This window comes from Kitasatospora sp. NPDC043949 (genome assembly GCF_056435365.1).
Window position 1 is genome coordinate 44,856 of the sequence record NZ_JBWKEQ010000032.1, and the last position, 54,857, is coordinate 99,712.

Consider the following 54,857-nt stretch of genomic DNA (forward strand, 5'->3'; position numbering starts at 1 on the left):
CCCCACCCACACCAACCACAAAAACCCCCCCCCCCCCCCCCCCCCCCCCCCCCCCCCCCCCCCCCCCCACCAACCCCCCCCCCCCCCCCCCCCCCCCCCCCCCCCCCCCCCCCCCCCGCCCCCCCCACCCGCGTTCACGCCGTGGCCGGGCTCAGCCCGGCCGCCGGGCTCACTTCAGACGGTTGCCGGCCGAGCGCAGCTGCTGCGCGGCCTCCAGCACACGGGCGGCCATGCCCGCCTCGGCGAGCTTGCCCCAGGTGCGCGGGTCGTAGGTGTTCTTCTTGCCGACCTCGCCGTCGACCTTCAGCACACCGTCGTAGTTGCGGAACATGTGGTCCACGACCGGGCGGGTGAAGGCGTACTGGGTGTCGGTGTCCAGGTTCATCTTCACGACGCCGTTCTCCAGCGCGGTGGCGATCTCCGCCGCGGTCGAGCCGGAACCGCCGTGGAAGACGAAGTCGAACGGGTCGGTCTTGCCGTACTGCTTGCCGATCGCGTCCTGCAGCTCGCGCAGCAGCTCCGGCTTCAGCACGACGTTGCCCGGCTTGTAGACGCCGTGCACGTTGCCGAACGAGGCGGCCAGCAGGTAGCGGCCCTTCTCGCCCAGGCCCAGCGCCTCGGCGGTGCGCACGGCGTCGTTGACGGTGGTGTACAGCTCGTCGTTGATCTCGTGGGTGACGCCGTCCTCCTCGCCGCCGGTCGGGGTGATCTCGACCTCAAGGATGATCTTGGCGGCGGCGGCCTGGGCCAGCAGCTCCTGGGCGATCGCCAGGTTGTCGGCGAGGGTCTCGGCCGAGCCGTCCCACATGTGCGACTGGAACAGCGGGTTCTGGCCCTTGGCCACGCGCTCGGCGGAGACCGCCAGCAGCGGGCGGACGTAGCCGTCCAGCTTGTCCTTCGGGCAGTGGTCGGTGTGCAGTGCGACGGTGATGTCGTACTTGGCGGCGACGATGTGCGCGAACTCGGCCAGCGCCACGGCGCCGGTCACCATGTCCTTGTTGTGCTGGCCGCCCAGGAACTCCGCGCCACCGGTCGAGATCTGGATGATGCCGTCGCTCTCGGCCTCGGCGAAACCACGCAGTGCGGCGTGCAGGGTCTGCGACGAGGTGACGTTGATGGCCGGGTAGGCGAACTTGCCCGCCTTGGCCCGGTCCAGCATCTCGTTGTAGACCTCGGGAGTTGCGATGGGCATGCGATCCGCTCCTGTCGGGTTGCGGCGTACGGACGGTGCTGTCCGACGCTGTGTACGCCTTCGGTACGACTCCGTGCCGGCCGCCGACGCGCGGCGCTGCGGTGTGGCTCTCCGGCACCAAGGTTCGAGCGACCTCCGCGGTACGGCAATGAGGGTGGTGTGCCGCTGCGGACCGGACGCCCGTGCCATCCTCCCAGACTCGTGCCCGCAGGTCAGCAGGAGCCCGCCAGTCGGACCGTCGCCGCCGCCGACGCGGACGGCCCGCTCCTGCGACGTTCGGCGGACACCGGATACACCTGCCGGGCGAAGCCTCCGTACAGGACGGCCCGCTATCCTGCGGCCGTGGACTACAACCAGCTGGCCGTCAACCTGCTCGACGCCAAATCACTGATCTCGTCCCTCGGCGCCATCGGGCTGATCGCGATCATCTTCGCGGAGACCGGCCTGCTGGTCGGCTTCTTCTTCCCGGGTGACTCACTGCTGATCATCGCCGGCGTCGCGGCGTCGAACGCCGCCTCGTCGGTGCTCGGCGACGGCGCCAAGCTGCCGATCGCCGTCCTGCTCGTCGGTGCCCCGGTGGCCGCGGTCGCGGGGGCCCAGCTCGGGCACCTGATCGGGGTCAAGGTCGGGCCGAAGATGTTCGACAAGCCCGAGTCGAAGATCTTCCGCCGCGAGTACGTGATGAAGGCGGAGGAGTACTTCAACAAGTTCGGGCCCGGCAAGGCCGTGGTGCTGGCCCGCTTCATGCCGATCGTCCGGACCTTCCTCAACCCGGTCGCGGGCACCCTGGAGATGCCCGCCCGGACGTTCTTCCTGTGGAACGTCATCGGCGGCGTGCTCTGGACCGAGTCCATGCTGCTGATCGGCTACTTCTTCGGCGACGCGCTCGCCCCGGTGATCGACAAGTACCTGATCCCGGCGGTGCTGCTGATCGTCCTGCTCTCGATCTCGCCGATCCTGATCGAGGTCCTGCGCGAGCGCAAGAAGCGGAAGGCCGGCGGCGCCGTGGAGAACGCCGAGGCCGACGCCGTGCAGAGCGGCGGCCGCCACCGGCGCGGCTGAGCACCGGGGCTTCGCGCACGACACGCGAAGGGGCCGGGTCCCGTCTCACGTTTCACGTGAAACAGGACCCGGCCCCTCGTGCTGTCAGGTCCGGCCGGGCTCAGAGGCCCAGGTCGTCCAGGGTGTAGGCGGTCACGTACGGCAGGCCCTGCGCCTCGACCGCGGCCGCGCCGCCGCGCTCCACGATCACCGCGACGCCGACCACCTCGGCACCCGCCTCGCGCAGCGCCTCGACGGCGGTCAGCACCGAGCCACCGGTGGTGGAGGTGTCCTCGACCGCCAGCACCCGGCGGCCCTTGACCTCCGGGCCCTCGATCCGGCGCTGGAGGCCGTGCGCCTTGCCCGCCTTGCGGACCACGAAGGCGTCCAGCTCACGCCCGCGCGCGGCGGCGGCGTGCAGCATCGCGGCGGCCACCGGGTCGGCACCCAGGGTCAGACCGCCGACGGCGTCGTACTCCAGGTGCGAGGTCGCGTCCAGCATCACCCGGCCGACCAGCGGGGCGGCCTGGCCGTCCAGCGTGATCCGGCGCAGGTCGACGTAGTAGTCGGCCTCCTTGCCGGAGGAAAGGGTGACCTTGCCGTGTACGACGGCCTTGTCCTTGATCTGTGCCAGCAGGGCGTCGCGGTCGTTGCTCATGAGCGTCCAGTCTAGGCCCTCTCCCGCCGGTCAGCGCCGACGCAAGGCCCTGACCAGCACCACGGCGCCACCCAGCAGCGCGACCCCGCCGCCGATCACCCACGGCACCGCGCTGCGGCCGCCCGAACCCGGCACCACGATCCCGCCGGCCTCGCCGCCCCAGCGGGACGCCGCCCGGGCCCGGGCACTACGGGCCGGCAGGGCCGGGGCGTACCGCCCGCGCGGCGGCGCGTGGTCCACCTCCTCGGCCGACCGGCCGACGATGCTGCGGCGCACCGGGCCGCCGCCCGCCGGCCCCTCCTCGTACTCGAAGAGCGGCTCGGCGGGGAGCTCCTCGGCGACGCCCTCCTCGGGCCCGTCCCCGTCGCCGCCGCCGGTGGGCAGGCCGAAGCGCTCGGCGTCGGCGTCGGAGAAGGCGATCAGGTCGGACAGGTCGTCGTCGAGGTCGTCGCCGGGCTGGTCCTGGTGCTCCTCGATGAACACCACGCCGGCGTCGGTCTCGGTCCCGCCCTCGGCCCCGGCCTCGCCACCGGTCTCCGTGTCGCTCTCGCCGTCGCCGTCGCCGTCGCCGTCGCTCTCGCTCTCCGGCTCGGCGTCCGGGGAGGCGAGCGCGGTGGCGAACCGGTCCAGCAGACGGCGGCCGGCGGCGTCGAGGGTCTCCTCGTCGAACTCGGTGAGCCGGCCGGTGGCGCTCAGGTCGCCGGTGAAGCGGACCACCGCGGTACCGTCCTCGGCGCCGTCCGCGACGCTGACCCGGACGGTGGCGGTCGCCTCGCCGCTGCCACGGGCCTCCTGGCCCTCGGCGAACACGGTCAGCACGCCCTCGCGCCCCTCGATCAGGGACAGCACGCCCCTGTACGTGATGGTGGAGCCGCCGATCCGCAGCTTCAGCCGGCCGCCGATCTCCTCCGCCGGCCCACCGCCGACCGCGGCCGGCTCGGTGCTCAGCCCCGGCACGCTACGGGCCAGCAGAGCCGGATCCTGCAAGGCCTGCCGCACCAACTCGGCGGGCATCGGGACGACAACCTCATGCTCCATGTCAGGGAGCCTACCGACCCAACCCCGCCCGGTCCCCACCCACCGCCACCCGACTTCCCCGGACCACCGGTGTCCAGCCCCGCGCCCCCGGCTCAGCGGGGGCCGAGCAGGGTGAGGGCGGCCGGGGGGTGGGCGGGGCGGAGGGCGGCGAGGCGGGTGGCGGAGCCGCGGAGGCCGTCGGGGGTGAGGGCGCGGGGCGGTGGGGCGTCGGGGGCGAGGGTGAGCGGGGGCCGGGCGGCGGCCGCGAGGAGGAAGGTCTGGGCGGCGCCCGGCGGGTCGGGGCGGCAGCTCGCGGTGGCGCTGCCCTGGACGGAGTACGGGACGGTCTGCAGTCCCGCCGTCCGCAGGCCGGACTCGATCGGCCAGAGGCCGTCCGGGTCGCCGCCGGCCCGGACGGCGACGCGGCCGCCGGGGGAGAGCAGCCGGGTGGCGAGGCCGTAGAACTCCTGGGAGTGGAAGGTGACCGGTCCGCCGTCGGCGGGCGCGGGCAGGTCGGCGAGCACCACGTCGTACGGTCCGTCGGCCGTGGCGGCGCCGCGCAGCCAGGCCATCGGGTCGGCGGCGGTGGCGTGGACGCGGGGGTCGTCGAGGGAGTGGTCGGTGAGGGCGGCGAGCCCGGGGTCGGCGCGGGCGAGCCGGGGGAGCGCGGGGTCGGCGTCGACGAGCCGGACGGAGCGGACGCCGCGGTGCCGGAGCACCTCGCGCAGGGCGAGGCCGTCGCCGCCGCCGAGGAGCAGGACGCGGGCGTCCGGGCCGGCGGCCATCGCCGGGTGGACCAGGGCCTCGTTGCCGCGGTACTCGTCCGGTCCGCAGACGGTGAGGCGGCCGTTCAGGTAGAGCCGGAGCGGGCCTTCGGTGGGGCCGGTGAGCACGATCTCCTGGGAGCGGCTGCGGGCGGCGAAGCGGACCTGCGCACCGTAGAGGGCGTGCCGGGCGGCGCGTTCGATGGCACCGGAGCCGGCGGCGGCCGCGGCGAGCAGGGCGAGGACGAGCGCGCAGCCGCCCCAGAGCAGGAGCCGTATCCGGGGGGCGGGTTCCTCGCGGAAGAGCCAGAGCACGACGGCGGCTCCGGCGACGGCGTTGACGGCGCCGGTGACGAGGGCGCCGTCGCCGGGCCCGAGGCCGGGGAGGATGAGGAAGGGGAAGGCGAGGCCGCCGATCAGCGCGCCCACGTAGTCGGCGGCGAAGAGGTCGGCGGCGGCGCGGCCGGCGTCCTCGCGCCGGATCCGCTGGATGAGGGTCATCAGGAGCGGGATCTCGGCGCCGATGAGGATGCCGATGAGGCAGGTGAGGCCGACCATGGCGGCCTGGTAGCGGCCGATCCAGGCCCAGCAGGAGTAGAGCGCGAGGACGGAGAGGCCGCCGGTGAGCGCGAGGGCGCATTCGACCAGGGCGAAGGCGGTGGCGGGCTGCCGGGTGAGGCGTTTGGCGAGGAGCGAGCCGAGGCCCATCGCGAACACCATGACGGAGAGCACGACGGAGGTTTGGGTGACCGAGTCCCCGAGCAGGTAGTCGCCGAGCGCCACGAGTTCGAGTTCGTAGACGAGTCCGCAGGCCGCGCAGACGAACGCGGCCAGCAGGACGGTGAGGCGGGCCAGCCGGGGGTGGGAGCGCAGCCGGGACCGACGGCGGGCGGGCAGGGGGGCGAGGCTCCGCCCGGGCCGAGGTGGGGCGCCGTCGTCGAGGTCCACTCGCGAGCGGGCGGGTGGACCGGCCGGATGGTTGATCACGAACAAACGCTAGGGGACGTTCGGGACGGATAGCTGCGCCCATTCGACGGACAGTGTGGGACGCCGGATTGACGAATCGTTCCTGCGTACGATTCATAGGCCGTGGCGGGATCGGCGACCCTGCTCGGACGGCTGGCGGTCATGCCCCGGACACCACCAGCGAGGAGCGGGTGCAGACCAGCCGGCCCTCCTGCGGGTAGGCGTGCCAGGTCCGCCAGAGCAGCCGGTCGGCGCCGCCCTGGGTGACCAGCGCGGTGAAGGCGCTCGGGTCGCCCGGGAACACCCCGGCCAGGCCGCGCGGGTGGCCCTCGACCAGGGCCAGCAGTTCCTGCGCGCGGGCCGCGAAGTCGTGCGGGGGCAGCGCCTCGATCCGGGCCGCGAACTCGTACTCCCAGCCGCCGACCTGCTTGGCCACCCGGGCCGGCAGCGGGGTGCGGCGGCCGGGCAGGCAGGCGACGGTCTCCAGGCACTCGCCGGGGCCGGCGGCGATCACCACCTGGTGCGAAGCGCCGAGCAGTCGCAGCTGGAGGGTGCCGGGCGCGGTGGGGTGGCCGCCTCCGTCGAGTCTCAGGTCGCGGACCGCGAGAGCGGGCAGCGGGTCGCCGCCCAGGCACCAGGCCAGGTCACCGGCGCGGGTGTCCGTGTAGGAGGTCTGCAGTGTGGTGAGCATGCTCGGCTCCGCGTTTCAGCTCCGTGCGCGCCCGCCGAGCAGCACCGAGTAGGCCTAGGCGATGGCGAGGCTGTTCGTGGCTGTGCGGCCCTGGGCGCGGCCGACCGTGGAAGGAGGGATTCCGGCTGGAGATTCAGCAGCAGAGAAGCATGAATACGCCGGGTCCGCCGGTGATTTACCCAACTTTGTCAAGCATTCACCGTTTCGAGCACACCTGCTTCCCGGCTCTGATCGACCCGGTGTGCGACTCTGCACAGCGCGCGCCCCTACGACCGGGTCGTGCGCCGTGCACGCTGGTAGTGCGCCGGGTGCACGCCTCGTGCGCCGCCGCCCTGCACGCACCGGGCGGGCAGGGCGGTCGGAGCGTTCCGTCGAGGCCGAAGGAATTGCCTCACAGACATCATTCAATCGTCAACCAGACGTCAACCAACCATGACTGTCAGGCGAGTTGAGAAGAACTGGGCCCACTCGCCGGGCCATCATTGCTCCCCTCACGGCCGGGGGTCGATCGGCGCGAGCACCCCGAGCCGGTCCTCGACCGCCTGGGCCGCCTCCAGGCAGAGGTCCTCCCGGAACGCCCGCCCCACGAGCTGCACCCCGGTCGGCAGCCCGTCGGCCAGGCCGGTGGGCACCGCCACCGCGGGCAGCCCCGCGAAGCTGGTCACCTTGCACAGCCGCATCGCCGTGCGGACCAGCTCCCACCCGGCCGCGTCCCGGGACTCGATGCCCGGTTCGACCGGCGGTTCGGTGAACACCGGTCCGAGCAGCAGCGGGTACTCGTCCAGGAATTCGGCCCAGGAGCGGCGGATGCCCAGCCAGCTCCCCATCAGCTCCATGAGCTCGGCGGCGGTCGCGGGCGGGGTCCGGGCCATCGTCAGCTCGATGTAGCGGTCGCCGCCCGGGCCGAGCAGGGGGCGTACGGCGGGCCACTTGGGTGCGAACTCGGTCATGGTGATCCGGTCGCACACCTCCAGGGCCTCGTCGAGCCGCGGGACGTCCGCCACCTCGCGCACGTCGTACCCGGCGTCCCGCAGCGCCGCCGCCGCGCGTTCGACCGCGGCCCGGACCGTCGGGTGGACGCCGTGGCCGCCCGGATCGGCCACCACCGCGACCTTCACCGGCCCGGGCAGCGGCTCGCCGTAGCGCGGCACGGGCAGGGCGCGCGGGTCGCGCGGATCGGGGCCGGCCAGCACCTCGTAGGCCAGCCGGAGGTCGGCGACGCTCCGGGCGAGCGGGCCGTCGGCGACCAGCCACTGGGAGGCCGGCCCCGGGTCCTGCGGCCCGAACGCGCGGTGGTCGGCGGGGAACCGGCCGTTGGACGGGTTCAGCCCGGCGACCCCGCAGAACGCGGCCGGGACGCGGACGGACGCGCCGGAGTCGTTGCCGAGCCCGAGCGCGGCCAGGCCGGTCGCGACGGCCGCGCCGTCGCCGCCGCTGCTCCCGCCCGGGGTGCGGCTGCGGTCCCACGGGTTGGCGGTGTCGCCGTAGAGCTCGCTGCGGGTGTGCATCCCGGCCAGGATCATGGTGGGCATGTTGCTGTGCCCGATCGGCACGGCCCCGGCCGCGCGCAGCCGGGCGACCGGGGGAGCGTCGGCCCGCGCCACCAGGTCGCGGAAGCGCGGCACCCCGAAGGTGGTGGCCACGCCCTCGATGGCGGTGGTCTCCTTCACGGTGAACGGCACGCCCGCCAGCGGGCCGGGGTCCTCGCCCGCGGCCAGGCGCCGGTCGAGTTCCCGGGCCTGCACCCGGGCGCGCTCCGCCAGGACCTGGGTGACGGCGTTCACCTGCGGGTTCACCGCGCTGATCCGCTCCAGGTGGCTGTCGAGCAGTTCGACGGCCGAGACCTCTTTGCCGCGTACCGCCGCCGCCTGCGCGGTGGCCGTCAGTCGCCACAGGGCGTCCTGCATGACGTACTCCCCTCCTCGTTCCGATGCGCTCGTATCGGTACCGTAGCCTGGGAACCGATACGAGTGCATCGAATAAACCGGAGGCGGAGCCCGTGCCCAGACAGGTGGACCACGACGGCCGGCGTCGGCGGATCGCCGAGGCCGTCTGCCGGCTCGCCGACGAACGAGGCCTGGAAGGGGTGACCCTGCGCGACGTGGCCGACCGCGCGCAGGTGTCGACCGGCGCCGTCCAGCGCTGCTTCCGCACCAAGGACGAGATGCTCCGCTTCGCCCTCGGCTACGTCGGTGAGCGGATCACCGCCCGGGTCCGGGCGTACCCCGCCGACGACCCGGCGCCCTCGCCCGCCGCCCTCCTGGCACACGCGGCCGCCGAGGCGGCGCTGCTCGGCGACGGACAGCGCTCCCAGGCGCGGGTCTGGCTGGCCTTCGTCGCGCAGGCCGCCGTCGACGAGCGGCTGGCGGGCCCGCTGAACGCCGACTACGCGGCCCTGGAGGGCCTGTTCGCCCGGCTGATCGCCGAGGCGTCGCCGGCGGCCGGGCCGGACGCCGCCCGGGAGGCGAAGACGCTGCTGGCCCTTGCCGACGGGCTCACCACGCACGTCCTCGTCGGCCGCCTCACCGCACCCGAGGCCCGGGCGATCCTGAACGCCCACCTGTCCGGCCTCGGGCGGCGGCCGGGCGACGGCTCAGAGGCGCTGGAGCCGTGACACCGCTTCCTCCAGCACGGAGTCCTGCTTGCAGAAGGTGAAGCGGACCAGGCTGCGGCCGGCCTCGGTGTTGTCGTAGAAGACGGCGTTCGGGATGGCGACGACGCCGCAGCGCTCCGGCAGGGCGCGGCAGAACTCGATGCCGTCCTTCTCGCCGAGCGGGGTGATGTCGGTGGTGATGAAGTACGTGCCCTCGGGGGTGAACACCCGGAAGCCGGCCGCGGTGAGCCCGTCGACCAGCAGGTCGCGCTTGCGGAGCAGGTCGGCGCGGAAGCCGTCGAAGTAGCTGTCGGGCAGCCGCAGCGCCTCGGCGACGGCGTACTGGAAGGGGCCGGCGCTGACGTAGGTGAGGTACTGCTTGGCCGTGCGGACGGCCGTGACCAGGGCCGGGTTCGCGGTGACCCAGCCGACCTTCCAGCCGGTGAAGGAGAAGGTCTTGCCGGCGGAGGAGATGGAGACGGTGCGCTCGCGCATGCCGGGCAGGGCGGCGATCGGGTGGTGGGTGGCGCCGAAGACGAGGTGCTCGTAGACCTCGTCGGTGACGACCAGCAGGTCGTGCTCGACGGCGAGGGCGGCGATGGCGGCCAGCTCGTCGGCGGTGAGCACGGTGCCGGTCGGGTTGTGCGGGGTGTTGATCAGCAGCAGGCGGGTGCGCGGGGTGATCAGGGTGCGCAGTTCGTCCAGGTCGGGGCGGAAGTCCGGGGCGCGCAGGGTGAGCGGGCGGCGGGTGGCGCCGGCCATCGCGATGCAGGCGGCGTAGGAGTCGTAGAAGGGTTCGAGGGCGATCACCTCGTCACCCGGCTCCAGCAGGGCGAGCAGGGTGGCGGCGATGGCCTCGGTGGCGCCGGCGGTGACCAGCACCTCGGTGTCCGGGTCGTAGCCGAGGCCGTGGAAGCGCTGCTGGTGCTCGGCGATGGCCTGCCGCAGCTCGGGGATGCCGGGGCCGGGCGGGTACTGGTTGCCGCGCCCGTTCAGCACGGCGTCGGCAGCGGCCCGGGCCACCGAGGCCGGGCCGTCGGTGTCGGGGAAGCCCTGGCCGAGGTTGATCGAGCCGGTGGCCGTGGCCAGGGCGGACATCTCGGCGAAGACGGTCGTCCCCATGCCGGCCAGTCGGCGGTTCAGCAGCGGCCTGTTGCCCATCGGTGGCTCCTCACGCGTCGTCGTCGGCCCCATCCTGGGTCAGCCGGGGGCCGGGGACAAGGACGGCCCGACCACCTGGGGCCAAGTGGTCGGGCCGTGCGCTCGCGGGGCGGGCAGGGTCACGCCTCGTTGGTGTCCTCGGGGGTCTCGCCGTCCTCGCCCTCGATCTCGTTCTGCAGACCGAGGCGCTCGACGATCCACTGCTCGAAGCCGACGGCGGCCTGGGTCCAGTTGGCGGTGGTGGTGACGAAGTAGTCCAGGTTGACGCCGGTGCCGACGATCATCTGGGCCTCGCCGATCAGGCGGACCACGCCGTCCTCGTGGGTGTGGGTGTAGACCTTGGGCCAGAGGGTCTCGCGGTTCCACTCGTCGATGAGGTCGAGGATCTCGCCCTTCTTCTCCAGCGGGTACGCGCGGTCGTAGAAGGCGCGCACCGCGAAGAGCTCCTTCTGCTCGCCGCGGAACATGTAGTAGACGCGGAAGCCCTCCCAGGGAGCGGTGAGGTCGCCCTCCTCGTCCACGACGTGCTTGAGCTGCATCTGGTCCAGCAGCTGGGCCACCAGGCCCTGGTCCGGGACGATGATCGGCGGCGGGCCGGCCGGCCGCCCCTGGTCGCCGGGCTGGCCGCCACCCTGGGGTGCGCCGAACGACGGGATGGACGACGGGTCGATGCTCATGGGGTCCTCTTCCTCAGTGCACGTGGTGGCCGGCAATGAGAGGCCGCCCTTTCCACTTCCCATCCTGCCTCATCCGGGGCCTGCCTCACAGGGGCACCCGGCCACGCGTCGATCTTCGTCCGGGGCGCTCCGACGCCCGCCGCGAGCGGTGATGGTGACGGAGCGTGTCCGGTTGGAGGGCCGTCGCTGCCGGGGCTCCGGCGGGGTGCGGCGGGGTGCGGCCGTAGCCGAGTGGGCCGTCAACTGTGCTGTGCGGCAAGGGTGTTGCCCGGGCCGCCCGCGCTGTCGTGCGGGCGGCCCGGGCTGGTGGTGCTACTTCTCCAGCGGTCCGCGGCTGCGGACGGTGAGGCGGTCGCCCTCCTCGTCCCGCTCGACCAGGACGGTGTCCCCGTCGTGCACCTGGCCGGACAGGATGGCCCGGGCCAACTGGTCGCCGATCGCGGACTGGACCAGCCGGCGCAGCGGGCGGGCGCCGTACGCCGGGTCGTAGCCGGTGAGGGCCAGCCAGTCGCGGGCGGCCTCGGAGACGTCCAGGGTGAGCCGCCGCTCGCGCAGCCGGTCGCCGAGGCGGGCCACCTGGAGGTCGACGATCCGGCTCAGCTCGGCGGTGCCCAGCGGGTCGAAGACCACGATGTCGTCCAGCCGGTTGAGGAACTCGGGCTTGAACGCGGCCCGGACGGAGTCCAGCACCAGGGCCTTCTTCCGGTCCTCCGGGGTGGCCGGGTCGACCAGGAACTGGGAGCCCAGGTTGGAGGTGAGGATCAGGATCGCGTTGCGGAAGTCCACCGTGCGGCCCTGGCCGTCGGTGAGCCGGCCGTCGTCCAGCACCTGGAGCAGGACGTCGAAGACCTCCGGGTGGGCCTTCTCCACCTCGTCCAGCAGCACCACGCTGTACGGGCGGCGGCGGACCGCCTCGGTGAGCTGGCCGCCCTCCTCGTAGCCGATGTACCCGGGCGGGGCGCCGACCAGGCGGGAGACGGAGTGCTTCTCGCCGTACTCGCTCATGTCGATCCGGACCATGGCCCGCTCGTCGTCGAAGAGGAAGTCGGCCAGGGCCTTGGCGAGTTCGGTCTTGCCGACGCCGGTCGGGCCGAGGAAGAGGAACGAGCCGGTCGGGCGGTCCGGGTCGGCGATGCCGGAACGGGTGCGGCGCACCGCGTCCGAGACCGCCCGTACGGCCTCCGCCTGGCCGATCAGGCGCTGGCCCAACTCCTCCTCCATACGCAGGAGTTTGGCGCTCTCGCCCTCCAGCAGGCGGCCGGCCGGGATGCCCGTCCAGGAGGCGACCACGTCGGCCACGTCGTCCGGGCCGACCTCCTCCTTCACCATCGAGGCGGAGGCGTCCTGGTCGGCCGCCCGCTCCTGGGCTTCGGCGAGCTCCGTCTCGGCGGCCGGGATCTCCGCGTACATCAGCTTCGACGCCCGCTCGAAGTCCCCGTCACGCTGGGCCCGTTCGAGCGCGCCGTGCAGGTCGTCCAGCCGCTCCTTGAGCTCGCCGACCCGGTTGAGGCTCTTCTTCTCCTGCTCCCAGCGCGCGGTCAGGGCGCTCAACTGCTCGTTCTTGTCGGCGAGATCGCGCCGCAGCCGGGCCAGCCGGTCGATCGAGGCGGCGTCCGACTCCTTCTCCAGGGCCAGCTCCTCCATCCTCAACCGGTCGACGGAGCGCTGGAGTTCGTCGATCTCGACCGGGGAGGAGTCGATCTCCATCCGCAGCCGGGAGGCCGCCTCGTCGACCAGGTCGATCGCCTTGTCGGGCAGGAAGCGGGAGGTGATGTAGCGGTTGGACAGGGTGGCCGCGGCGACCAGCGCGGCGTCCGCGATCTGCACCTTGTGGTGCGCCTCGTAGCGGCCCTTGAGGCCGCGCAGGATGGCGATCGAGTCCTCCACGCTGGGCTCGCCGACCAGCACCTGCTGGAAGCGGCGCTCCAGGGCCGGGTCCTTCTCGATCCGCTCGCGGTACTCGTCCAGCGTGGTGGCGCCGACCATCCGCAGCTCGCCGCGGGCCAGCATCGGCTTGAGCATGTTGCCGGCGTCCATCGCGGAGTCGCCGCCGGCGCCCGCGCCGACCATGGTGTGCAGCTCGTCGATGAAGGTGACGACCTGGCCGTCGCTCTGCTTGATGTCGTTCAGGACGGCCTTCAGCCGCTCCTCGAACTCGCCGCGGTACTTGGCGCCCGCGACCATCGCGCTGAGGTCCAGCGCGACCAGCCGCTTGCCGCGCAGCGACTCCGGCACGTCGCCGGCGACGATGCGCTGGGCCAGGCCCTCGACCACCGCGGTCTTGCCGACGCCCGGCTCGCCGATCAGCACCGGGTTGTTCTTGGTCCGGCGGGAGAGGACCTGGACGACCCGGCGGATCTCCTGGTCCCGGCCGATCACCGGGTCGAGCTTGCCGTCCCGGGCGGCCTGGGTCAGGTCGGTGCCGTACTTCTCCAGCGCCTTGTAGGTGCCCTCCGGATCCGGAGAGGTCACCCGGCCGCTGCCGCGCACGTCCTTGAACGCGGCGAGCAGGTCCTTCGCCGTCGCGCCCTGCCGCGCCAGCAGTTCGGCGACCGGCCCGCCCTCGGCGGCCAGGCCGACCATCAGGTGCTCGGTGGAGACGTACTGGTCGTCCAGGTCGTCGGCGCGCTTGCCGGCCTCGGTGAGCACCGCGAGGGTGTCCCGGGAGAGCTGCGGCGCGGCGACCGTCGAGCCCATCGCGCTGGGCAGGGCGGTCAGCTGGCGGCGGGCCTCGGCGTCGATCCGGGTGACGTCCGCCCCGACCGCCTCCAGCAGCGGCCGGGCGATGCCCTCGGGCTGCTCCAGCAGGGCGATCAGGATGTGCACCGGCTTGACGTCCGGGTTCCCGGACGCGCCCGCCTGCCGGATCGCGGCGGACAGGGCGTCCTGCGTCTTGGTGGTGAACTTGCTGGCGTCCACTGCTGGGGGGTCCTCCCTCGTCGTCCTTCAATGCTGCTACGTACAGCATGCACTAAGTTGAGTCTATTCCGCTCAAGTTCTTACGCCCGTTCCGCGCGTTCCACCCGTTCCGCGCGTTCCACCCGGGGTGGCCGCTGCGCGCGGGGCGTCCGGCGGGTCAGCCCCAGCAGCTCCCGGGCCGGCCCGCTCGGCCGCTGCCCGGCCGGCCACACCGCGCGCAGCGGCCGTCGCAGGTCCAGCCCCTCGGCCAGCGGCACGGCCACCAGCCGCCGGACGGCCAACTCCTCCACCACCGCCAGCTCGCTCAGGCAGACCGGCCCGGCCCCGGTCATCGCCGCCGCCTTCAGCGCGGTGGACGAGGCCAGCTCCAGCCGGGGCCGCACCGCGCCCCCGTACGGCGCCAGCGCCATCTCCAGCACCTCCCGGGTGCCCGAGCCCGACTCGCGCAGCACCAGCGGGGTGGCGGCCAGCTCCGGCCCGGTCAGCGGCGCCCGGCGGCGCGCCCACGGGTGGCCGGGCGCCACCACGACCACCAGCCGGTCCGCCGCCACCACCGCGCCGGCCAGCCCGGGCGGGGTGGACGGGCCCTCGACGAAGCCGAGGTCGGCGTCCCCGGCCAGCAGGTGCCCGGCGACCTCCGCCGAGTTCGCCGTCCGCAGCGTCACCGCCGTGCCCGGACTGGCCTCGGCCAGGGCCAGCAGCCAGCCCGGCATCAGGTACTCGGCGACGGTCAGGCTGGCCACCACCCGCAGCTTGGCGTCCCGCCGCTCGCGCAGCGCGTCGATCCCCGCGTCCAGCGCCTGCGCCGCCTCCACCACGTGCCCGGCCCACTCGACCACCAGCCGACCCGCCTCGGTCGGCCGGCTGCCCCGGGGCGAGCGCTCCAGCAGCGGGACGCCGATCTGCCGCTCCATGCCCTTGATCCGCGCACTGGCGGTCGGCTGGCTCACGCCCAGTTCGGCCGCGGCCCGCCCGACGCTGCCCAGCCGGGCCACCGCGAGCAGCAGTTCCAGGGCGCCGAGCTCGGGGACGCGGGGGGAGAGGGCCATAGGTCCAGGCTATGTCCTCATAGAACCCGCGGCGCTACCGGAGCCCGGCGCGGGGCGGCACGGTGGAACCATGTCCACCCTGGCCGATGCCCGCCCGCTCACCCGCCCCTCCCGTTCCTCCCGCCCCTCCCGTTCCTCGCTGGGTGCCCGCCTCGACCTCGCCCAGCTCGGCCCCAACTGGTACGCCGCCGTCATGGGCACCGCGATCCTGGGCAACGGCGCGGCCGTCCTGCCGCTCCGGCCGCCCGGGCTGATCGGCTTCGGCGAGGTGATGTGGGCGCTCGGACTCGCGGCCCTGCTGGTGCTGGGCGCGGCCCGGCTGGTCCACCTCACCCGGCACCGCGAGGCCGCCCGCACCCAGCTGCTGGACAACCCGGCCACCGCCGTCTTCTACGGCTGCCCGCCGATGGCCCTGCTCTCGGTCGGCCTCGGCACCCTGCTGCTCGGCTCCCGGGTGATCGGCACTGGCCCCGCGGTCGCCGTCGACGCCGTGCTGTGGGGCGTCGGCACCTTGTACGCGCTGGCCGTCGCCGGCGGCATCCCGTACCTGATGATCACCCGGCACCCGGTCTCCGCCCTGGAAGCCAACCCGACCTGGCTGCTGCCGGTGGTCGCCCCGCTGGTCGCCTCCGCCACCGGCCCGGCCCTCGTCCCGCACCTGCCGGCCGGGCTGCCGCAGCAGGCCATGCTGTACGCCTGCTGGGCCCTCTTCGGGATCGGCCTGCTGGCCACCCTGGTGCTGCTGCCGGTGGTCTTCACCGGGCTGTTCCACAGCAAGCTGCCCACCCTGGTGCTCACCCCCTCGCTGTTCCTGGTGCTCGGCCCGCTCGGCCAGTCCGTCACCGCCGTCCACCAACTCGCCGACGCCGCCCGCCCGGTGCTGCCCGCGCTGGCCCCCGCCATGCTCCCCTTCGCGGAGCTGTACGGCGTCGCGGTGCTCGGCGTCGCGATGCTCTGGCTGGCCGTCGCGCTCACCGCCAACCTGCGCGCCCGCCGGGCCGGCATGCCGTTCGCGATGACCTGGTGGGCGTACACCTTCCCGATCGGCACCTGCGTCACCGGCGCCTCCGCGCTCGCCCGGCACACCGGGTTCGGCGGCTTCACCGCGATCGCCGCCGGGCTCTACCTGCTGCTGGCCACCGCCTGGGTGCTCGCCGCCGGCGGGACCGCCGCCGGGCTCGCCCGGGGACGCCTGCTGGGGCGTGCCTGACTCCTCCCGCGGCACGCCGCCGTTGCAGGAACCCGCACCCGCGGCCCGACCGCGCACGGCCGACCGACCGTACGGGCGGTGACCACCCGGGCACCGCGCTGGCCTCGGCCTTTACCGGAACCCGGCCCGCCGCTCGACCCCTCCCGCCGTACCCGTCGTGCAGATAGCTGCAATTGCGCGAACCTGCACTCGGGCGACACTTGTTCACCGGCCGTCACGCTGTGAGGGTGGAGTCACGCCAGGCCGTCCGGGCACCGCAGCCCGATGGTGGCGACTTGCTCTTCGGAACTGACCACGGGTGCAACGTCCCGCACGCGTGAAACGGGGGGGAAGAGCGCCGGCCGGGGCGCCATGTGTGGTGATGGCCCCCGGAACCGGAGCCGTCGAGGCGTTGCTGCTCCGCCTCGACGGAAGCGCCTGGGCACGGGCGTGGCGACGTCGGCCCCCAGGACACCCCGGAGTGCGACGGCACCCGGGCCCCGGGGGCCGACGTCGAGCCCGGTACCGTGACCGCCGAGCCCCGCGCCCGACGGCGCGGGCGCGGCGACGAGGGAGAAGCATCCGGCAGGGAGTGTGCGACGTGACGGCGGAACCGGCGGTCGCGCCGCAGCACGGGCAGCCACCGGGCGAGGAACCCGACGAGGCCGCCCGGCAGCTGTACCTGGCGATCCTCGCCCGGGGCGGCCGCATCCCGTTCACCGACACCCAGGACACCGGCCAGGCCGCGCTCCAGCAGCTCGTCGACCTCGGCCTGCTCATCGCCAACCCGATGGACCACTGCTACACCGCCGTCAGCCCGCGCTCCGTCACCGACCGCCTGGGCGCCGAACTCCGCAGCGAGGCGACCAGGCTGCTGGTCCGCGCGGAGAACCTCCCGGGCGCCCTCGACGGCCTCACCCGCGCCTACGACGCGATGCCCCGGCCCTCCGGCCGGGCCGGCGGCGCCGTCCACGTCGAGGGCCACGTCCACATCCGCCAGCGGATCTCCCAGCTCGCCTCCGACTGCCGCTCCGAAGTCCTCGCCGCCCAACCCGGCCACCGCCCCGCCGGCACCCTGCAAGTCGCCCTCCTCCAGGACCTCCACCTGCTCCAGCGCGGCTGCTCCCTGCGCACCATCTACCAGCCCGTCGCCCTCGCCGACCCGCCCGCCCTCGCCTACGTCGAAGAGGTCACCCAGCACGGCTCCCTCATCCGTGTCCTCGACGAACCGTTCCAGCGGCTGCTCGTCTTCGACCGCACCGTCGCCGTGATCTCCGCCAACGACGACAACAGCACCGCCGCCTTCATCACCGACCCGGCCGCCATCACCTTCCTGGTCGGCGCCTTCGAGCGCGACTGGGCCCGCGCCGAAACCGCCGAAACCTCCGCCGCCCTCGGCCCCACCCGCACCATCCCCGACCGGGTCGGCCGGCTCCTCGCCCGAGGCCTCACCCAGCGCGCCGTCGCCACCCGCCTCGGCCTCAGCGAACGCACCGTCGCCGCCCACATCTCCCGCCTCCGCGACCGCCACGGCGCCCAGACCCTCTTCCAACTCGGCTGGCTGATGAGAGGCGCCCGCGATGACCGATGAACCCGGCCCCGCCGAGCGGGCCCCAGCCGACCGGCCCGCCCCGCGCCCGTACCCTCGTCCACCTCGGCGGGCGGCTCCGGGGGGATCCCCATGACCGATCCGTCGACCTCCCCCCTGCCCGACGACGCCGCCCGGGCGCTGTACCTCGCCGTCGTCGGCAACGGCGGCATCCTCCGGGCGGCCGACCTGACTCCGGCTGACGAACCGGTCCTGGGGCGGTTGCTCGACCTCGGACTGGTCGTCCCGAGGGTCGAGGACGCGGCCTACGCCGCGGTGAACCCGCGTGTCGTCATCGGCCGGATCGGATCCGAACTGCGTTCCGTGGGTGGCGAACTGCTGGCCAGGGCGGACGAAGCACCCGAGCGGTTCGCCGAGTTGGCGCAGGCCTTCGACGTCACGCCGCGCCACCCCGAGTGCTCCGTCGATGTCACGTACGTGCACGGCTTCGAACAGATCCGCCTGCGCCTGGCCCAACTCGACGCCGAGTGCTCGCAGGAGATGCTGTCCGCCCAGCCCGGCGGTGCCCGGCCCGTCGAGGGGCTCCCGGACGCCCTCGACCGGATGCGGCGGCTCGCCGAGCGCGGCGGCACCGTCCGGGGCATCTACGAGCCGGCGGCGGCCGCAGACCCGGCGACCGCCGCCTTCGCCGCCGCGTCCGCCGAGATCGGCTGCCGGTACCGGGTGCTGGGCGAGCCGTTCCGGCGGGTCCTGATCTACGACCGGAAGGTGGCCGTCATCCCCGCCGCGTCCGACAACAGCCGCGCGGCCTTCGTCGAGGACCCGGTGGTGGTCGACTTCATGGCCGACGCCTTCGAACGCGACTGGCAGCGCGCCGCCCGGGTCCGCTGGTCCCGTGGCCCGGAAGCCACCGAACCAGCCGATTCCCTGCCCGACCAGGTCGGCCGTTTCCTCGCCCAGGGCCTCACCCAGCGCGCCATCGCCACCCGCCTCGGCCTGAGCGAACGCACGGTGGCCGGCCACATCGCCCGGCTGCGCGAACTGTACGACGCCGAGACGCTCTTCCAACTCGGCTGGCAGCTCCGGTCGGCGGCCGACGCCGCCCGTCGGCGGGTGCCGTGATGCACGGGCGCGGCGCCGAGCGGCCCGACCAGGCCGCACACGACCTGTACCTGCGCATCCTCCGGCGCGGCGGCTGGATCGACCGGGCCGAGGTGGCCGACGCCGACCGACCGGCCCTGGAACACCTGCTCGCGCTCGGGCTGCTGCTCGCCCGGCCCGAATCCGACGTCTGCACCGCCGTCAACCCGCGGACGGTCGGCGACCGGATCAGTGCCGAGCTCCGGGCCGAAGGCACCCGGCTGCTCGTCCAGGCCGCCCAACTCCCGCAGGCCCTCGACGACCTGACCAAGGCCTACGACACGGCCCCGCGCCCGACCGACCGCGCCGGTACGGTGCATCACGTCCAGGGCCTCGGCGCGGTCATCCGGCGGTTCACCGAGGTGGAGGCGGCCTGCCGCCAGGAGATCCTCGTCGCCCAGCCCGGCCGGCCCCGCCACGCCCACCAGTTGGAGGAGGCCCTGGAACGGATCGGCCGGTTCTGCGGCCGGGGCGGCCGGATCCGGGTGATCTACGCACCCGGCGCCGTCCGGGACCAGGCGACCGCCGACCACACCGCCCGCGGCACCGAACTGGGCGCCCGCTTCCGGGTCCTGGCCGAGCCGTTCCGCCACCTGCACATCTTCGACCGCCGGATCGCCGTGCTCCAGTCCGCCGACGACCTCCGGAGCGCGACCTTCATCGAGGATCCGGCGACCGTCGACCATTTCCTGGCCGTGTTCGAACGGGACTGGGCCCGCTCAGGCCGCCTCCTCTGGAGCGCCGACCAGGCGTCCGCTCCCGAGTCGACGGCCCACGAGCAGGTCGGCCGGCTCCTCGCCCAGGGCCTCACCCAGCGCGCCATCGCCGGGCGCCTCGGCCTCAGCGAGCGGACGGTGGCCGGCCACATCGCCCGGCTGCGCGAACTGCACGACGCGGAGACGCTGTTCCAGCTGGGCTGGCAGCTGCGGGGCGCCCGGACGGGGGAGCCCGATGGGTGAGCGCTGTTCAGCCGGTGGCGGCGCTGGTCGGCCAGTAGCCGGCCCGGCCGACGACGGGGGGCTGCTGCCGGGGGACGTTGAACTGCTCACCGGGGGCGGTCCAGAAGCCCTCGCGCAGGGACAGCGCCATGCCGGCCCAGTCGAGCGCGGTCTCCACGGTGTGGTTGAGGGCCTCCTGCGACCAGGTGTCGTCGAAGACCAGCGGCAGGACGGGGGCGACCTGCTCGATGGTGGCGATCAGCGGGTTGTGCGTGATGGCCTCGTCGACGAGGAGGACGATCGGCTTCCGCAGCGCCGACGCCCACCCCAGCTCCAGGCTCACCCCGGCCGACAGCGGCGCCCCGACGTAGGCGAACACGAGGTCCGCGGACTGCAGGGCCCGGAAGTCGGACGGCACCCGGGGCTCCGGCGCCTGCCCGGCGACGGTCCAGGCATCACTGTGGTGCGCGCTGTACACGGCGGCACCGCTGCGGAGCAGGGTGGTACGGAGCGTCGTCAGCCGCGTCCGGCTGGCGAGCGTCACCACACTGTCCGCGGGCCCGGTCAGCCGCATCAGCGGCGCGGCCAGGAACACACGCGCACGCCGGCCCTCGGGGGTCTGTCCGGCGTGCTCTCGCAGGTAGGGCTCACTCATTGTCGACTCCGGGGATAGGTGCCAACCAGGCCGATCGCCCCGTTGGGTGGTGACTATCGGAATGCTGCTGTGCATTCGTTGTGGTCGAAACGAACTAGTCATGGACATGTTGTTTGTGGTGTCCCCGTCTTCCCCCTCCCGCGAGAGGGGTTGGGGAGTGCACTGATCGTCTCTGTCGACCGTCGCCACCGTCCACAGAGCCGTGGTGTCATCTCGATGCCTGGCAGAGAGATGACGCACTGGGGTAGCAGGCCCCCTGGCTTCCGGCATGGGCTTGCGGCATTATGTGGCAGGTTGTTCGAAACAATGGCTGGGTACCCGCGTCAAGTCTTAAACAAAGAGAGGGGGCACCATGTCTCGGATACGCCGGGTGGTGCGGTTTGTCCTGGTTCCAGTCGTTGTGGGTCTGGCGCTTTTCATCAGCAGCGGTTCGAGTCCGGCCGACGACACGATCTGGAACATCGGGGTTTCCCACGATGCGGCAGCGCCGAAGACCATGGCGCTGGCCAATGACACGATCTGGAACTGAGACCGCCGCGACGCTTGGTCAGTGATAGCTGTCGGAGTCGGTCGGAACGCTGTTCCTGGCCAATGCGTACCCGAGTTGGAAGAGCGACTCGACATTGTGCTCGTCGCGCATCTCGGCCAGGTGCCGCGCGAGCGTCCTTTCACTGATGCCGAGTCTGCGGGCGATCACCCGGTGGTTCACGCCTTCGAGCATGAGGTCGATGATCGTCTGCCGCATCCCGGAGACCACCTGCTGCGGAACGGCGCGCGCGCCGTCGAAGTCCAGCGCCCGGCTCCAGTTCCGCTCGAAGATCTCGCTGATCAGGTAGCTGATGACGGCCCGATCGTGCACGAAGGCAGCCAGATTGAGGTCCTCGGCGATGGGGATGACCGCGATTCGGCGATCGATGACGATCAATCGCGTGTAGGGCTCCTCCAGCGTCCGGAACCGCCCGCCGGCCTTGGTTATCGTGGCCACGTATTCCCTGGTGGGAGCGTGGTACCGGGTGCTCGGGTGGTAGATCGTCCTGAGCGTGATGCCCAGGCGGAGGGCTTCGAGGTCGCGGGTGAGGATGCCGGTGAGCGCCTCCGACGGGCGCGGCCCGCCGGGTTGGGCGGCGAGGATCTCCTCCGAGGCGCTGGCGACGATCTGCTGCACCCGCTGGTTGATCAGCACCTTCCCCCGCACGTACTCGATCGCGCCGCCGGCCTGCTCCGGTGAGTGGTAAGCGGCCGTCAGGTCGTGGAGATCGGTGGCGAGGGCCGACGCGCGGGTGAGCAGGTCGAGCGCCTGGCGCTGCCAGGTCACGGAGAGGCTCTCGGACAGCTGCTGGGGGTCGACCGCGACGAGGACACCGGGCTCGTCGGTGTCGGCGACCAGAAGGCCTATGGCCACCAACTCCTCCTGGGCCCCGCCCGCCCTGGCGAGGTCGGAGTCCTTCGGAAGCCGTCCGTTCTCGCGGATGACCGCCAGATACAACTCCCGCGCTTCTTTCGAGAGGACGGAGGGCCCAATCGCGGCGGTACTGGGCTGTTCTCGTCCACTCATCTGCGGGCTCCTTGCCGTGGCCGTGTCTGCACTACCTGCCGGGCACCAATACCGGAATCGCAGTGCAGCATGCCAGATCGGGTGGCATCGGTGAGGGCGGCCAGATTTGTTCGACAGCACTCTCTCACCACGATCAAGCCGCCGGCACCCCCCCGGGTGGAGGGGAGCCGGCGGCCGGAGGTGTTCAGCCAAGTCTCAGCGTTTGGGGCGCCAGACGACCAGGGCGCTGGACTGGGTGGGGGGCTGGTAGGGGACGAGGTCGCGGCGGTAGGAGGCGTGGACGGCGGCCTCGCGCTGCTGGAGGGCGCTGGTGGCGCCTTCGAGGGAGTCGACCAGTTCGCCGATGCGGGACTGGAGCGCGGTGACCTGGTTCTCCAGCTCGATGATCCGCTTGATGCCGGCCAGGTTGATGCCCTCGTCCTGGGAGAGCCGCTGGACCTCGCGCAGCTGCTGGATGTCGCGCGCGGAGTAGCGGCGGCCCCGGCCGGCGGTGCGGTCGGGGCTGACCAGACCGAGGCGGTCGTACTGGCGGAGGGTCTGCGGGTGCAGGCCGGAGAGCTCGGCGGCGACGGAGATGACGTACACCGGGGTGTCCTCGGTGAGGACGTACTGCGGCGGGGCGGTGGGCCGCCGGGTGCGGCGGCCGTCGCCGGGCAGGCCGGAGCCGATGCCGGGCAGGCCTTCACCGATGCCGGGGCCGATGGGGCTGTCGGGGATCATCTGGTCGTCACGCTCCCTTCGCCGCCCGGAACAGGGCGGCTCGTGGGTCGTCGGAGGCGGTGGCCTCGCGGTACTGCTCCAGGGCGTTCAGCGCGTCCCCGGTGACGTGCCGCGGCACCACGACCTCGACGGTGACGAGGAGGTCGCCGCGGGTGCCGTCCTTGCGGGTGGCACCCTTGCCGCGGGCGCGCATGGTGAGGCCGTTGGCGCTGCCGGGGGGCAGCTTCAGCTTCACGGCGGGCCCGTTCAGCGTGGGCACCTCGATGGTGGCGCCGAGGGTGGCCTCGGGGAAGGTGACGGGGACGGTGACGGTGAGGTTGTCCCCCTTGCGCCCGAAGACGGGGTGCGGGCCGACGTGCACGGTGACGTAGAGGTCGCCGGGCTGTCCGCCGCGTTCGCCCTGGGCGCCCTTGCCCTTGAGCCGGATGCGCTGGGCGTCCTGGACGCCGGCCGGGATGCGGACCTGCATGGTGTGGGCGGAGCTGGCCCGGCCGCTGCCGTGGCAGTCGACGCACGGGTCGTCGACGATCATGCCGCGCCCGCGGCAGTCCTTGCACGGCTCGGAGAGCGCGAACGCGCCCTGGCCGCGGCTGACGGTGCCGGCGCCGACGCAGGTCGGGCAGACCCGCGGGGTGGTGCCGGACTTGGCGCCGGTGCCGTTGCAGCTGCGGCAGGGGGCCTGGCTGGTCATCCGCAGCGGGACGGTCGCACCGTCGACGGCCTCGTCGAAGGCGAGGGTCACCTCGGTCTCGACGTCGGCGCCGCGCCGGGGCTGGGCCTGCCGGCCGCCGCCGCGGTTGAAGAGCCCGCCGAAGACGTCGCCGAGCCCGCCGCTGCCGGTGTTCTGGCTGCCGCTGAAGAGGTCGCCGAAGTCGAAGTTGTAGCTGCCGTTGCCCTGGCCGGGTCCGCCGGCCCGGAAGCCGCCGTTGGCGAAGAGGCTGCGGGCCTCGTCGTACTCCTTGCGGCGCTTCTCGTCGGACAGGACGTCGTAGGCCTCGGAGATGTCCTTGAAGCGTTCCTCGGCCTTGACGTCACCCTTGTTGGCGTCCGGGTGGAACTCGCGCGCGAGCTTGCGGTAGGTCTTCTTGATCTCGGCGGCGGTGGCGTCCTTGGGCACGCCGAGGACCTTGTAGTAGTCCTTCTCCACGTAGTCCTTGCCACTCATGCGTCCACCTCGCTCCGCTCGGCAGCCGCTCCGCGCAACACGCGCCTTTCAACGATTCGTTTTTCAACGATTCGCTCGCTGCGCTTGCTCATAGCTGCCGCCACCTCCCGATGTCCATCGTCGCTGCGCTGTCAACAGCCGCTTCACCGGGCGCTGTTGACAGCGCGCTGCGGAGCCGGCCGCCGTACTGGCCGGCGTACGACTCCGCAGCGCACTGGTTGTCAGCTGTCACAGGTTGTCAGCTGTCCGAACCACCGTCGGACTTGTCCGCGTCCCCGGACTTCGCCTCGCCGTCGGGCGCGGCCGTGGTCTGGGTGCCCGGCTGGGGCTCCGCGACGGCGACCATGGCGGGGCGGATGATCCGCTCGCCGATGCGGTAGCCGGGCTGGAGGATCTGCACACAGGTGTCCTCGGTGACGTCCGAGGAGTAGCTGTGCATCAGCGCCTCGTGCATGGTCGGGTCGAAGGGCTCGCCCTCCTTGCCGAACTGCTGGAGGCCCAGCTTGGCGACGACCGTCTCCAGGGACTCGGCGACGGACTTGAAGCCGCCGGTGACCTCGCCGTGCTCGCGGGCGCGGCCGATGTCGTCGAGCACCGGGATCAGGGACTCCAGGATGTTGGAGACCGCGATCTCGCGGACCGTCAGCCGGTCGCGCTCGACCCGCTTGCGGTAGTTCTGGTACTCGGCCTGCAGGCGCTGCAGGTCGGCGGTGCGCTCGGCCGACTCCCGCTTGGCAGTGGCGAGTTCGTCGGAGCCCGCACCGGAGCCGGAGTCGGCGGCGCCGGCTGCGGCGGCCTCCTCGGCGGCCTTGATCACAGCCTCGTCGGCGGCGGAGTCGTCGCCGGGCTTGCCGCCCTGCGGCTTGTCCGTCATGCCGCACCGCCCTTGGGCTTCTCGTCGTCCACGATCTCGGCGTCGACGACGTCGTCGTCCTTGGCCTGGGTGGACTCGCCGGCCGGGGCGGCGGCGTCGGCGTTGGCGTACAGCGCCTGGCCGAGCTTCTGCGCGGTGGTGGAGACCTTCTCCGAGGCTTCGCGGATCTTCGCGATGTCCTCGCCCTTCAGGGCCTCCTTGAGCTCGCCGATGGCGGTCTCGACCTCGGCCTTGACGTCGGCGGGGAGCTTGTCGGTGTTGTCGGCGATGAACTTCTCGGTCGAGTAGACGAGCTGCTCGGCGGAGTTGCGGGTCTCGACGGACTCGCGGCGCTTGTGGTCCTCCTCCGCGTACTGCTCGGCCTCGCGCATCATGCGCTCGATGTCGTCCTTCGGCAGCGCGGAGCCGCCGGTGACGGTCATCTTCTGCTCCTTGCCGGTGCCGAGGTCCTTCGCGCCGACGTGCATGATGCCGTTGGCGTCGATGTCGAAGGTGACCTCGATCTGCGGCAGGCCGCGCGGCGCCGGCGGCAGGCCGGTCAGCTCGAACATGCCCAGCTTCTTGTTGTACGCCGCGATCTCGCGCTCGCCCTGGTAGACCTGGATCTGCACGGACGGCTGGTTGTCCTCGGCCGTGGTGAAGATCTCGGACCGCTTGGTCGGGATCGTGGTGTTGCGCTCGATCAGCTTGGTCATGATGCCGCCCTTGGTCTCGATGCCGAGGGACAGCGGGGTGACGTCGAGCAGCAGGACGTCCTTGACCTCGCCCTTGAGGACACCGGCCTGGAGCGCGGCGCCGATGGCGACGACCTCGTCCGGGTTGACGCCCTTGTTGGCGTCCTTGCCGCCGGTCAGCTCGCGGACGAGCTCGGCGACGGCGGGCATGCGGGTCGAGCCACCGACCAGGACGACGTGGTCGATCTCGGAGAGCGAGATGCCGGCGTCCTTGATCACGTTGTGGAACGGGACCTTGCAGCGCTCCAGCAGGTCGGAGGTGAGCTGCTGGAACTGGGCGCGGGTGAGCTTCTCGTCCAGGTGCAGCGGGCCCTCGGCGGAGGCCGTGATGTAGGGCAGGTTGATCGAGGTCTCGGAGGACGAGGACAGCTCGATCTTGGCCTTCTCGGCGGCCTCGCGCAGACGCTGCAGGGCCATCTTGTCCTTGGACAGGTCGACGCCGTGGCCGGCCTGGAAGACCTTGACCAGGTGGTCGACGACCTTCTGGTCCCAGTCGTCACCACCGAGGTGGTTGTCACCGTTGGTGGCCTTCACCTCGACGACCCCGTCGCCGATCTCCAGCAGGGAGACGTCGAAGGTGCCGCCGCCGAGGTCGAAGACCAGGATGGTCTGGTCGTCCTTGTCGAGGCCGTAGGCCAGGGCGGCCGCGGTCGGCTCGTTGACGATGCGCAGGACGTTGAGGCCCGCGATCTCACCGGCCTCCTTGGTGGCCTGGCGCTCGGAGTCGGAGAAGTACGCCGGAACGGTGATGACGGCGTCGGTGACGGTCTCACCCAGGTAGGCCTCGGCGTCCCGCTTCAGCTTCTGCAGCACGAAGGCGCTGATCTGCTGCGGGTTGAAGTCCTTGCCGTCCAGGTTGATCTTCCACCCGGTGCCCATGTGGCGCTTGACCGAGCGAATGGTGCGATCGACGTTGGTGACCGCCTGACGCTTGGCCACCTCGCCGACCAGGACCTCGCCGTTCTTCGCGAAAGCGACGACGGACGGCGTGGTCCGCGCGCCCTCGGCGTTCGTGATGACGGTGGGCTCGCCACCCTCCAGAACGCTGACGACCGAGTTCGTCGTACCGAGGTCGATGCCGACCGCGCGTGCCATCGTAAATACCTCCACGGAAGAGTTGAGCTTTACAGGCTCAAGGATGCATGACCGGATGGGTGTCGTCAACAGGGATGAGTCGCCGCCGCTCAACTTTGCTGAGCGGTCTCCTTCCCGCGGCCGCGGCGACTTCCCGTGGCCTTGGTCGTGGCCGTGGTCGCCGGCCGCGGCGCGTGTGGCGCCACGTGACTGCCGCCATAGCTTGGGAACCTTCTGGAGGACTGGTGGTGGGCGGTAATGTCCGGGCCGTCGGCCCGGAAAGTTACCGGCGAGTACAATCCCTTCCACGCAAGACCGTTCAAAGACCGCTCAACAGCAAGCCGCAGGAGACGGAGAGCCGATGCAGCTAGCAGCGATCGTCATCTCGCTGGTCACGTTCGTGATCGGCACCGCGCTCGCCGCCCGTGCGGCGCTGTACATCTACAAAGTGGTACGGACCGGCCAGCCGGACCCCACCCGCTTCGGTCAGCCCGCCCAGCGGGTGAAGACCGTCGCGGTCGAGTTCGTCGGACACACCCGGATGAACCGCTGGGGGATCGTGGGCATCGCCCACTGGTTCGTCGCGGTCGGCTTCTTCAGCCTGGTGCTGACCATCGTCAACGCCTTCGGCCAGCTCTTCGACGCCGAGTTCGCGCTGCCGATCATCGGCCACTGGATGCTCTGGCAGCTCTTCGTCGAGCTCGTCGGCACCCTCACCACGCTGGGCATCGCGACGCTGATCGTGATCCGGCTGCTCAGCCTGCCGTCCCGGTCCGGCCGCAAGTCCCGCTTCGCCGGCTCGATCGCCTGGCAGGCCTTCTACGTCGAGTACACGATCCTCGGCATCGGCCTCTGCATCCTGATGCTGCGCGCCCTGGAGGGCGCCCTCAACGGCGTCGACTCGTACGGGCCCGAGCACCTGGTCTCGTACCCGCTGGTCTCCGCCTTCAGCGGCCTGTCGCACGGCACGCTGGAGAACCTGATCTACCTCTTCGCGATGCTGAAGATCTGCATCTCGTTCGCGTGGGCGACCACCATCGGCATCAACCCCTCGATGGGCGTGGCCTGGCACCGCTTCCTCGGCTTCTTCAACATCTACTTCAAGCGCGAGGAGGACGGCGGCACCGCGCTCGGCGCCCTGCGTCCGATGACCAGCGGCGGTCAGCCGATCGACTTCGAGGACCCGGCCGACGACGCCGTGTTCGGCGTCTCCCAGGTCGAGCACTTCTCCTGGAAGGGCATCCTCGACTTCTCCACCTGCACCGAGTGCGGCCGCTGCCAGTCGCAGTGCCCGGCCTGGAACACCGGCAAGCCGCTCTCGCCGAAGCTGCTGATCATGGGCCTGCGCGAGCACGCCTTCGGCAAGGCGCCCTACCTGCTGGCCGGTGGCGGCAAGGACATGGAGGGCGAGGAGAAGGCCACCGCCGAGCAGCTCAAGGACGTCCCGGCGGCCGCCTTGGCCGAGGCCGAGCGCCCGCTGATCGGCACCGCCGAGGAGAACGGCGTCATCGACCCGGACGTCCTGTGGTCCTGCACCACCTGCGGCGCCTGCGTCGAGCAGTGCCCGGTGGACATCGAGCACATCGACCACATCGTCGACATGCGCCGCTACCAGGTGATGATCGAGTCCTCGTTCCCGACCGAGGCCGGGACGATGCTCAAGAACCTGGAGAACAAGGGCAACCCGTGGGGCATGGCCACCAAGGCCCGCCTGGACTGGGTCAAGGAGCTCAAGAAGGAGACCGGCATCGAGGTGCCGGTGATCGGCGAGGACATCGACCCCGCCGAGGTCGAGTACCTCTACTGGGTCGGCTGCGCCGGCGCCCTGGAGGACCGCGCCAAGAAGACCACCAAGGCCTTCGCCGAGCTGCTGCACACCGCGGGCGTGAAGTTCGCCATCCTCGGCAAGGAGGAGTCCTGCACCGGTGACTCCGCCCGCCGGCTGGGCAACGAGTTCCTCTTCCAGATGCTCGGCGCGCAGAACGTCGAGACGCTGAACGCGGCCCTGGAGGACGCGCCGGTCAAGCGGATCGTCGCCACCTGCCCGCACTGCTTCAACACCATCGCCAACGAGTACCCGCAGCTGGGCGGCCACTTCGAGGTCATCCACCACACCCAGCTGCTGCAGCACCTGATCGACGAGGGCAAGCTCGTCCCGGTCAACCCGGTCGAGGGCCTGATCACCTACCACGACCCCTGCTACCTGGGCCGCCACAACAAGGTCTACAGCCCGCCGCGCGAGATCATGGACAAGGTCCCCGGTCTGCGTCAGCAGGAGATGCACCGGCACAAGGAGCGCGGCTTCTGCTGCGGCGCCGGCGGTGCCCGGATGTGGATGGAGGAGCGCATCGGCAAGCGGATCAACACCGAGCGCGTGGACGAGGCGCTGTCCCTCAACCCGGACATCGTCTCCACCGCCTGCCCGTTCTGCCTGGTGATGCTCTCCGACTCGGTCAACGGCAAGAAGAACGAGGGCGCTGCCAAGGAGCACCTGAAGGTGGTCGACGTCGCCCAGCTGCTGCTCGACTCGGTGAGGGCGACCCCGCCGGCCGCCGCCGAGGAGCCTGCGACGGTGGACGCGTAGCGTCCTCTGTTCGACAGTTCTGCTACAACTGCCCGGCCCGGTGGTCGCCGCGAGAGCGCCCGCCGGGCCTGGCTTTTGGGGGGCCGGGACGGGCCGGACCGGGGGCGGATCCGGGGCGGGACCCGTAGGGGAGTGGTGCCAATCGCACGGCCGCCTGAGTGTCCGCCCGTTGGGAGGAAATACAGTAGGCGGCAGACCGGCCTCGCGCCGGTCGACCCGTTCCGGACGGCCGGACGGGTCCTGACCACCGACGGAGGTATCGGCCCGCCGGGCCGGGCCGCAGAGCACAAGGGGAACAGCGCAGACCATGACCGAGGCGATCATGCTGGTCGGTGGTAAGGGCACGCGACTGCGTCCGCTGACCACCCACACCCCCAAGCCCATGCTGCCGGTGGCGGGCGTCCCCTTCATCGCACACCAGCTGGCCCGCGCGGCCGCCGCCGGTGTCACCCGCGTCGTGCTGGCCACCTCCTACCTGGCCGAGGTCTTCGAGGACCACTTCCAGGACGGCACCCCGTACGGCATCGAGCTGGTCTACCTGACCGAACGCGAGCCGCTGGGCACCGGCGGCGCGATCCGCAACGCGGCGACCGGGCTGACCTGCGGCCCCGACGAGCCCGTGCTGGTCTTCAACGGCGACATCCTCTCCGGCGTCGACATCGCCGCCCTGCGCGACGGCCACGTGGCCGCCGGGGCCGACGTCACCCTGCACCTCACCCGGGTCGAGGACCCGCGCGCCTTCGGCCTCGTCCCGACCGACGCGAACGGGCGGGTGCTGGAGTTCCTGGAGAAGCCGGAGACGCCCGAGCAGATCGTCACCGACCAGATCAACGCCGGCTGCTACGTCTTCACCCGGTCCGTCATCGACCGCATCCCGGCCGGCCGCGAGGTGTCCGTCGAACGCGAGACCTTCCCCGAGCTGCTGGCCACCGGCGCGCTGCTGCGCGGCGTCGTCGACACCTCGTACTGGCTCGACCTCGGCACCCCGGCCGCGTTCGTCCGCGGCTCGGCCGACCTGGTGCTCGGCAAGGTCGACTCCCCGGCCGTCCCCGGCCCGACCGGCGACGCCCTGCTGCTGCCCGGCGCCACCGTCCACCCCGGCGCGGTGCTCAGCGGCGGCACCGTGGTCTCCGCGAACGCGGTGGTCGAGGCCGGCGCGATCGTCGAGGGCAGCGTGATCCTGCCGGGCGCGGTGGTCGGCCCGGAGACCCTGGTCAAGGACTCCATCGTGGGCGCCTTCGCCACCGTCGGCGCCCGCTCGGCGCTGGACGGCGCGGTGATCGGCGACGGCGCGATCGTCGAGTCCGACAACGAGCTGCCGAACGGCATCCGGATCGCCTGCGGCACCCTGCTGCCGGTCGGCGCGGTCCGCACCTCGGCCGGCCCGGGCGGCTGCCCGGCCGGCACCGCCGCGGCCGCCGCGGTGCACGGGCCCTCGGTCAGCGCGCAGCGGTAGCAGGACGCCGGGCCGGGGCGCTGTCGCCGGGTCGGCGGTGGCGCCGTCGGCGGCGGGATTTCGGCCGCGTTCGTCTCAGGCTCGCTGCAAACCGGCCCCGGCTCCGTCCAGGCCCCACGCGGATTGGGCCGGACGGGTACCGTCAGAGCGTGGCTGGTAATCGATACGACAGCGGGCAGGGCGCCGACCCCCACGGCGGGTGGGCGCCCCCTCCGCCGCCGGCGGGGCCCGGGGGGCACGGGCAGACGGACGGGCCGGAGTACTTCACGACCTCGCACCGGGGCGTGACCGACGGCCCCGACGGCACGCCCGGAGGCCCCGGCGCCCCGGGCCCGCAGGGCGGCTACGACCCGTACGCCGCCGACCGGCCCGGCGGCACCCGGGCCTTCCCGACCGGCGACCCGTACGCGCAGGAGCCGCCCCACCAGGGGTACTACGACCAGGGCCAGTACCCCGGGCACCCCGGCTACCCCGGGTACCCACAGGAGGGGTACGGCGCCGAGGGCTACGACCAGGGCGGACACCCGCAGGGCGACGGCTACGGCCAGGACGGCTACGGGCCGCAGCAGCAGCCGCCGTACGGCCAGGACAACGTCACCGTCTACCGGGCCGGCGGCCAGTCCGCCCCGCACGTCGCCGGGCCCCGCCCGCACTGGCGCGAACTGCTCATCGGCATCTTCCGCGCCCCCACCGCGACCTTCGACCGCGCCCGCGACCACCAGGTCTGGCTGCCCGCCCTCACCGTCTCGATGCTGTACGGCGCGCTCGCGGTGCTCGGCATCGGCCTGACCCACGACGACATCGTCGACTCGACCTTCACCGTCGCGCTGACCGGCATCGCCGCCGCCGCGATCGGCTTCGCCGTGGCCGGAGCGGTCTTCGGCGGCGTCACCTACGCGCTGGCCCGCCAGCTCGGCGGGGACGGCCCGTGGAAGTCGACGGTCGGCCTGGCCGCGCTGATCGGCTGGCTGACGGACGCGCCCCGGCTGCTGCTCGACCTGGTGCTGCCCTCGGGCAGCGCGGTCGTCCAGGTCGCCGGATGGGCCACCTGGGCGTTCTGCGCGTACCTGCTGACCAGCATGGTCCGGCGGGTGCACGACCTGCCCTGGGGCAAGGCGGCCGCCGCCTCGGCGGTGCAACTGCTCGCGCTGCTGGTGCTGATCAAGCTGCCGACCCTGGGCTGACGGCCGGAGGGCACAATGGTGGACGGATCCCGGTCAGGCCGGGCCCGTCCACCCTCTTCACCCCCTCAGCCTTCACCCCCCACCCCCTCACGCCCCCACCCCCTCACCCGTTCCACGTCACCGGAGCCAGGAATGACCCTCCCCACCACGCACGTCAGCTTCCCGGCCGGGGCGGTGACCGGCGAGTCGACGGTGATCGCGGTGCACCCGCTGGGGGACGGTCGGCACGCCGTCGTGACCGGGGCCACCCCGTTCCACCCGCTCGACCACACCTGGCCCGACCAGCCCGCGGACCTCGGCATCCTCACCGTCGACGGCACCGAGCTGGCCGTCGTCGACTGCCTCACCGGCGCCGTCGGCCCGGACGGCGGAACGCCGCTGGCCGGCGCCGACATCCCGGTCCGGCGCGGCGACGAGGAGTGGTCCTGGCTGGTCCTGCACGTCGTCGACACCGACCCCGGCGACCTCGTCGGGCGCACCGCCGTCCTCGCCGTCGACGCCGACCGCCGGGCCGCCCTCAGCGCCTCGCACAGCGGCTGCCACCTGCTCGCCCTCGCCCTCAACGAGGCCCTCGCGCCGCGCTGGCGCAAGGACCCGGGCCGCTCCGACGCCCTCGGCCACCCCGACTTCGACAGCCTCGCGATGGCCACCTCGGTGATGGACACCGAGGCCAGCACCGACACCTACCGGCTCGGCAAGTCGCTGAAGAAGAAGGGCTTCACGGCGGACGCCACCGACGAGCTCCCCGCCCTCGCGGACGCCCTGCCCGCCCTCACCGAGGCCGTCAACGCCCGGCTCGCCGCCTGGGTCGCCGCCGCCGCCCCGGTCCGCATCGAGGTCCCCGGCCCCGAGCTCACCGCCCGCCGCCAGTGGCACTGCGAGCTGCCCGAGGGCGGCGCGCAGATCTTCTGCGGCGGCACCCACCTGCACCACCTCGGCGAACTCGCCGAACTCCGCACCGAACTGCGGCTCTCCGAGGACGGCACCGAACTGGTCGCCGTCACCCGCCCCAAGCGGGCCTGAGCACCCGGGAAACGCGACGGGCGGCCGCCCCTCGTCCGTCATCGGCGAGGGTCGGCCGCCCGTACTGCGTGCGCTCCGCCCGGATCAGACGTCGGTGCGGTGGAAGTTCAGGAACGAACGGGACGGCGTCGGGCCGCGCTGGCCCTGGTAGCGCGAGCCGTACCGCTCCGAGCCGTACGGGTGCTCCGACGGCGAGGAGAGCCGGAACAGACAGAGCTGCCCGATCTTCATCCCCGGGTACAGCTTGATCGGCAGCGTCGCGACGTTCGACAGCTCCAGCGTCACGTGACCGTTGAAACCGGGGTCGATGAAGCCGGCCGTCGAGTGCGTCAGCAGGCCCAGCCGGCCCAGACTCGACTTGCCCTCCAGCCGGGACGCCACGTCGTCGGGCAGCGAGATGACCTCGTACGTCGAGGCCAGCACGAACTCGCCCGGGTGCAGGATGAACGCGTCGTCGCCCTCGGGCTCCACCAGCCGGGTCAGGTCCGGCTGCTCCTCGGAGGGGTCGATGTGCGGGTAGCGGTGGTTCTCGAACACGCGGAAGAAGCGGTCGAGGCGCACGTCGATGCTCGACGGCTGGATCATCGCCGGGTCGAACGGGTCGACGACGACCCGGCCCAGGTCGATTTCGGTCCGGATGTCCTTGTCAGAGAGCAGCACGCTTCGAGGTTACGTGCACGACAGGGCCCCGGACGAATCCGCCCGGGGCCCGTTCCGTCCTCGCGTCGACCGTCAGGCCAGGAACTCCGCGGCCTCCAGCCGCAGCGCCCGGTCCAGTTGCGGCGCCGACAGCTCCCGCACGTCGGCCAGCACCGAACTCCTCAGCCGCCCGCACTGCGGACAGCGGATCAGCCGCCCGGGCCCGAGCCGGCCCGGACCGAGGTTCTGCATCGGGAACGTGGTGGTGCTGAACAGGTGCCCCTCGGCACAACGAACGACGGCGCGCTGCTCCATCGATCCCCTTCCCATCCCTAACCCAGTACTCACCCGTACTCATCGCGCCCCGCGGGACCTCGCCCCGGGACAGCGTCACATTAGGGGATGCTCCGGACATTCCACACCGTGGCTCGCCGCCCCGAACCCACCCGCCGGAGCACTCGTACGCGGCCCACACAGTACGCCCCCCACCCACCCCCGCCCGCCCCGCCACTCCCCGGGCGGGCCGTGCAACCACAGTCGCGAATGGGGTACAGTGACACTGGATTGAGCGGTCTCTGACGGCTCATCAGGCGGGCGTAGTTTAATGGTAGAACATGAGCTTCCCAAGCTTAGAGCGCGAGTTCGATTCTCGTCGCCCGCTCCATACCGAGAGCCGCAGGTCATCTGACCTGCGGCTCTTCTGTTGTCCGGGCCACTTCGGGTCCGCCGTGCCGGATCCGTGTTCGCGGAGGGGCGGCCGTAGTTCGATCGGGTTCGCACTGTTGTTTCCGTCGCTCGCGGTAACGCATGGTGGATCAATCGGATACGGGCTGCCCGCAGCCCTGTTGTCTCATGGAGCCGCGCGGGCGGCGGTTGCCTGCCAGGGGAGGACGCAGATGATCAGGGTTCTGTTAGCCGAGGACATGACCATGGTGCGCAGCGCGCTGATGGCACTCCTCGCGTACGAGGACGATCTGGAGGTCGTCGCGGACGTCGAACGCGGTGACCTGGTGGTGCCGACGGCACTGCGGGTCCGGCCGGACGTGGCGGTGCTCGACATCGACATGCCCGGTCTGGACGGGCTCCGGGCCGCGGCCGAGTTGCACGACAAGCTCCCGACGTGCGGGACGCTCATCCTGACCGGGCTGGCGAGACCCGCGCATCTGCGCAGTGCGATGTCCGTTCACGTGCTCGGGTTCCTCGGCAAGGACGCCCCGGCCCAGGAACTGGCCGCGGCGATCAGGAAGGTGGCCGCCGGCGAGCGCGCCATCGACCCGGAGCTGGCCCTCGCCGCTCTGGGGGCGCGCGAGAACCCGCTGACGCCCAGGGAGTTGGACACCCTGCGCCTGGCTGCGGAAGGTGCCTCCGTGACGGAGATCGCCGCCCGGCTGTTCATTTCGGCGGGAACCGCCCGCAACCACCTGGCCGCCGCGGTGACCAAGGCCGGGGGACGCAGCCGGGTGGACGCCATTCGGATCGCCGAGGAGATGGGCTGGCTCTCCGCCGGCCCTCGCCCCTCATAGGGCCCCGGCCCCGGCGGGTCGCTGCCAGTGGCCCAGGTGCAGGGGTCGAACCATCGGAAGTCCGGAAGTCCGGAAGTCCGGAAAGCCGGAAAGCCGGACCGGAAATTTTCTTCGTCAAATTTCGAAGGCCGGCGTTTGATTATTTCGCACACGTGTGATCCTGATATTCAGGCGGCCTTTTAGTCGCGAGGTATTCCATGGAATGCCCCATGCGATTCGCATGGATGTGTCCATGGGTTGTCCACGTCCAGGCCCTCCCGGGCGGGCAGCCCAGCAGACCTGGTGCCCAGTTGACCTGGGGCGGAGCCTCCGGGGCCGCCGCCCGAGCGCTGTCCGGACGCCGTCGGAGGTCCGGGCGGGCAATGTGGATCTGGCTAAGCTCGCGGTAAATGAGGGCAGGGCGCCACATCGAGGAGGGGATTCCCGTTTTCTCTCGGACTGCGGATTCCAGCGATCCGGAACAGGCCCATTCCGCTTCGGAGCCGGACCTGGCGGTGCGGCTCGACGGGGTGAGCAAGGTGTACGGGCGCGGGGCGGGGGCCGTGCACGCCCTGCGCGAGGTGTCGATGGAGTTCCGGCGGGGCGGGTTCACCGCGGTGATGGGGCCCTCGGGGTCCGGGAAGAGCACGTTCCTGCACTGCGCCGCCGGGCTCGACCGTCCGACCTCCGGTCAGGTCCGGCTGGCCGGCGTGGAGCTGGGGGCGCTCGGCGACACCGAGCTGACCGTCCTGCGCCGGCAGCGGATCGGCTTCGTCTTCCAGTCCTTCAACCTCCTGCCCTCCCTGACGGTCGAACAGAACGTCACGCTGCCGCTGCGACTGGCCCGGCGCCGGGCGGACCGGGCCTGGCTGGGGGAGATCCTCGACCGGACCGGCCTCGCCGACCGGGTGCGGCACCTGCCCACCCAGCTGTCAGGCGGTCAGCAGCAGCGGGTGGCGATCGCCCGGGCCCTGGTGACGCGACCCGAGGTCGTCTTCGCGGACGAGCCCACGGGCGCCCTGGACAGCACCACCGGTACGGAGGTCCTGCGGCTGCTGCGGCACGTCGTCGACGGACTGGGGCAGACCGTGATCATGGTGACGCACGACCCGGTCGCCGCCTCCTCCGCGGACCAGGTGTTCTTCCTGGCGGACGGCTCCTTCGTCGAGGCACTCGCCAGCCCCTCGCCCGAGCAGGTCGCGGACCGGATGACCCACCTGGGAAGGCGCTGAACGGCATGCTTCTACTGGCCTGGCAGACGGTGCGCGCCCGCAAGGCGGGCTTCGCCGGTGCTTTCACCGCACTGTCGTTCGCCCTCGTCCTGACCGCCGCGTGCGGTGTCCTGCTGGAGTCCGCCCTGCGTGCGGGCACCCCCACCGAACGCTACGCGGCGGCCCCGGTCGTGATCAGCGGCTCGACCCGGATGGCCGACGTCGACCCGCTGATCGGAAAGCTGGCCGCACTGCCCGGCGCCGGGACCGTCGCCCCGGAGGTCTCCTTCCCCGCCGCCGTGATCACCGGATCGGGGCAGGTCCTCTCCGGCCCGCAGGGCGGCGCGTCCCTCGGGCACTCCTGGACCAGCGCCGTCCTCGCCCCCTTCCACCTGGCCTCCGGCCACCCGCCGACCGGCCCCGACGAGGTGGTCCTCGACGAGGCGACGGCCGCACGCGGCGGGCTCCGGCCCGGCGACACCGTGCGGCTGGCCACCACCACCGCCCCCCGTGCCTACACGGTGTCCGGACTGGCCGCATCCCCACGGGAGTTGGCCCGCCAGGCCGCCCTCTTCTTCAGCCCCGACCAGGCGGCCCGGCTCGCGGGCACCACCAAGGGCGCGGACGCGATCGGCATCACGGCACGGGACGGAGCCGATCCGCAGGCGCTGGCCGCGCAGGTCGAACAGGTCCTCGCCACGGCCTTCCCGGCCACCGGGACGGAGCTCTGGTCCGGGCCCGAGGTGAGCACCGGCGACCAGCGGGGCGAGCGGGAGTTCTCGGGCACACCCGGGCCCGGGGACGGCCTGGCCTCGCTCGCCGGGACCGTCGGCGTCCTGTCCCTGTTCATCTCGGTGTTCGTGGTGGCGGGAGCGCTCGCGCTCACCGTCCAGCAACGCCTGCGGGAGATGGCCCTGCTGCGGGCGGTGGGCGCCACGTCGGGACAGGTGCGGCGGATGATCGCGATGGAGACGCTGGTCCTGACCCTCGGCGCCGCGCTGGTCGGATGCCCGGTCGGGGTCGGCGTCGCGTCGCTGCTCCGCGGCGTACTCGTCGACCGCGGTGTGGTCCGCTCCGACGTCCCGCTCCACGTCGGGCCCACCGCACTGCTGACCGTCGTCGGCGGGGTCGTCGTCACCGCACAACTCGCCGTGTGGGCCTCGGCACGCCGGGCGTCCCGGGTCGAACCGACCCAGGCCCTGCGCGAGTCCGCCGCGCCCGCGCCGCGGATCGGCTGGGTGCGGGCGGTGCTCGGGGCCGGGACGCTCGCCGTGTGCGCCGTGGTGCTGGCGTCCTCCACGGGCAGCCGGAGCGGGGCGGGCACGGCCGAGAGCATGGTCCTGCTGCTCCTCCTGGGGGTGGCGCTGCTCGGACCGGTGATCGGGCGGGTCGCCAGTGTGGTGATCGGTGGACCAGTGGGCAGGCTCTTCCCCGTGGCGGGGTTCCTCGCGTCCGCGGCCCTGCGCGCCCAGCCCCGCCGCTTCGCCGCCGCCGTCACCCCGCTGGTGCTGGCGGTGGCCTTCACCAGCACGGTGCTGTTCGTCCCCGGGGTCAAGGCCCAGGCCGCCGGGGTCGAGGACGGTCGAAGGCTGCGGGCCGACCACGTGGTCCAGGCCGACGGTGTCGGGCTCCCGCCGGACTTCGTCGCCGCGGCCCGCCGACTGCCCGGCGTCAAAGCGGTCAGCGGGGTCGTGCCCGCCATGACCATGGTGTCCAACGCATCGCCCGGCACCGCCGGCTCGCGGGGCGTCAGCGCCCGGGTGGTCGATTCCACGGAGCTGTCCGAGCTGCTCGATCCCGGGGTCACCGTGGGCTCGCTGGACCAACTGCGCGGGGACGGCGTCGCGCTGGGGCAGCGCTCCGCCTCCGGACTCGGCGCGGGCGTCGGCGCCAAGCTCCGGATCGGCTGGACGGACGGCAGCGAGAGCACCGCCACGGTGGTCGCCGTCTACGACCGCGACCTGGGGTTCGCCGACGCCCTCATGCCCACCGAGTTCGCCGCCGCGCACACGCCGGACCCCCTCGCGCCGACGGTCCTGGTCCGCTCCGCCCCCGACGCCGACCCCCAGCAGGTCGGCCGGGAGCTCCAAAGCCTCACCGCCGCCTACCCCATGGCCCGTACGAGCGACCGGGCCGCGTACGACGACGCCCGCAGGCACCGGCAGGAGTCGGCCACGGCCGTCGGCCGGCTGCTCCTCGGCATGATCAGCTTCTTCACGGCCATCGCCGTCGTCAACACCCTGATGATGGCCACGACCGAGCGGTTGCGCGAGTTCGCCCTGCTGCGTCTGGTGGGTACCACCCGCCGTCAGATCCTGCGCATGATGGCCTGGGAGGGGGGCATCACGGTCGGCGTGGCCCTCGCCCTCGGCGCCGCGGTCACCGCCGCCGTCCTGGTGCCCGTCAGTCTCGCGCTCACCGGCTCGGCCTGGCCGTCCGTATCCGCGGCCTGGGCGGCCGCGGTGCTGGGCGGGGCGGCTCTGTTGGGTCTGGGCACCGTACTGCTGACCACCCGGCTGGCGCTGCGCAGGGAGCCGGTCGAGGCCATGGGACTCCGGGAGTAGCGGGCGCCGTGCGGTCGTGGCCGTCGCCGCCGGGCGCCGCGCGGCCACGACCGCACGGTCAGCCGGCCCTGGACGTCGTCCTGGTCTGCGGGGCCGCGATGACCGCCGAGAGGTGGAACCAGCCGGTCTCGCCCTCCTCCGCGGTCAGCCGCCCCCCGACGGCGAGCAACCGCTCCGTGAGGTTGTCGATGCCCTGGCCGCCGCCCGGATCCACCGAGACGCCCTCCGCCAGGACGCCGTCGTTGGACACCACCAGGCTCACATCGCCGAGTTCGCCCCTGACGGCCCGGATCTCGCAGCGCCGCGCCACGCTGTGCCGCAGCATGTTGGTGACGGCCTCCCGCGCCACCGTCGCCAGTACGGCGTCGTGCTCGGGCGGCAGGGCGCCGTAGGCCAGGTCGACCTCCACGCTGATGCCGGCCGCCCGCAACGCCGAGGCGGCGAAGCGGGTTTCCCGCGCCAATGACATCTGGAGATCGCCACTGGAGATCCAACGGGTGTCGGACATCGCCTGCCTCACCATCGCCAGCACCTCGGAGATCTCCGCCCGGGCGCGCCGCGGGTCCTCCAGTACGGTCCGCTCGGCGATCTGGCACTTCAGCGCTGCTACGGAGAGGCTGTAGCCGAGCAGGTCGTGCAGGTCCCGCGAGAAGCGCAGCCTCTCCTGGTCCACAGCGCGCTCCGCCAGCTCGGTGCGGGCCGCCCGCAACTCCGCGGTCATGTCGGCCAGTCGGGCCACGCCGTAGACGACGATTCCGCCCGCTGCCGTGGAGACGCTCGCGTTGAGGCACTGCCCGGCGTTGTCGCCCAGCGCCGCGTAGATCGGGTACTGGCCCGCCACCAGCAGGGTGAAGAGGATCCAGGACCTGGGTGCGGCGACGGTCAGCAGCATCGATCCGGCGAACGACCCGGGGATGCCGACCCACGCTCCGTCGAAGACCAGGAACGGCAGGTAGGTGATCACTCCGTGAGCGAGCAGGCTCCACGGCCACCACGGCCGCCTGTGGCGCCATGGGCCGGCGTGCAGGATCTGGAAGCCGAGCAGAATCAAGAGGACCATGACGGCGGCCAGTTGGTACGAGAGGCCGTCGCGGTTGCGGATGGTGGCCACGACCGAGGCGGTGAAGAACCCGAGGGTCACCATGATCACGATGGCCTTGGTGAGGCGGGACAGGGGATCCCTCGGGGTGAGCCGTTCGCCCGACGACTCCGAGTAGCGATCGCCGCCCCGTCGGTACGCACCGTGACCCAATGAGAGCTCCCGAAAAGCGACTTGACCCGCCATGGGCGCACGGGAGGCCCGTCGTTTACCTCAAGGCCCCCCGTACTTCCGACCGTGAGCATAGTTCCCGTCGGAAACCCGCCGTTAACATCCGTCCCCGGACTCCGAATCCGAGGTCCATCGCCAGTTGCTCCTGCCAACTCGCCCTGGGCTTCGCGATGATCGGCTCTCGACGGACCGGACGGCGGCTCGTACAGGTGGTGCGGCGGTCGAATGCGGGTCCGGGCGGGGGCTTCACTCGATGGGGGGAAGCGTGGCGGCGGGGTCCCCTATGTCCCGATTGTCGGACGTGGGCGGGCGGGGCGCTCGGGTGGGATGGGCGTCCCGATCGACTGGAGCCGCTGAGCATGGGTCTGTTCCGACGCTCCGGGAAGGCGGCTCGGACCGCCCCGGATCGCACCGAGACCGCTGACACCGCCGCGGTCGCCCCGGCCGGGGCGGTCAACGGCCATCAGGTGCTGGAGACGGTCGTCGCCCTGCCCATCAGCACCTGGCGCTACCTGTGGGAGCCCGAGCAGGTGCGGCACATCGGACCGATGGCCCAGGACTGGCACGCCTCCTTCGACTTCCACCATGAGAACACCCGCGTGATCCCCGTCGTCGACGCCAACGGCATCGCCCTGGTCTGCATCCAGGCCCTGAACCGGCGCATCGACGAACTCACCACCGAGGTCCGGCGCCTGAGCGAACTGCGGGATGCGGGGGAGGCGGGGGAGGCGGGGGAGGCGGGGGATGCGGGGGATGCGGGGGCTCGGGAGGGGCGTGCGAAAGGGGCGTGCGAGAGGGGTGCGGAAGAGGGTGTGGGAACGGTAAGAGGCGGAACTGTCCGTCCACGTCCACCGTCCAAGCAGTGACGGAATCCCGGCCCGGTCTGAACGCCGGGAGGAGCGTGGAGGGGACCAGTGCAGCCAGGTGGTGCCGAACTGAATGTCGGATTCCCGAGTGGAAGCCGAGGCGGTGTGCCGGTCGTGCCGCCCGCCCGGTGGCTCGGCCCGACGCCGGCGGTCGATCAGCTCGAAGCGGCCGAGCGCTGCGAGACACTGCTGCAGGACACCCTGGACGCTGTCCGGCCGGCGCCGGTCTGGCAGGGGGCGGCACCCAGAGCGGGCGCGCGGCTGCCGTTGCCGGGGCGGGACCCGGACCTGCGCTGGTACGTCACCCGGGGGCGGGACATCCTCACCATCGTCTCGGCGGTCCGGCGGGCGGCACTGGTGGACGCGGTCGAGTGGCACTGGCGGCGGCGAGGCTGGACGATCACTTCGCTGAACGCCGGCCGGAGCCGCCCCGGAGTCGCCGCCGCCACTCTGGACGGTTATCGACTGGCTCTGACATTCGGTGAGTTGGGCGAGGCTGGACTGACCGCGAGCTCGCCCGGCGTGGCCCGCTCGGAGCGGCTGCCGTCACTGCAGGGCGCCGGCGGTCGCGGCCCGGCACCGCTGCCGAACGTGTGCTGCCCGTACTGGAGCGCGATGGGCTAGCCAGGCTCTGTCCGGCTGCGGAAGAACCAGGGAGCCGGAAGAACCGGGGAGCCGGAAGAACCGGAAGGCGCTGGGGGCGGCGGAGGTTCGTGGACGCAGGGGAGGCGCGGAGCGAGTCCCCCCGGACTCGCTCCGCACCGCCTCGTCGCGCGGCTTCGCGCTGCCGCTCCCCCCGACTCCCCGGCAGCCCCGCCGTTCCCCCCTGGCAGCACCCTCCGGCGAGAGCGGTCCGCACAGGCCCCGGCGAGCCCCCACCCCCGGGGACGTCGTTGGTATCACGGTAACAAACCGCGTGGTTGGTTTGTCAATAGTGGGATCCACGAAAAATCCACAAACGTGACGGTCGGTCCGTAAGGTCCCGCCAGGCGCTGGACCAGCGGGTTGAGGCCCGGCAGGACGCCCGGCGACCCTTCGACGGGCGCGCGACGGGCTCCGGTACGGGCGGCAGGCCGTGCGGCGGGCCGCGCTGGAATCCGACATTCCGAGCATCATGGCAGCACGCAGTGACACCGCGCGAGCGCTGAGCGCAGCGGATGCGTCCGGTGGTGCTATGGCAGGCTGATGCGGAGTGAGTTCACCGGCGGGACGGCCCGGCCGTACGTGAGGGCCCGTCAGCGCAGCAGTCGGCGCTCCTTGGCCACGGCCACCGCGCCGGACCGGGTGTCCACCCCCAACTTGTCGTAGATCCGGCCGAGATGGGTCTTCACGGTGGCCTCGCTGATGAACAGTGCCCGGGCGATCTCCCGGTTGCCCAGCCCCTGCCCCAGCTGCGCGAGGATGTCCTGCTCGCGCTCGGTGAGCTGCGGTGCGGGCGCCCGCATCTGCGCCATCACCCGGGAGGCGACCGGCGGCGAGAGCACCGTACGGCCCCGGGCGGCGGCGTGCACGGCGGCGAACAACTCCTCCGGCCGCTCGGCCTTCAGCAGGTAGCCGGTGGCGCCCGCGGCGATCGCCCGGGTGATGTCGGCGTCGGTGTCGTAGGTGGTGAGCACGAGCACGTGCGGGCCGCCCGGTGCGGCGGTGATCCGCCGGGTGGCCTCCACCCCGTCGATGCCGTCGCCGAGTTGGAGGTCCATCAGCACCACCTGCGGCGCCAGCCCGGCGGCCAGCGCGACCGCCTCCTCCCCGGTGCTCGCCTCGCCGACCACCTCGATGTCGCCCGCGCTGGCGAGCAGCGCCAGCAGGCCGGCCCGGACCACCGCGTGGTCGTCGCAGACCAGCAGCCGGACGGGGGCGGGTCCGGTTCGTTCGCTCATCGGTGCTCCAGGGGGATCGCGGCGGAGACGACGGTGCCCTCGCCGGGGGTGCTCTCCACGGTCAGCGTGCCACCGAACTGCCGCAGCCGGGCGCGCATCGCGGGCAGCCCGTACCCGCGGCCGCCGGCCGACCCGACCGCGCCCGGGTCGAAGCCCCGCCCGTCGTCGGCGACGTCCAGGACGGCCTGGTCGCCGAGGTAGGACAGGGTGATCGCCGCGGCCGAAGCACCGGCGTGCTCCCGGACGTTGGCCAGCGCGCCCTGGGCGATCCGCAGCAGCGCGGACTGCGCGGCGGCGGGCAGCGGGACGGGCGTGCCGTCCAGGTGGAAGCGGACCGGCAGACCGCTCTCGGCGGCCTCCCGTCCGGCGAGCGCGCGCAGCGCCTGGTCGAGCGGACGGCCGTCGGCGAGTTCGGCCGGTGCGAGGTCGTGGACGAAGCGGCGGGCCTCGGCCAGGTTGCGGGCCGCCACCTCGGCGGCGGTCCGGACGTGGGTGCGGGCGGTCGTCGGCTCGGTGTCCCAGGTGCGCTCGGCGGCCTGCAACAGCATCTGCTGGCTGGACAGCCCCTGGGCCAGGGTGTCGTGGATCTCCATGGCGAGCCGCTCGCGCTCCGCGTGGGTGCCCTCCCGCCGTTCGGTGGCGGCGAGTTCGCGCCGGGTGCGGACCAGGTCGGTGATCAGGGCGCGCTGCCGGGCGTCCTGCCGGTCCATGAAGAGGAACACGCCGGTGGCGAGCGCGGCCACCGCGAACGGCAGCAGGACGAGAGTGGCGTCCGCCCCGCCGGCCAGCCGGAGCTCGGCGATCACCACCAGCAGCGTCAGGGCCGCCACGAGCGGGATCGCCGCCCGCGCGGGGAGCGTGCGCAGCGCGGTGTAGACCAGCGGGACGGCGCACCAGGCGAAGCTCGGCGCGAGCAGCACCAGCACCACCCAGAGCGCGACCACCAGGGCCAGCGGCCACCGGCGCCGACGCGGAACCCGGTCGCCGGGCGCAGCTTCAGCCCCGGGCGTGGGCGTGGGCGTGGGCGCGGGCGCGGGCGCTGGTGGCGGTGGCGGTGGCGGGTGGCAGTGCGCGAGCCAGGAGCCGGCCGGCTGGGCGAGGGCGAGGGCGATGCTGAGCCCGATCACCCAGGGGATCCGGGGGTTGCCGGGATGGTGGGTGAGGTAGCGGCTGAGCGAGGCGGCGAGCAGCAGCAGGAAGGCGGAGTCGAGCAGCACCGCCAGGCGGCCCGCGTCCGGGTCGCCGGCGTCGTGACCGGCGGCGGGGCGGGGCTGCTGCACGGGTGGCTCCTGGCTGGACGGGCGATCGGCACCTGGGCGCCTCGGTGGGCGGTCGGCATCCGGACGGGCACCGGCCGCCTCGACCGCGTGCCCGGTGCGCCCGGTGCGCCCGGCGCACCGACCTGCACCGATCCCTCGATGGTGGCCCGGTCGACCCGGTCCCGCATCAGCCGATCGGTTGACGGGGTTGTCCTCCATCATGCCCGCGCGGTCGCGCCGGAGCGTCGATGTGGCGAGCCTCGCCCCGGCCGGAGGATCGGGGTGGAGCCGGGCGGACCTCCTGCCGCCCGGCGGCCCCGATCCCGTTCGCCGATCCGCTGAGGAGCTGGACCATGAAGAAGATCTCCGTGCGCACCCGGGTGCTGACCGGCACTCTCGCCGCCGCCGCGCTCGCCGCCACCGTGGGCGCCGTCTCGGCCAGCGCCGAGACCTCAGGGACCCCGGCCGCGCCGGCCGCGGTGAAGGTCGACACCCAGAACAAGAACCTCGCCCAGAGCACCGGCCTGACCATCGACGCCGCGACCCGCGCCGCCCAGGCCACCCTGGACGCGGCGGCCAAGGCCGGCCAGCACGTCTCGGTCGCGGTCGTCGACCGGGACGGTGTCACCCGGGTGCTGCTCAAGGGCGACGGTGCCGGCCCGCAGTCTCCGGAGTCGGCGCAGCGCAAGGCGTTCACGGCGGTCTCCTGGAACGCGCCGACCTCGGAGCTGACCAAGCGGCTGGCCCAGGCCCCGACCCTCAAGGACATCCCGGGCACGCTGTTCCTGGCCGGCGGCGCCCCGGTGCAGTCCAAGGGCGCCCCGGTCGCGGCGATCGGTGTCGCGGGCGCGCCGAGCGGCGACCTGGACGAGCAGTTCGCGCAGGCGGGTGTCGCCGCACTGGCGAAGTGATCCCCTGGCCGGTTGCCCGTCCCCTGATGCGCGGGGCGGGCCGACCGGCCAGGATGGGCGGTATGCCGACGATGACCGATGACCAGTGGCGGGCGTTCCTCTCCGAGGGCACCCGCACCGCCAAGCTCGCCACCACCCGGGCCGACGGCCGTCCGCACGTCGCGCCGGTCTGGTTCCTGCTGGACGGCGACGAGCTCGTCTTCAACACCGGTGCGGGCACCGTCAAGGGCCGCACCCTGGCCCGCGACGGCCGGGTGATGATCTGCGTGGACGACGACCGGCCGCCCTTCGCGTACGTTCTCGTGCAGGGCACCGCCCGGCTGAGCGAGGACCTGGCCGAGGTGCGCGCCTGGGCCACCCGGATCGCCGCCCGGTACATGGGGGAGGACGTCGCGGAGCAGTACGGGGCCCGGAACGGCGTGCCGGGGGAACTGCTCGTTCGGGTGAAGATCGAGAAGGTCTCCGCAGAACACGGGGTGGCCCTCTGAAAAGCCGGTGCCGCTGTCAGTGGTGCATGGCAGGCTTCCCGGTATGACGGCGTGGACCCTCAACGACATCGAACGTGCGATCCGCTCCTCCTGGGGTGTCGACACCTGTGCGCCCGAGGATCTGGCCCACTGGCGTCCCGACAATCCCGCCCGCGGCCAGTGCGGGGTGACGGCGATGGTGGTGCACGACCTGCTCGGCGGCGAGCTGATGATGGGCGAGGTGCACGTCGGCGGGGTCCGGACGGATCTGCACTGGTGGAACCGCTTCGCCACCGGCATCGAGATCGACCTCACCCGCGAGCAGTTCGGGCCGGACGAACTGGTCGGCCCCGGCCGTCCGGTCGCCCGCCCGGCCCGCCCCGGCCGGCTCCAGGCCCAGTACGAGCTGCTGAGCCGCCGGGTGGTCACCGAGCTGGAGCGCGGCCGCGTCCGGCTACCGGAGCGCGCCTGCGCGTGAGTCCGTCCAGTACGCAGGAGGCCACCGTCTCCTGACGTACAGTCATCCGCAGATGCGGTGACAGTGACGGTGACGGCGACGGGAGTGCGGGATGACCGGGGCGACGATCGGCTTCGTGGGGCTGGGTGCGATGGGGCGGGGCATGGCCGGCAGCCTGTTGCGGGCCGGCCACACCGTCCGGGTCTGGAACCGCTCGCCCGAGCCGGTGGCCACCCTGGTGGCCGAGGGCGCCGAGGCGGCGGGCACACTCGCCGAGGTGTACGCCGCCGACACCGTGGTCTCCATGCTCGCCAACGACGAGGCGGTCGAACGGCTGCTGCTCGACCCCGCCCTGCTCGCGGGCGCCGCGACGACCCTGCACGTCAACATGGCCAGCATCTCCGTCGGACTCGCCGAGCGCGCCGAGGCACTGCACGCCGAGCACGGCATCGGCTACCTGGCCGCCCCGGTCCTCGGCCGTCCGCCGGTCGCGGCGGCCGGCCGGTTGAACATCCTGACCGCCGGCGCGCCGGAGCTGCTGGCCCGCGCGGAGCCGCTGTTCGCCGCGATGGGGGAGCACACCTGGCACTTCGGTGCGAGCCCGCGACAGGCCAACACCGCCAAGATCAGCACCAACTTCCTGCTGGCCTGCGCGATCGAGTCGATGGCCGAGGCGTGCAGCCTGGCCGAGGCCCACGGCGTCCGGCCGACCGACCTGGTCGAGATGTTCACCGGCACGCTGTTCCCGGGGCCGGTCTACTCCGGCTACGGCGCGATGGTGGCCGAACGCCGCTACGAGCCGGCCGGGTTCAGGCTGCCGCTGGGCCTCAAGGACGTCGGCCTGGCCCTGGAGGCCGGGGCCGCGCGGAACGTCCCGCTCCCGTTCGGCGGCATCCTGCGGGACGCCTTCCTGGACGCGCTGGCCCACGGTGACGCGGACAAGGACTGGGCGGCGGTCGCGGCCGTCGCCCGGCGCCGGGCCGGCCTGCCCGCCTGAGCGAACTCCCGGGCGAACTCCCGGGCGCCGGACGTGGAACAACCGGGGGGCGGGGGGTGCTCGCACCTTCATCCGCACCACCGACCGGGGGAGTCCCGATGGCCGACCAGCCGACGGGCGCCGAGGCGCCGCGCACCTTTCTGTTCCTCAACGCCAGTGCGCGGGCCGGCGGCAACTCCGAGCAACTCGCCCGGCTGGCCGCCGAGGCGAGCCTGCCGGCCGGGTCGGAGCAGCGCTGGCTGCGGCTGAGCGAGCACCCGCTGCCGCCCTTCGAGGACCTGCGGCACGTCGAGGGAGGCCGCCACCCCGAGCCGGTCGGCCACGAACGGACCTTGCTGGACGCCACGTTGGCGGCCACCGACCTGGTCTTCGTCGCACCGCTGTACTGGTACTCGCTGCCGACCAGCGCGAAGCTCTACCTCGACCACTGGTCGTCCTGGCTCCGGCAGCCAGGGGCTGACTTCCGTGCCCGGATGCGCGGCGGCACCATCTGGGGCGTCACCGCCCTCGCCACCGAGGACGACAAGGCCGAACCGCTGATCGGCATGCTCCGGCTGACGGCCGAGTACATGGGGATGCGCTGGGGCGGCGCGCTGCTCGGCAACGGCACCCGCCCCGGGGACGTGCTGCGCGACGAGCGGGCGCTGATCGCGGCCAAGTCCTTCTTCGCGGGCTGAGCCCGCGCACCCGTTCCGGCGGGCGCTCGCGCGGACGCTGACGCGGACGTTCGCACGGATGTGCACGCCGGCGCTCACGTGGACGTTCGCAGGGCGTTCGCACCGGCGCGCGCAAGGCGTTCGCACCGACCCTCACAGGACATTCACCCGGGCATTCGCCGGACGTTCACACGACCGATCGCTTCACGCCACGCGAGGCGGTGCGATACGGTCCCCCGGGCGTGTACCCGTCACTCTCCGGTCATCTTTCTGCAAAGCGCAAAAGCCTTACCGCAGGACGGAATTGGGCGATTCGGGCACTCCCGTCCCGTGAGCGGTCCCCAGCGTGACACCCGCCTTCCGGAGTGGCCGGATCCTTCGGTAATCTCCGTCGGACTTTCAAGCTTCGCGAGGGGTCAGAGGCGTCCACGGCCGCCCGCCCCGCCGCGCCCCGGGCCTCGCCCGGACTCTTCCGTGAGGTCTCCCTTGCCCATACGTCGCAGTCTTGCCCTTGCCGGCGTCGCCGCGCTCGCGTCCTCGCTCGTGCTGTCCGGCGCCCAGGGCGCCATGGCCGTCGGCACCACCGGTTCCCCGTCCGCCGCCGCCCAGGCGGCCGGCAAGGCCTCCCACCAGAGCCTCGACCTGTCGGTGAACGGCGTGCCCGGCACCTTCATCGCCGGCGGCGACGCCCGCGACTTCACCTTCAAGATCGACAACTCGACGAAGCACGACTTCCTCTTCCTCCCGCTGCTCAAGTTCAAGAACAAGGCGGGCTCGCTCAAGGCGAAGGACCTCAAGGTCCAGTACCAGCTGCCCGGCGGCCAGTGGCAGACCGGTTCGGTCGCCGCCGACGGCGGCGAGGACAAGGACAAGTCCGTCCTCACCCTGCTCGGTGGCCTCGGCCAGGACGGCAACCCCACCGACGACGACCTGCTCGTCGTGAACCGCGGCAAGAGCTTCTCGATCAAGGTCCGGGTCTCCTTCACCTCGGAGGCGCCGCTCGGCCGGGCCGGCGTCGTCCCGGTGGTGTTCTCCGCCGAGCTCGACGACGAGACCCACGCGCCGGTCGACGGGGGCCACCTCAGCTGCGACGGCGTCCGCGGCGCGGGCTTCGTGATCAAGGCGGGCGGCGGCGGCAAGCCGAGCCCGACCATCAGCCCGAGCCACACCGGCAAGCCCAGCCCGACCGCGAGTACCTCGCCGACGGCCTCCCACTCGGCGACCGCCTCCACCTCGCCGACGGCCTCCCACTCGGCGACCGCGAGCACGTCGCCGACCGCCTCCACCTCCGCCACGGCCACCCCCTCCACCTCGGCCACCCCGAGCGCCGAGCCGACCACGCCGTCGCCGTCGGTCCCGCCGACCACCCCGACCACGGGCGAGCCGTCCGGCTCCGCCTCCGCGTCGACCTCCGCCCCGGCCCCGGTCGACGGCAACGGCGACACCGCCGGCCCGATCGACTTCCCGGTGGCCGTCCCGACCCTCACCCCGCCGCCGCTCACCCCGGCCGCCGTCACCAAGGCCAAGGCCGCCGCCGACAACGGGGACAAGGCCCTGGCCCAGACCGGTGGCGGTGACGACACCACCGCCATCGCCGTGGCCGGCGGCGCCGTGCTGCTCGCCGGTGTCGGCACCCTCGTGGTGCTGCGCCGCCGCAAGTCGGCCCAGCAGGGCTGACCGCGGCCGCAAGGCACGCTCCAGCCGTTACACCGAGGCGGTACCCGCCTGACAACCGCCCGCGCCGCCCGGCCGTCCGTTCGACGGACCTCCGGGCGGCGCGGGCGGGACACCTCCGTCACATAGGATGTCCGGCCGGAGGGGGGCGGAACCGGCGGGGAGAGGGACAGGTGCGGGGATCACGCACGGCACGGACGGCCACCGACTACGAGTCGGCGACCGGGCGGATCGCGGGGCTGCCGCTGCGCAGACACCACGTTCTACTGGTGGCCTGGACGGTGCTCTGGTTCTTCCTGGTCGAGCCCAGCGGCGGCTTCTCCTGGCACTACCTGCGCCAGGGTGAGCAGCTGCTCTTCAGCGACCACCCGGACGGCGGGCTGGCGCTCTACGCCCACCACCCGGAGCTGCAGATCGGCCCGGTCAGCCTGGCCGTGGCCCGGCTCACGGCCCCGTTCTCGGCCCACACCGGCCAGCTGATCGCCGAGGCGGCGATGTCCGGGCTCGGCCTGGTGATGCTGGTCCTGATCGGTCGCACCGCCGCCCTGTACTACCTGGGCACCGGCACCAACCACCGCCGGCTCCAGCAGCGCCTGCTGATCGCCGGACTGGCGTTCATCCCGATGTGGGTCGAGGTCTCGGTCCGATTCGCGCACCTGGACGACGTCCTGGCGCTGTTCTTCACCACCCTCGCCGCGCACGCCCTGGCCCGCGGCAAGCCCACCATGGTCGGTGTCTACCTGGCGCTGGCGGTGGACTCCAAGCCCTGGGCGATCGCCTTCGCCCCGCTGATCCTGGCGCTGCCCAGGCCCGCCTGGCTGCGCAGCGCGATCTGGTTCGTCGGACTGGTGGCGATCGCCTGGCTGCCGTTCTACCTGGGCAATCTGGACACCCTGGCCGCCGCCAAGTTCACCATCCCCAACCAGCCGGCCTCCGCACTGCGCTGGTTCGGGGTGACCGACCCGGCCACCCCCTGGTGGGACCGTCCGACCCAGTTCGCCCTCGGCCTCGGCCTCGGCACCATCGCGGTCTGGCGCGGCCGCTGGCCGGCCGTGGTGCTGCTCGGCGCGGACGCCCGGATCCTGCTCGATCCGAGCGTCTACACCTACTACACGGCCTCGATCCTGCTCGGCACCCTGCTCTGGGACGCGGTCGGGCAGAAGCGGCTCGTCCCGTGGTGGAGTTGGATAGCGCTGGCCGCGCTGTATGGCGGGACGCTGTTCATCCCGTCCGACGCGGGCCGCGGCTTCGTCCGGCTGGCCTTCGTGGTGGTCTCCGCCGCGTACGTGCTGTTCTGGCCCACCCAGCAGACGCGCCGCCCGCGGTCCCCGGCGGACGGCGAGGGGCGGCGCCGTTCCTCCCGGCGGCGCGAGCGCGTGCTGACCGGCACCGGAGCCTGACCGGCACCGGAGCCTGACCGGCACCGGAGCCTGACCGGCACCGGAGCCTGACCGGCCCCGGCCCCGGCCCCGGAGCCCGAGCCTGACCGGGGCCCTCCCTCCCGAGGACGGCTTGACCCTCACGCGGCGTGAGAGCGGAGGCTGGTGGTCAGCACGAAGGGAGGACCCGGATGAGCAGCGAGGGCTACTCGGTCGGAGCCGTGGCCAAGATCGCCAAGGTGACCGTCCGCACCCTGCACCACTACGACGAGATCGGCCTGTTGTCCCCCGCGGGCCGCACCCGGACCGGCTACCGCCGCTACCAGGACGCCGACCTCGACCGGTTGCAGCAGATCCTCTTCTACCGCGAACTCGGGTTCCCCCTGGAAGAGATCGCGGCGATCCTGGACGACGACTCGGTCAGTCCGAGCGAGCACCTCCGTCGGCAGCACCAACTGCTGACCGACCGGATCAGGCACCTCCAGGACCTCGCCACAGCCGTCGAACACGCCATGGAGGCACGAAGAATGGGCATTCAGCTGAGCCCGGAGGAGAAGTTCGAGATCTTCGGCGAGGGCTACCAGGAGGAGTGGGAGCAGGAGGCCGAACAGCGCTGGGGCGACACCGCGGCCTGGGCCGAGTCGCAGCGCCGCACCGGCGGCTACGACAAGGCCGACTGGCAGCGGATCCAGGCGGAGATGGCCGACCTCAACACCCGCCTGGTCGAGGCGCTCACCGCCGGCGAACCCGCCGACGGCGCCGCCGCCACGGACCTCGCCGAGGCGCACCGGCAGCACATCTGCCAGAACTTCTACGACTGCACGTTCACCATCCACCGCGGCCTGGCCGGGCTGTACGTCTCGGACCCGAGGTGGACCACCACCTACGAGAACCTCGCCCCGGGCCTGGCGCAGTGGCTGCACGACGCCATCCTCGCCAACGCGGACCGGCACGAGAAGGCATAGTCGCCGCCGGATGCCGGATGCCGGATGCCGGATGCCGGATGCCGGGCCACGTGGCCGGGGGGCTACGCGACCCCGCGCCCGAAGGAGCGCCGGTAGGCGGTCGGGGAGGTGCGCATCACCCGGCCGAAGTGGTGGCGGAAGGTCGCGGCGCTCTCGAAGCCGACCGCCGCCGCGATCTCCTCCACCGTCCCCTCCGGTGACTCCAGCAACGGCAGGCTGGCCGCGATGCGCTGGGTGACGACCCAGCGCATCGGGCTGGTGCCGTTGCGGGCGGTGAAGTGCCGCAGGTACGAGCGGTCCGACATCCGGGCGGCGCGGGCCAGCAGCGAGATGGTCAGCGGGGACGCCAGGTGGCCCATCGCCCACTGCATGCTGCGGGCGACCCCGTCGTCCTCCTCCTCGACCGGGCGGACGGCGGCCTCGATGAACTGGGCCTGCCCGCCGTCCCGGTGCGGCGCCACCACGAAGCGGCGGGCCACGCTGTTGGCCACCTTGGCGCCGTGGTCGCGGCGGACCAGGTGCAGGCAGAGGTCGATCCCGGCGGCACTGCCCGCGCTGGTGAGCACGTTCCCGTTGTCGACGTACAGCACGTCCGGGTTGACCCGCACGTCCGGGTGGCGCTGCTGGAGCAGGTCGGCGTACCGCCAGTGGGTGGTTGCCTCCCGCCCGTCGAGCAGTCCGGCGGCGGCCAGCGCGAAGGCGCCCGAGCAGATCGAGACGATCCGGGCGCCGCGCTCGTGCGCCGTCCGCAGCGCGGCGACCAGCCCGGGGGAGACCGCGCCGCTGAACGCGTTCGGCACCCCGGGGACCACCACCGTGTCGGCCGAGGCCAGTTCGTCCAGCCCGTGCCGGGCGGTCAGCGCGAACCCGCCCACCGCGTCCAGCGCCGTCCCGGGCCGGTCGGCGCACACCTTCAGCCCGTACCAGGGCGCTGCCAGCAGGCCGCCCAGTTCGGGCCGGGCCAGTCCGAACACCTCCACCACCACGCCGAGTTCGAACGGCGCCATGCCCGCGAAGGCGTACACCGCGACGTGGTGCACCGGTTCCGGGCGGGGGCCGATGACGACGGGCACCGGGCCCGACCCGGTGCCGACCGGGCCCTCGACGTGCTGCTCGGTCATGCGGACCCCCTGCTGACGGGTGGCGGGATGGCGGTGAGTGTAGCCGTTCCGGCCGGCCGGGAATCTTCCTCGGATCCACCTGCAACCTCCACCCCGGCCACACGTCCATTGGTACGGGGGCGGAGAGAGGCGGGCCGAGGGCGGCTGTCAGGATCTCCCCGGTCACGATCTTGATCAGGAGTCCTGACGGTCCGGCGAGAGCCGCCACCGTCCCGGGGGAAAGCGGAAACGCGCATGTCCATGGCCATCGGGCCGATCGCCGGGCCGACGAGGGGGCGCGGTTTCTCCGTTCGCGGAGTGGTCGCCGTGCTGTTCGGCGCGCAGGAGACCGGCGAGGTGCCCGCCGGCCCGGGCGACGAGCAGGCGGCGCAGCGCCGCTCCGGCTTCCGGCTGCTGCGCGGAGGGCGCAAGCCCACGGAGGACCGGCCCACCCTGACCGACCTGTACCACGTCCACCGGCTGGGCCTGGTGCGGATGGCCGTCCTCCTGGTCGACCACCAGGACCTGGCCGAGGACGTCGTCCAGGAGGCCTTCACCCAGCTCTACCAGCGGTACGGCGAGCACCTGGACGACCTCGACAACGCGCTCGGCTACCTGCGCACCGCGGTGGTCAACGGCGCCCGGTCGATGCTGCGCCGCCGGAAGACCGCCCGCGAGTACGTCCCGCCGCACGAGCCCGACGCCGCCTCCGCGGAGGACCACGCGGTGCTCAACGACGAGCACCGGCGGGTGCTCGCGGCCATGCAGGAGCTGACCTCCCGCCAGCGCGAGGTGCTGGTGCTGCGCTACTGGTCCGACCTGTCGGAGGCGCGGATCGCCGAGGCCCTGGGGCTGTCCCGGGGCGCCGTGAAGTCCACCGCCAGCCGGGCCCTGGACGCCTTGGAAAAGCATCTGGAGAAGGTTCGATGACCGACAAGCTCCCCGGCCGCGAGAGCGGAGGCCGAGACGGTGACGGGCCGGCCGAGACGGCGACCGAACGGCTGCTGCGCGAGGCGATGAACGCCCGCGCCTCGCTGATCACCGCGCACGACCTGCGCCCGGCGCAACCGCCGCGCGGTCGGGTGCGGCGATTGCGCCCGGTCTACCTGACCGCCGTGCCGGTCTTCGCGCTGGCCGCCTCCCTGGCGATCGGCCTGCTCACCTTCCACGGCGACCCGCTGGCCAGGAAGGACGTCCCCCCACCGGCCGCCACCATGACGACCTCGCCGAGCCCGACCCCCGAGCCGACCGCCGCCCCGACCCCCACGGCCACCTCGCCGGACACCGGCAGCCCCGCCGCCGACCCGGAGACCGGGGCCCCCCTCTCCGACCCGACGTCGGCCGGCACCCGGACGACGGCGCCGCCCACCACCCCCGCCACCACACCGGCCACCACCGCGCCGGCCGGGACGACCTACCCCTTCCGGGGCGTCAGGTTCAAGATCCCGCCAGGTTGGCGGGCCGTCAATCCGGATCCTTCCGCCAACACCCTCTGCATCCTGAGCCCGAGCGCTCCGCAGGACGCGACGGCCGGGGACTGCCTGCCGCACGGCGTGCTTCTGACGGTCACGGACCAGGAGTCGCAGCTCTGGCCGAGGCTGCCCGACCTGGATTCCGAGAGCGGCTGGTCCACGCAGCCCTGGTGCCCGGCGTGGTCCTACTCCCCCACGCTCACCAGGAACGGACAGATCGACAGTGTCGGCCCGACCAGGAGCACACCCACCGTGGCAGGCCGTGCCGCACGCAAGTCGCAGTGGCAGATCAACTGCGGCGGCGACGCCTTCACGGCCCAGATGTGGGCCCTGCCGAAGGACTTCGTGTCCGTCTCGGCGATCGGCCTCAAGACCGACTACCAGCCCGGACTGATGACGATCGTCAACACCCTCGACCTGAGCGGCCGCCAGGCGCCGCCGGTGAAGTACCACGAGAACGACATCGATATCACCGTGGGCGGCTTCACGGGCGTTCAGGAGCTGAAGGCGGGAAGTCCGGCCGTCACCTTCTCGGTGACCTACAAGAACAACAGTCCGACGAATTTCGCCCAGGTGGAGCCCTTGGTCTACACCGAGTGGCCCATGGACACGCCGGTGGATGTGGTGTCGCTGAACGCGGGCAAGCTCGAGCGTCTCGACGGTGCCACCTGGAAGGAAAAGCCGCTCACGCGAGGAAGCGCGATGGACTACGCGATGGCGGATCCCGAGTCGCTCTTCCCCCTGGCTCCAGGGCAGAGCCGAACGGTCAAGTACCGGATGACGATCGATGCCGGACACGGCCTCGGGCCACTGTGGGTGATGACGCGGGCCGTCCTTCCCTACACGGGAGGAACCCTCACGGGTCTCGGCAACGAGGTTGTCTCGCTCAAGATCACCAAGTGACACGGGGGCGGGGGGGGGGGGGGAGGGGGGGGGGGGGGGGAAGGAGGGGGGGGGGGGGGGGGGGGGGGGGGGGGAGGGGGGAAGGGGGGGGGGGGAGGGGGGGGGGGGGGGGGGGAA

At 72.7% G+C, this 54,857-nt stretch carries 47 protein-coding genes, 1 tRNA gene and 1 pseudogene; 27 read left to right on the forward strand and 22 right to left on the reverse strand.

Translation table 11 applies throughout. The features are described from left to right. Window positions 1-169 precede the first annotated feature (169 nt). Window positions 170-1,192: a class II fructose-bisphosphate aldolase gene (gene fbaA / locus AC07AL_RS24720; protein WP_063348525.1), complete on the reverse strand. Its 1,023-nt coding sequence runs from the start codon at window positions 1,190-1,192 to the stop codon at window positions 170-172. A gap of 342 nt (window positions 1,193-1,534) precedes the next feature. Between fbaA and AC07AL_RS24725 the strand changes: the two genes are divergently transcribed. Beyond that, on the forward strand, window positions 1,535-2,254 hold the full coding sequence (locus AC07AL_RS24725; protein ID WP_363627881.1) for a DedA family protein: 720 nt from the start codon (window positions 1,535-1,537) through the stop codon (window positions 2,252-2,254). A gap of 100 nt (window positions 2,255-2,354) precedes the next feature. Here AC07AL_RS24725 and pyrE read toward each other — a convergent pair whose 3' ends face one another. The 5 genes from pyrE to AC07AL_RS24750 all read right to left on the reverse strand — a co-directional run bounded on the left by pyrE (window position 2,355) and on the right by AC07AL_RS24750 (window position 8,236). Continuing rightward, on the reverse strand, window positions 2,355-2,891 hold the full coding sequence (gene pyrE, locus AC07AL_RS24730; protein ID WP_280673778.1) for an orotate phosphoribosyltransferase: 537 nt from the start codon (window positions 2,889-2,891) through the stop codon (window positions 2,355-2,357). Between the two features lie 30 nt (window positions 2,892-2,921). Beyond that, window positions 2,922-3,929: an SRPBCC family protein gene (locus tag AC07AL_RS24735; protein WP_478318191.1), complete on the reverse strand. Its 1,008-nt coding sequence runs from the start codon at window positions 3,927-3,929 to the stop codon at window positions 2,922-2,924. Window positions 3,930-4,021: 92 nt separating this feature from the next. Then, entirely contained in the window at window positions 4,022-5,659 is a 1,638-nt protein-coding gene (locus AC07AL_RS24740) for a polyamine aminopropyltransferase (protein WP_478318193.1), read from the reverse strand. A gap of 139 nt (window positions 5,660-5,798) precedes the next feature. Beyond that, a complete protein-coding gene (locus AC07AL_RS24745) occupies window positions 5,799-6,329 on the reverse strand; it encodes a DUF2617 family protein (RefSeq protein WP_478318194.1) in 531 nt (176 codons plus the stop codon). A gap of 491 nt (window positions 6,330-6,820) precedes the next feature. Then, complete coding sequence (locus tag AC07AL_RS24750; protein ID WP_363579820.1) at window positions 6,821-8,236, reverse strand: amidase; 1,416 nt, start codon at window positions 8,234-8,236, stop codon at window positions 6,821-6,823. A gap of 92 nt (window positions 8,237-8,328) precedes the next feature. Here AC07AL_RS24750 and AC07AL_RS24755 point away from each other — a divergent pair, with 92 nt between their 5' ends. Continuing rightward, entirely contained in the window at window positions 8,329-8,943 is a 615-nt protein-coding gene (locus tag AC07AL_RS24755) for a TetR/AcrR family transcriptional regulator (protein ID WP_363579819.1), read from the forward strand. On the opposite strand, the gene AC07AL_RS24760 is transcribed toward AC07AL_RS24755, so the two are convergent. From AC07AL_RS24760 to AC07AL_RS24775, 4 genes are all read right to left on the reverse strand, one after another. Further along, on the reverse strand, window positions 8,923-10,083 hold the full coding sequence (locus AC07AL_RS24760; RefSeq protein ID WP_363579818.1) for a pyridoxal phosphate-dependent aminotransferase: 1,161 nt from the start codon (window positions 10,081-10,083) through the stop codon (window positions 8,923-8,925). The two genes, AC07AL_RS24755 and AC07AL_RS24760, sit on opposite strands and share 21 nt — an antisense overlap. A 119-nt stretch (window positions 10,084-10,202) precedes the next feature. Continuing rightward, a complete protein-coding gene (locus tag AC07AL_RS24765; RefSeq protein WP_363579817.1) occupies window positions 10,203-10,760 on the reverse strand; it encodes a type III secretion system chaperone family protein in 558 nt (185 codons plus the stop codon). A gap of 312 nt (window positions 10,761-11,072) precedes the next feature. Then, window positions 11,073-13,679 carry an ATP-dependent chaperone ClpB gene (gene clpB / locus AC07AL_RS24770; RefSeq protein WP_363579816.1) on the reverse strand — a complete coding sequence of 869 codons (2,607 nt, stop codon included), beginning with the start codon at window positions 13,677-13,679 and terminating at the stop codon, window positions 11,073-11,075. 80 nt (window positions 13,680-13,759) lie between these two features. Further along, on the reverse strand, window positions 13,760-14,728 hold the full coding sequence (locus AC07AL_RS24775; protein WP_363619445.1) for a LysR family transcriptional regulator: 969 nt from the start codon (window positions 14,726-14,728) through the stop codon (window positions 13,760-13,762). Window positions 14,729-14,798: 70 nt separating this feature from the next. On the opposite strand from AC07AL_RS24775, the gene AC07AL_RS24780 reads away from it, so the two are divergent. The 4 genes from AC07AL_RS24780 (at window position 14,799) to AC07AL_RS24795 (ending at window position 19,565) form a co-directional block, all read left to right on the forward strand. Then, window positions 14,799-15,938: a TDT family transporter gene (locus AC07AL_RS24780; RefSeq protein WP_363579814.1), complete on the forward strand. Its 1,140-nt coding sequence runs from the start codon at window positions 14,799-14,801 to the stop codon at window positions 15,936-15,938. Between the two features lie 580 nt (window positions 15,939-16,518). Beyond that, window positions 16,519-17,508: a LuxR C-terminal-related transcriptional regulator gene (locus AC07AL_RS24785; protein WP_363579813.1), complete on the forward strand. Its 990-nt coding sequence runs from the start codon at window positions 16,519-16,521 to the stop codon at window positions 17,506-17,508. Between the two features lie 90 nt (window positions 17,509-17,598). Further along, window positions 17,599-18,588: a LuxR C-terminal-related transcriptional regulator gene (locus AC07AL_RS24790; RefSeq protein ID WP_363579812.1), complete on the forward strand. Its 990-nt coding sequence runs from the start codon at window positions 17,599-17,601 to the stop codon at window positions 18,586-18,588. Beyond that, window positions 18,588-19,565 (forward strand): LuxR C-terminal-related transcriptional regulator, encoded by a 978-nt coding sequence (locus AC07AL_RS24795; RefSeq protein WP_363579811.1) that lies wholly within the window; start codon window positions 18,588-18,590, stop codon window positions 19,563-19,565. Before AC07AL_RS24790 ends, AC07AL_RS24795 begins: the two co-directional genes overlap by 1 nt. A gap of 7 nt (window positions 19,566-19,572) precedes the next feature. Here AC07AL_RS24795 and AC07AL_RS24800 read toward each other — a convergent pair whose 3' ends face one another. Further along, window positions 19,573-20,199 (reverse strand): TIR domain-containing protein, encoded by a 627-nt coding sequence (locus tag AC07AL_RS24800; protein WP_063348539.1) that lies wholly within the window; start codon window positions 20,197-20,199, stop codon window positions 19,573-19,575. A 352-nt stretch (window positions 20,200-20,551) separates the two neighbouring features. On the opposite strand from AC07AL_RS24800, the gene AC07AL_RS24805 reads away from it, so the two are divergent. Further along, a complete protein-coding gene (locus tag AC07AL_RS24805) occupies window positions 20,552-20,728 on the forward strand; it encodes a hypothetical protein (RefSeq protein WP_363579810.1) in 177 nt (58 codons plus the stop codon). Window positions 20,729-20,746: 18 nt separating this feature from the next. Here the strand turns inward: AC07AL_RS24805 and AC07AL_RS24810 are convergent, their stop codons facing one another. The 5 genes from AC07AL_RS24810 to dnaK all read right to left on the reverse strand — a co-directional run bounded on the left by AC07AL_RS24810 (window position 20,747) and on the right by dnaK (window position 26,342). Further along, complete coding sequence (locus AC07AL_RS24810; protein ID WP_363579809.1) at window positions 20,747-21,754, reverse strand: helix-turn-helix domain-containing protein; 1,008 nt, start codon at window positions 21,752-21,754, stop codon at window positions 20,747-20,749. Between the two features lie 195 nt (window positions 21,755-21,949). Next, on the reverse strand, window positions 21,950-22,474 hold the full coding sequence (locus AC07AL_RS24815) for a heat shock protein transcriptional repressor HspR (RefSeq protein WP_363579808.1): 525 nt from the start codon (window positions 22,472-22,474) through the stop codon (window positions 21,950-21,952). A 7-nt stretch (window positions 22,475-22,481) separates the two neighbouring features. After that, on the reverse strand, window positions 22,482-23,639 hold the full coding sequence (gene dnaJ / locus AC07AL_RS24820) for a molecular chaperone DnaJ (protein ID WP_363579807.1): 1,158 nt from the start codon (window positions 23,637-23,639) through the stop codon (window positions 22,482-22,484). A gap of 238 nt (window positions 23,640-23,877) precedes the next feature. Then, the gene (gene grpE / locus AC07AL_RS24825; RefSeq protein WP_063348542.1) at window positions 23,878-24,513 is read right to left on the reverse strand and encodes a nucleotide exchange factor GrpE; all 636 of its coding nucleotides are present in this window, start codon (window positions 24,511-24,513) and stop codon (window positions 23,878-23,880) included. Next, entirely contained in the window at window positions 24,510-26,342 is a 1,833-nt protein-coding gene (dnaK, locus tag AC07AL_RS24830; protein ID WP_350876573.1) for a molecular chaperone DnaK, read from the reverse strand. Before dnaK ends, grpE begins: the two co-directional genes overlap by 4 nt. Window positions 26,343-26,682: 340 nt before the next feature. Between dnaK and AC07AL_RS24835 the strand changes: the two genes are divergently transcribed. The 4 genes and pseudogenes from AC07AL_RS24835 to AC07AL_RS24850 all read left to right on the forward strand — a co-directional run bounded on the left by AC07AL_RS24835 (window position 26,683) and on the right by AC07AL_RS24850 (window position 32,568). Further along, entirely contained in the window at window positions 26,683-28,905 is a 2,223-nt protein-coding gene (locus AC07AL_RS24835; protein ID WP_363579806.1) for a (Fe-S)-binding protein, read from the forward strand. Window positions 28,906-29,212: 307 nt separating this feature from the next. Then, a pseudogene (manB, locus tag AC07AL_RS24840) lies at window positions 29,213-30,286 on the forward strand (mannose-1-phosphate guanylyltransferase); the annotation flags it as partial. Between the two features lie 224 nt (window positions 30,287-30,510). After that, a complete protein-coding gene (locus tag AC07AL_RS24845) occupies window positions 30,511-31,545 on the forward strand; it encodes a Yip1 family protein (protein WP_478318201.1) in 1,035 nt (344 codons plus the stop codon). A 132-nt stretch (window positions 31,546-31,677) separates the two neighbouring features. After that, window positions 31,678-32,568, forward strand: a complete 891-nt coding sequence (locus AC07AL_RS24850) for an alanyl-tRNA editing protein (protein ID WP_363579804.1) — start codon at window positions 31,678-31,680, stop codon at window positions 32,566-32,568. Window positions 32,569-32,652: 84 nt separating this feature from the next. On the opposite strand, the gene dcd is transcribed toward AC07AL_RS24850, so the two are convergent. Then, on the reverse strand, window positions 32,653-33,228 hold the full coding sequence (gene dcd, locus AC07AL_RS24855; protein WP_363579803.1) for a dCTP deaminase: 576 nt from the start codon (window positions 33,226-33,228) through the stop codon (window positions 32,653-32,655). Between the two features lie 72 nt (window positions 33,229-33,300). Further along, entirely contained in the window at window positions 33,301-33,522 is a 222-nt protein-coding gene (locus AC07AL_RS24860; RefSeq protein WP_079135746.1) for a hypothetical protein, read from the reverse strand. 275 nt (window positions 33,523-33,797) lie between these two features. Between AC07AL_RS24860 and AC07AL_RS24865 the strand changes: the two genes are divergently transcribed. The 4 genes from AC07AL_RS24865 (at window position 33,798) to AC07AL_RS24880 (ending at window position 38,484) form a co-directional block, all read left to right on the forward strand. Further along, window positions 33,798-33,871: transfer RNA gene (locus tag AC07AL_RS24865), tRNA-Gly, on the forward strand. Between the two features lie 232 nt (window positions 33,872-34,103). After that, the gene (locus tag AC07AL_RS24870) at window positions 34,104-34,730 is read left to right on the forward strand and encodes a response regulator (protein ID WP_400804128.1); all 627 of its coding nucleotides are present in this window, start codon (window positions 34,104-34,106) and stop codon (window positions 34,728-34,730) included. 509 nt (window positions 34,731-35,239) lie between these two features. Further along, window positions 35,240-35,941: an ABC transporter ATP-binding protein gene (locus AC07AL_RS24875; protein WP_478318204.1), complete on the forward strand. Its 702-nt coding sequence runs from the start codon at window positions 35,240-35,242 to the stop codon at window positions 35,939-35,941. A 5-nt stretch (window positions 35,942-35,946) separates the two neighbouring features. Next, window positions 35,947-38,484 carry an ABC transporter permease gene (locus tag AC07AL_RS24880; RefSeq protein ID WP_478318205.1) on the forward strand — a complete coding sequence of 846 codons (2,538 nt, stop codon included), beginning with the start codon at window positions 35,947-35,949 and terminating at the stop codon, window positions 38,482-38,484. A gap of 58 nt (window positions 38,485-38,542) precedes the next feature. On the opposite strand, the gene AC07AL_RS24885 is transcribed toward AC07AL_RS24880, so the two are convergent. Further along, a complete protein-coding gene (locus AC07AL_RS24885) occupies window positions 38,543-39,628 on the reverse strand; it encodes a sensor histidine kinase (RefSeq protein WP_400804574.1) in 1,086 nt (361 codons plus the stop codon). Window positions 39,629-40,113: 485 nt separating this feature from the next. On the opposite strand from AC07AL_RS24885, the gene AC07AL_RS24890 reads away from it, so the two are divergent. Further along, window positions 40,114-40,620: a tail fiber domain-containing protein gene (locus AC07AL_RS24890; RefSeq protein WP_478318207.1), complete on the forward strand. Its 507-nt coding sequence runs from the start codon at window positions 40,114-40,116 to the stop codon at window positions 40,618-40,620. A gap of 105 nt (window positions 40,621-40,725) precedes the next feature. Next, on the forward strand, window positions 40,726-41,244 hold the full coding sequence (locus AC07AL_RS24895) for a hypothetical protein (RefSeq protein WP_478318209.1): 519 nt from the start codon (window positions 40,726-40,728) through the stop codon (window positions 41,242-41,244). 611 nt (window positions 41,245-41,855) lie between these two features. Here AC07AL_RS24895 and AC07AL_RS24900 read toward each other — a convergent pair. Continuing rightward, a complete protein-coding gene (locus AC07AL_RS24900; protein WP_363619468.1) occupies window positions 41,856-42,500 on the reverse strand; it encodes a response regulator transcription factor in 645 nt (214 codons plus the stop codon). Continuing rightward, entirely contained in the window at window positions 42,497-43,780 is a 1,284-nt protein-coding gene (locus AC07AL_RS24905; protein ID WP_363579797.1) for a sensor histidine kinase, read from the reverse strand. The genes AC07AL_RS24900 and AC07AL_RS24905 overlap by 4 nt, the downstream gene beginning before the upstream one ends. A gap of 332 nt (window positions 43,781-44,112) precedes the next feature. Here AC07AL_RS24905 and AC07AL_RS24910 point away from each other — a divergent pair, with 332 nt between their 5' ends. From AC07AL_RS24910 to AC07AL_RS24945, 8 genes are all read left to right on the forward strand, one after another. Continuing rightward, the gene (locus tag AC07AL_RS24910) at window positions 44,113-44,670 is read left to right on the forward strand and encodes a GlcG/HbpS family heme-binding protein (RefSeq protein ID WP_363579796.1); all 558 of its coding nucleotides are present in this window, start codon (window positions 44,113-44,115) and stop codon (window positions 44,668-44,670) included. A gap of 71 nt (window positions 44,671-44,741) precedes the next feature. Continuing rightward, the gene (locus AC07AL_RS24915; RefSeq protein ID WP_107453052.1) at window positions 44,742-45,158 is read left to right on the forward strand and encodes a PPOX class F420-dependent oxidoreductase; all 417 of its coding nucleotides are present in this window, start codon (window positions 44,742-44,744) and stop codon (window positions 45,156-45,158) included. A gap of 43 nt (window positions 45,159-45,201) precedes the next feature. Then, window positions 45,202-45,615: a YunG family protein gene (locus tag AC07AL_RS24920; protein ID WP_363579795.1), complete on the forward strand. Its 414-nt coding sequence runs from the start codon at window positions 45,202-45,204 to the stop codon at window positions 45,613-45,615. Between the two features lie 91 nt (window positions 45,616-45,706). After that, window positions 45,707-46,591 (forward strand): NAD(P)-dependent oxidoreductase, encoded by an 885-nt coding sequence (locus tag AC07AL_RS24925; RefSeq protein ID WP_478318210.1) that lies wholly within the window; start codon window positions 45,707-45,709, stop codon window positions 46,589-46,591. 98 nt (window positions 46,592-46,689) lie between these two features. Continuing rightward, on the forward strand, window positions 46,690-47,268 hold the full coding sequence (locus tag AC07AL_RS24930; protein WP_478318212.1) for a flavodoxin family protein: 579 nt from the start codon (window positions 46,690-46,692) through the stop codon (window positions 47,266-47,268). Between the two features lie 465 nt (window positions 47,269-47,733). Further along, on the forward strand, window positions 47,734-48,924 hold the full coding sequence (locus AC07AL_RS24935; protein WP_400804104.1) for an LPXTG cell wall anchor domain-containing protein: 1,191 nt from the start codon (window positions 47,734-47,736) through the stop codon (window positions 48,922-48,924). A gap of 170 nt (window positions 48,925-49,094) precedes the next feature. Continuing rightward, on the forward strand, window positions 49,095-50,321 hold the full coding sequence (locus AC07AL_RS24940) for a hypothetical protein (protein ID WP_400989072.1): 1,227 nt from the start codon (window positions 49,095-49,097) through the stop codon (window positions 50,319-50,321). Between the two features lie 170 nt (window positions 50,322-50,491). Beyond that, window positions 50,492-51,265 carry a MerR family transcriptional regulator gene (locus AC07AL_RS24945; protein ID WP_363579791.1) on the forward strand — a complete coding sequence of 258 codons (774 nt, stop codon included), beginning with the start codon at window positions 50,492-50,494 and terminating at the stop codon, window positions 51,263-51,265. A gap of 62 nt (window positions 51,266-51,327) precedes the next feature. Here the strand turns inward: AC07AL_RS24945 and AC07AL_RS24950 are convergent, their stop codons facing one another. Further along, on the reverse strand, window positions 51,328-52,386 hold the full coding sequence (locus tag AC07AL_RS24950; protein ID WP_400804097.1) for a helix-turn-helix domain-containing protein: 1,059 nt from the start codon (window positions 52,384-52,386) through the stop codon (window positions 51,328-51,330). A 234-nt stretch (window positions 52,387-52,620) separates the two neighbouring features. Between AC07AL_RS24950 and AC07AL_RS24955 the strand changes: the two genes are divergently transcribed. Beyond that, window positions 52,621-53,295 carry an RNA polymerase sigma factor gene (locus AC07AL_RS24955; RefSeq protein ID WP_363627859.1) on the forward strand — a complete coding sequence of 225 codons (675 nt, stop codon included), beginning with the start codon at window positions 52,621-52,623 and terminating at the stop codon, window positions 53,293-53,295. After that, window positions 53,292-54,740, forward strand: coding sequence for a hypothetical protein (locus tag AC07AL_RS24960; RefSeq protein ID WP_478318214.1), 1,449 nt, complete (start codon window positions 53,292-53,294; stop codon window positions 54,738-54,740). Before AC07AL_RS24955 ends, AC07AL_RS24960 begins: the two co-directional genes overlap by 4 nt. The last annotated feature ends 117 nt before the right edge of the window (window positions 54,741-54,857 follow it).

Coding starts and splice junctions, on each gene's coding strand:
- fbaA (WP_063348525.1), bottom strand. CDS start 1,192: ATGCCCATCGCAACTCCCGAGGTCTACAACGAGATGCTGGACCGGGCC.
- pyrE (WP_280673778.1), bottom strand. CDS start 2,891: ATGAGCAACGACCGCGACGCCCTGCTGGCACAGATCAAGGACAAGGCC.
- AC07AL_RS24735 (WP_478318191.1), bottom strand. CDS start 3,929: ATGGAGCATGAGGTTGTCGTCCCGATGCCCGCCGAGTTGGTGCGGCAG.
- AC07AL_RS24745 (WP_478318194.1), bottom strand. CDS start 6,329: ATGCTCACCACACTGCAGACCTCCTACACGGACACCCGCGCCGGTGAC.
- AC07AL_RS24750 (WP_363579820.1), bottom strand. CDS start 8,236: ATGCAGGACGCCCTGTGGCGACTGACGGCCACCGCGCAGGCGGCGGCG.
- AC07AL_RS24760 (WP_363579818.1), bottom strand. CDS start 10,083: ATGGGCAACAGGCCGCTGCTGAACCGCCGACTGGCCGGCATGGGGACG.
- AC07AL_RS24765 (WP_363579817.1), bottom strand. CDS start 10,760: ATGAGCATCGACCCGTCGTCCATCCCGTCGTTCGGCGCACCCCAGGGT.
- AC07AL_RS24775 (WP_363619445.1), bottom strand. CDS start 14,728: ATGGCCCTCTCCCCCCGCGTCCCCGAGCTCGGCGCCCTGGAACTGCTG.
- AC07AL_RS24780 (WP_363579814.1), top strand. CDS start 14,799: ATGTCCACCCTGGCCGATGCCCGCCCGCTCACCCGCCCCTCCCGTTCC.
- AC07AL_RS24790 (WP_363579812.1), top strand. CDS start 17,599: ATGACCGATCCGTCGACCTCCCCCCTGCCCGACGACGCCGCCCGGGCG.
- AC07AL_RS24795 (WP_363579811.1), top strand. CDS start 18,588: ATGCACGGGCGCGGCGCCGAGCGGCCCGACCAGGCCGCACACGACCTG.
- AC07AL_RS24800 (WP_063348539.1), bottom strand. CDS start 20,199: ATGAGTGAGCCCTACCTGCGAGAGCACGCCGGACAGACCCCCGAGGGC.
- AC07AL_RS24805 (WP_363579810.1), top strand. CDS start 20,552: ATGTCTCGGATACGCCGGGTGGTGCGGTTTGTCCTGGTTCCAGTCGTT.
- AC07AL_RS24810 (WP_363579809.1), bottom strand. CDS start 21,754: ATGAGTGGACGAGAACAGCCCAGTACCGCCGCGATTGGGCCCTCCGTC.
- AC07AL_RS24815 (WP_363579808.1), bottom strand. CDS start 22,474: ATGATCCCCGACAGCCCCATCGGCCCCGGCATCGGTGAAGGCCTGCCC.
- dnaJ (WP_363579807.1), bottom strand. CDS start 23,639: ATGAGTGGCAAGGACTACGTGGAGAAGGACTACTACAAGGTCCTCGGC.
- grpE (WP_063348542.1), bottom strand. CDS start 24,513: ATGACGGACAAGCCGCAGGGCGGCAAGCCCGGCGACGACTCCGCCGCC.
- dnaK (WP_350876573.1), bottom strand. CDS start 26,342: ATGGCACGCGCGGTCGGCATCGACCTCGGTACGACGAACTCGGTCGTC.
- AC07AL_RS24835 (WP_363579806.1), top strand. CDS start 26,683: ATGCAGCTAGCAGCGATCGTCATCTCGCTGGTCACGTTCGTGATCGGC.
- AC07AL_RS24850 (WP_363579804.1), top strand. CDS start 31,678: ATGACCCTCCCCACCACGCACGTCAGCTTCCCGGCCGGGGCGGTGACC.
- AC07AL_RS24860 (WP_079135746.1), bottom strand. CDS start 33,522: ATGGAGCAGCGCGCCGTCGTTCGTTGTGCCGAGGGGCACCTGTTCAGC.
- AC07AL_RS24870 (WP_400804128.1), top strand. CDS start 34,104: ATGATCAGGGTTCTGTTAGCCGAGGACATGACCATGGTGCGCAGCGCG.
- AC07AL_RS24880 (WP_478318205.1), top strand. CDS start 35,947: ATGCTTCTACTGGCCTGGCAGACGGTGCGCGCCCGCAAGGCGGGCTTC.
- AC07AL_RS24885 (WP_400804574.1), bottom strand. CDS start 39,628: ATGGTGACCCTCGGGTTCTTCACCGCCTCGGTCGTGGCCACCATCCGC.
- AC07AL_RS24890 (WP_478318207.1), top strand. CDS start 40,114: ATGGGTCTGTTCCGACGCTCCGGGAAGGCGGCTCGGACCGCCCCGGAT.
- AC07AL_RS24900 (WP_363619468.1), bottom strand. CDS start 42,500: ATGAGCGAACGAACCGGACCCGCCCCCGTCCGGCTGCTGGTCTGCGAC.
- AC07AL_RS24910 (WP_363579796.1), top strand. CDS start 44,113: ATGAAGAAGATCTCCGTGCGCACCCGGGTGCTGACCGGCACTCTCGCC.
- AC07AL_RS24915 (WP_107453052.1), top strand. CDS start 44,742: ATGACCGATGACCAGTGGCGGGCGTTCCTCTCCGAGGGCACCCGCACC.
- AC07AL_RS24920 (WP_363579795.1), top strand. CDS start 45,202: ATGACGGCGTGGACCCTCAACGACATCGAACGTGCGATCCGCTCCTCC.
- AC07AL_RS24925 (WP_478318210.1), top strand. CDS start 45,707: ATGACCGGGGCGACGATCGGCTTCGTGGGGCTGGGTGCGATGGGGCGG.
- AC07AL_RS24930 (WP_478318212.1), top strand. CDS start 46,690: ATGGCCGACCAGCCGACGGGCGCCGAGGCGCCGCGCACCTTTCTGTTC.
- AC07AL_RS24945 (WP_363579791.1), top strand. CDS start 50,492: ATGAGCAGCGAGGGCTACTCGGTCGGAGCCGTGGCCAAGATCGCCAAG.
- AC07AL_RS24950 (WP_400804097.1), bottom strand. CDS start 52,386: ATGACCGAGCAGCACGTCGAGGGCCCGGTCGGCACCGGGTCGGGCCCG.
- AC07AL_RS24955 (WP_363627859.1), top strand. CDS start 52,621: ATGTCCATGGCCATCGGGCCGATCGCCGGGCCGACGAGGGGGCGCGGT.
- AC07AL_RS24960 (WP_478318214.1), top strand. CDS start 53,292: ATGACCGACAAGCTCCCCGGCCGCGAGAGCGGAGGCCGAGACGGTGAC.